52 protein-coding genes, 1 tRNA gene and 1 pseudogene (1 of these 54 only partly in view) are annotated in these 56,301 nt (G+C 72.0%); 27 read left to right on the top strand and 27 right to left on the bottom strand.

Going from position 1 to position 56,301, the window contains the following annotated elements:
• Both ACXVGS_RS06165 and ACXVGS_RS06160 read left to right on the top strand, forming a co-directional pair.
• Positions 1–18, top strand: the 3' portion of a protein-coding gene (locus tag ACXVGS_RS06165; protein ID WP_458536266.1) for a patatin-like phospholipase family protein. 840 nt of this gene lie to the left of the window's left edge; the window shows 18 of its 858 coding nt (coding positions 841–858); its start codon lies off the left edge, out of view; the stop codon is at positions 16–18.
• Positions 19–21: 3 nt separating this feature from the next.
• Positions 22–1,110 carry a 1-acyl-sn-glycerol-3-phosphate acyltransferase gene (locus ACXVGS_RS06160; protein ID WP_458536267.1) on the top strand — a complete coding sequence of 363 codons (1,089 nt, stop codon included), beginning with the start codon at positions 22–24 and terminating at the stop codon, positions 1,108–1,110.
• 12 nt (positions 1,111–1,122) lie between these two features.
• Here the strand turns inward: ACXVGS_RS06160 and ACXVGS_RS06155 are convergent, their stop codons facing one another.
• On the bottom strand, positions 1,123–2,154 hold the full coding sequence (locus ACXVGS_RS06155) for an AraC family transcriptional regulator (protein ID WP_458529438.1): 1,032 nt from the start codon (positions 2,152–2,154) through the stop codon (positions 1,123–1,125).
• A 125-nt stretch (positions 2,155–2,279) separates the two neighbouring features.
• Between ACXVGS_RS06155 and ACXVGS_RS06150 the strand changes: the two genes are divergently transcribed.
• On the top strand, positions 2,280–2,528 hold the full coding sequence (locus ACXVGS_RS06150) for a DUF4242 domain-containing protein (RefSeq protein WP_458529439.1): 249 nt from the start codon (positions 2,280–2,282) through the stop codon (positions 2,526–2,528).
• Between the two features lie 121 nt (positions 2,529–2,649).
• On the opposite strand, the gene ACXVGS_RS06145 is transcribed toward ACXVGS_RS06150, so the two are convergent.
• From ACXVGS_RS06145 to ACXVGS_RS06125, 5 genes are all read right to left on the bottom strand, one after another.
• A complete protein-coding gene (locus tag ACXVGS_RS06145) occupies positions 2,650–4,788 on the bottom strand; it encodes a DEAD/DEAH box helicase (RefSeq protein ID WP_458529440.1) in 2,139 nt (712 codons plus the stop codon).
• Positions 4,789–5,124: 336 nt separating this feature from the next.
• Positions 5,125–6,012 carry a transketolase family protein gene (locus ACXVGS_RS06140; RefSeq protein WP_458529441.1) on the bottom strand — a complete coding sequence of 296 codons (888 nt, stop codon included), beginning with the start codon at positions 6,010–6,012 and terminating at the stop codon, positions 5,125–5,127.
• Complete coding sequence (locus ACXVGS_RS06135) at positions 6,009–6,716, bottom strand: thiamine pyrophosphate-dependent enzyme (RefSeq protein ID WP_458529442.1); 708 nt, start codon at positions 6,714–6,716, stop codon at positions 6,009–6,011. The genes ACXVGS_RS06140 and ACXVGS_RS06135 overlap by 4 nt, the downstream gene beginning before the upstream one ends.
• 188 nt (positions 6,717–6,904) lie before the next feature.
• Complete coding sequence (locus ACXVGS_RS06130) at positions 6,905–7,372, bottom strand: hypothetical protein (RefSeq protein WP_458536744.1); 468 nt, start codon at positions 7,370–7,372, stop codon at positions 6,905–6,907.
• Entirely contained in the window at positions 7,362–7,799 is a 438-nt protein-coding gene (locus ACXVGS_RS06125) for a hypothetical protein (RefSeq protein ID WP_458532048.1), read from the bottom strand. Before ACXVGS_RS06125 ends, ACXVGS_RS06130 begins: the two co-directional genes overlap by 11 nt.
• A 173-nt stretch (positions 7,800–7,972) precedes the next feature.
• Here ACXVGS_RS06125 and ACXVGS_RS06120 point away from each other — a divergent pair, with 173 nt between their 5' ends.
• Together ACXVGS_RS06120 and ACXVGS_RS06115 are read left to right on the top strand one after the other, a co-directional pair.
• Positions 7,973–8,578, top strand: a complete 606-nt coding sequence (locus ACXVGS_RS06120) for a GNAT family N-acetyltransferase (RefSeq protein WP_458529445.1) — start codon at positions 7,973–7,975, stop codon at positions 8,576–8,578.
• Positions 8,579–9,131: 553 nt separating this feature from the next.
• Positions 9,132–9,896, top strand: coding sequence for a DUF998 domain-containing protein (locus tag ACXVGS_RS06115; protein ID WP_458536743.1), 765 nt, complete (start codon positions 9,132–9,134; stop codon positions 9,894–9,896).
• On the opposite strand, the gene ACXVGS_RS06110 is transcribed toward ACXVGS_RS06115, so the two are convergent.
• Positions 9,855–10,487 (bottom strand): histone deacetylase, encoded by a 633-nt coding sequence (locus ACXVGS_RS06110; protein WP_458529447.1) that lies wholly within the window; start codon positions 10,485–10,487, stop codon positions 9,855–9,857. The two genes, ACXVGS_RS06115 and ACXVGS_RS06110, sit on opposite strands and share 42 nt — an antisense overlap.
• Before the next feature lie 273 nt (positions 10,488–10,760).
• Between ACXVGS_RS06110 and ACXVGS_RS06105 the strand changes: the two genes are divergently transcribed.
• From ACXVGS_RS06105 to ACXVGS_RS06090, 4 genes and pseudogenes are all read left to right on the top strand, one after another.
• The gene (locus ACXVGS_RS06105; protein ID WP_458529448.1) at positions 10,761–10,916 is read left to right on the top strand and encodes a hypothetical protein; all 156 of its coding nucleotides are present in this window, start codon (positions 10,761–10,763) and stop codon (positions 10,914–10,916) included.
• Positions 10,917–11,006: 90 nt separating this feature from the next.
• Positions 11,007–11,879: pseudogene (locus ACXVGS_RS06100) on the top strand (DUF2231 domain-containing protein); the annotation flags it as partial.
• A gap of 305 nt (positions 11,880–12,184) precedes the next feature.
• Positions 12,185–13,687 (top strand): CYTH and CHAD domain-containing protein, encoded by a 1,503-nt coding sequence (locus tag ACXVGS_RS06095; protein ID WP_458536742.1) that lies wholly within the window; start codon positions 12,185–12,187, stop codon positions 13,685–13,687.
• A 171-nt stretch (positions 13,688–13,858) separates the two neighbouring features.
• On the top strand, positions 13,859–14,512 hold the full coding sequence (locus tag ACXVGS_RS06090) for a DUF1345 domain-containing protein (protein ID WP_458529451.1): 654 nt from the start codon (positions 13,859–13,861) through the stop codon (positions 14,510–14,512).
• Positions 14,513–14,591: 79 nt separating this feature from the next.
• On the opposite strand, the gene speB is transcribed toward ACXVGS_RS06090, so the two are convergent.
• From speB to ACXVGS_RS06075, 3 genes are read right to left on the bottom strand one after another with little or no spacing between them, the layout of a single operon-like run.
• Complete coding sequence (gene speB / locus ACXVGS_RS06085) at positions 14,592–15,590, bottom strand: agmatinase (RefSeq protein ID WP_458532051.1); 999 nt, start codon at positions 15,588–15,590, stop codon at positions 14,592–14,594.
• A gap of 36 nt (positions 15,591–15,626) precedes the next feature.
• Complete coding sequence (locus ACXVGS_RS06080) at positions 15,627–17,012, bottom strand: amidase (RefSeq protein ID WP_458529453.1); 1,386 nt, start codon at positions 17,010–17,012, stop codon at positions 15,627–15,629.
• Between the two features lie 52 nt (positions 17,013–17,064).
• Positions 17,065–18,558 carry a purine-cytosine permease family protein gene (locus ACXVGS_RS06075; RefSeq protein ID WP_458529454.1) on the bottom strand — a complete coding sequence of 498 codons (1,494 nt, stop codon included), beginning with the start codon at positions 18,556–18,558 and terminating at the stop codon, positions 17,065–17,067.
• A 575-nt stretch (positions 18,559–19,133) separates the two neighbouring features.
• On the opposite strand from ACXVGS_RS06075, the gene ACXVGS_RS06070 reads away from it, so the two are divergent.
• The gene (locus tag ACXVGS_RS06070) at positions 19,134–19,424 is read left to right on the top strand and encodes a DUF4193 domain-containing protein (protein WP_458529455.1); all 291 of its coding nucleotides are present in this window, start codon (positions 19,134–19,136) and stop codon (positions 19,422–19,424) included.
• Positions 19,425–19,558: 134 nt separating this feature from the next.
• Here the strand turns inward: ACXVGS_RS06070 and ACXVGS_RS06065 are convergent, their stop codons facing one another.
• Positions 19,559–20,665: a hypothetical protein gene (locus ACXVGS_RS06065; RefSeq protein ID WP_458529456.1), complete on the bottom strand. Its 1,107-nt coding sequence runs from the start codon at positions 20,663–20,665 to the stop codon at positions 19,559–19,561.
• A gap of 152 nt (positions 20,666–20,817) precedes the next feature.
• Positions 20,818–22,920, bottom strand: a complete 2,103-nt coding sequence (locus ACXVGS_RS06060; protein ID WP_458529457.1) for a LuxR C-terminal-related transcriptional regulator — start codon at positions 22,918–22,920, stop codon at positions 20,818–20,820.
• Positions 22,921–23,401: 481 nt separating this feature from the next.
• Between ACXVGS_RS06060 and dnaK the strand changes: the two genes are divergently transcribed.
• The 8 genes from dnaK to ACXVGS_RS06020 all read left to right on the top strand — a co-directional run bounded on the left by dnaK (position 23,402) and on the right by ACXVGS_RS06020 (position 32,297).
• Positions 23,402–25,303 (top strand): molecular chaperone DnaK, encoded by a 1,902-nt coding sequence (dnaK, locus tag ACXVGS_RS06055; protein WP_458529458.1) that lies wholly within the window; start codon positions 23,402–23,404, stop codon positions 25,301–25,303.
• 6 nt (positions 25,304–25,309) lie between these two features.
• Positions 25,310–25,903, top strand: a complete 594-nt coding sequence (locus ACXVGS_RS06050) for a nucleotide exchange factor GrpE (RefSeq protein WP_458536741.1) — start codon at positions 25,310–25,312, stop codon at positions 25,901–25,903.
• A complete protein-coding gene (locus tag ACXVGS_RS06045) occupies positions 25,891–26,850 on the top strand; it encodes a DnaJ C-terminal domain-containing protein (protein WP_458536740.1) in 960 nt (319 codons plus the stop codon). Before ACXVGS_RS06050 ends, ACXVGS_RS06045 begins: the two co-directional genes overlap by 13 nt.
• Complete coding sequence (locus tag ACXVGS_RS06040) at positions 26,847–27,155, top strand: chaperone modulator CbpM (RefSeq protein ID WP_458529461.1); 309 nt, start codon at positions 26,847–26,849, stop codon at positions 27,153–27,155. The genes ACXVGS_RS06045 and ACXVGS_RS06040 overlap by 4 nt, the downstream gene beginning before the upstream one ends.
• Positions 27,146–29,782, top strand: coding sequence for an ATP-dependent chaperone ClpB (gene clpB / locus ACXVGS_RS06035; RefSeq protein ID WP_458536739.1), 2,637 nt, complete (start codon positions 27,146–27,148; stop codon positions 29,780–29,782). Before ACXVGS_RS06040 ends, clpB begins: the two co-directional genes overlap by 10 nt.
• Positions 29,779–30,249, top strand: coding sequence for a thioredoxin (gene trxA / locus ACXVGS_RS06030; protein ID WP_458529463.1), 471 nt, complete (start codon positions 29,779–29,781; stop codon positions 30,247–30,249). The genes clpB and trxA overlap by 4 nt, the downstream gene beginning before the upstream one ends.
• A 58-nt stretch (positions 30,250–30,307) precedes the next feature.
• The gene (locus ACXVGS_RS06025; protein ID WP_458533361.1) at positions 30,308–30,571 is read left to right on the top strand and encodes a UBP-type zinc finger domain-containing protein; all 264 of its coding nucleotides are present in this window, start codon (positions 30,308–30,310) and stop codon (positions 30,569–30,571) included.
• Between the two features lie 67 nt (positions 30,572–30,638).
• The gene (locus ACXVGS_RS06020; protein ID WP_458536738.1) at positions 30,639–32,297 is read left to right on the top strand and encodes an FAD-dependent oxidoreductase; all 1,659 of its coding nucleotides are present in this window, start codon (positions 30,639–30,641) and stop codon (positions 32,295–32,297) included.
• 228 nt (positions 32,298–32,525) lie between these two features.
• Here the strand turns inward: ACXVGS_RS06020 and ACXVGS_RS06015 are convergent, their stop codons facing one another.
• From ACXVGS_RS06015 to ACXVGS_RS06000, 4 genes are all read right to left on the bottom strand, one after another.
• The gene (locus ACXVGS_RS06015) at positions 32,526–33,638 is read right to left on the bottom strand and encodes a dipeptide epimerase (protein ID WP_458529465.1); all 1,113 of its coding nucleotides are present in this window, start codon (positions 33,636–33,638) and stop codon (positions 32,526–32,528) included.
• Positions 33,639–34,118: 480 nt separating this feature from the next.
• A complete protein-coding gene (locus ACXVGS_RS06010; protein ID WP_458529466.1) occupies positions 34,119–34,871 on the bottom strand; it encodes a mechanosensitive ion channel family protein in 753 nt (250 codons plus the stop codon).
• 897 nt (positions 34,872–35,768) lie between these two features.
• Positions 35,769–35,845 (bottom strand) — tRNA-Met (locus ACXVGS_RS06005).
• Positions 35,846–35,896: 51 nt separating this feature from the next.
• Positions 35,897–38,857: a UPF0182 family membrane protein gene (locus ACXVGS_RS06000; RefSeq protein ID WP_458531378.1), complete on the bottom strand. Its 2,961-nt coding sequence runs from the start codon at positions 38,855–38,857 to the stop codon at positions 35,897–35,899.
• Positions 38,858–39,067: 210 nt separating this feature from the next.
• Here ACXVGS_RS06000 and ACXVGS_RS05995 point away from each other — a divergent pair, with 210 nt between their 5' ends.
• A complete protein-coding gene (locus ACXVGS_RS05995; protein WP_141789213.1) occupies positions 39,068–39,619 on the top strand; it encodes a PPA1309 family protein in 552 nt (183 codons plus the stop codon).
• 26 nt (positions 39,620–39,645) lie between these two features.
• Here the strand turns inward: ACXVGS_RS05995 and ACXVGS_RS05990 are convergent, their stop codons facing one another.
• From ACXVGS_RS05990 to ACXVGS_RS05980, 3 genes are read right to left on the bottom strand one after another with little or no spacing between them, the layout of a single operon-like run.
• Positions 39,646–40,752: a YlbL family protein gene (locus tag ACXVGS_RS05990; protein WP_458531376.1), complete on the bottom strand. Its 1,107-nt coding sequence runs from the start codon at positions 40,750–40,752 to the stop codon at positions 39,646–39,648.
• Complete coding sequence (locus tag ACXVGS_RS05985; protein WP_458528788.1) at positions 40,749–41,201, bottom strand: molybdenum cofactor biosynthesis protein MoaE; 453 nt, start codon at positions 41,199–41,201, stop codon at positions 40,749–40,751. The genes ACXVGS_RS05990 and ACXVGS_RS05985 overlap by 4 nt, the downstream gene beginning before the upstream one ends.
• On the bottom strand, positions 41,198–42,259 hold the full coding sequence (locus ACXVGS_RS05980) for an NAD-dependent epimerase/dehydratase family protein (protein WP_458536737.1): 1,062 nt from the start codon (positions 42,257–42,259) through the stop codon (positions 41,198–41,200). Before ACXVGS_RS05980 ends, ACXVGS_RS05985 begins: the two co-directional genes overlap by 4 nt.
• A 116-nt stretch (positions 42,260–42,375) precedes the next feature.
• On the opposite strand from ACXVGS_RS05980, the gene ACXVGS_RS05975 reads away from it, so the two are divergent.
• Positions 42,376–43,800 (top strand): zinc-dependent metalloprotease, encoded by a 1,425-nt coding sequence (locus ACXVGS_RS05975; protein WP_458531374.1) that lies wholly within the window; start codon positions 42,376–42,378, stop codon positions 43,798–43,800.
• Positions 43,797–44,372 carry an NUDIX hydrolase gene (locus ACXVGS_RS05970; RefSeq protein WP_458528785.1) on the top strand — a complete coding sequence of 192 codons (576 nt, stop codon included), beginning with the start codon at positions 43,797–43,799 and terminating at the stop codon, positions 44,370–44,372. The genes ACXVGS_RS05975 and ACXVGS_RS05970 overlap by 4 nt, the downstream gene beginning before the upstream one ends.
• On the opposite strand, the gene ACXVGS_RS05965 is transcribed toward ACXVGS_RS05970, so the two are convergent.
• Both ACXVGS_RS05965 and ACXVGS_RS05960 read right to left on the bottom strand, forming a co-directional pair.
• Entirely contained in the window at positions 44,365–44,904 is a 540-nt protein-coding gene (locus tag ACXVGS_RS05965) for a M48 metallopeptidase family protein (protein WP_458528784.1), read from the bottom strand. The two genes, ACXVGS_RS05970 and ACXVGS_RS05965, sit on opposite strands and share 8 nt — an antisense overlap.
• Positions 44,905–45,016: 112 nt before the next feature.
• Positions 45,017–45,841, bottom strand: a complete 825-nt coding sequence (locus tag ACXVGS_RS05960; protein WP_458534600.1) for an enoyl-CoA hydratase/isomerase family protein — start codon at positions 45,839–45,841, stop codon at positions 45,017–45,019.
• Positions 45,842–45,977: 136 nt separating this feature from the next.
• Here ACXVGS_RS05960 and ACXVGS_RS05955 point away from each other — a divergent pair, with 136 nt between their 5' ends.
• The 3 genes from ACXVGS_RS05955 to ACXVGS_RS05945 all read left to right on the top strand — a co-directional run bounded on the left by ACXVGS_RS05955 (position 45,978) and on the right by ACXVGS_RS05945 (position 48,743).
• Entirely contained in the window at positions 45,978–46,142 is a 165-nt protein-coding gene (locus tag ACXVGS_RS05955; protein WP_141789218.1) for a DUF5679 domain-containing protein, read from the top strand.
• Positions 46,143–46,339: 197 nt separating this feature from the next.
• Positions 46,340–47,404, top strand: coding sequence for a hypothetical protein (locus tag ACXVGS_RS05950; RefSeq protein ID WP_458536736.1), 1,065 nt, complete (start codon positions 46,340–46,342; stop codon positions 47,402–47,404).
• A 10-nt stretch (positions 47,405–47,414) separates the two neighbouring features.
• The gene (locus ACXVGS_RS05945) at positions 47,415–48,743 is read left to right on the top strand and encodes an ABC1 kinase family protein (protein ID WP_458528781.1); all 1,329 of its coding nucleotides are present in this window, start codon (positions 47,415–47,417) and stop codon (positions 48,741–48,743) included.
• A gap of 70 nt (positions 48,744–48,813) precedes the next feature.
• On the opposite strand, the gene ACXVGS_RS05940 is transcribed toward ACXVGS_RS05945, so the two are convergent.
• Positions 48,814–48,996 (bottom strand): hypothetical protein, encoded by a 183-nt coding sequence (locus tag ACXVGS_RS05940; RefSeq protein WP_458528780.1) that lies wholly within the window; start codon positions 48,994–48,996, stop codon positions 48,814–48,816.
• A gap of 210 nt (positions 48,997–49,206) precedes the next feature.
• Between ACXVGS_RS05940 and ACXVGS_RS05935 the strand changes: the two genes are divergently transcribed.
• From ACXVGS_RS05935 to ACXVGS_RS05925, 3 genes are all read left to right on the top strand, one after another.
• The gene (locus ACXVGS_RS05935; RefSeq protein WP_458534598.1) at positions 49,207–50,931 is read left to right on the top strand and encodes a lamin tail domain-containing protein; all 1,725 of its coding nucleotides are present in this window, start codon (positions 49,207–49,209) and stop codon (positions 50,929–50,931) included.
• Positions 50,932–50,939: 8 nt separating this feature from the next.
• The gene (locus ACXVGS_RS05930) at positions 50,940–51,548 is read left to right on the top strand and encodes a hypothetical protein (protein ID WP_458528778.1); all 609 of its coding nucleotides are present in this window, start codon (positions 50,940–50,942) and stop codon (positions 51,546–51,548) included.
• A 121-nt stretch (positions 51,549–51,669) separates the two neighbouring features.
• On the top strand, positions 51,670–52,245 hold the full coding sequence (locus ACXVGS_RS05925; RefSeq protein ID WP_458528777.1) for a GNAT family N-acetyltransferase: 576 nt from the start codon (positions 51,670–51,672) through the stop codon (positions 52,243–52,245).
• Here ACXVGS_RS05925 and ACXVGS_RS05920 read toward each other — a convergent pair.
• The 5 genes from ACXVGS_RS05920 to ACXVGS_RS05900 form a co-directional block, all read right to left on the bottom strand.
• Positions 52,209–53,750, bottom strand: coding sequence for an alkaline phosphatase family protein (locus ACXVGS_RS05920; protein WP_458528776.1), 1,542 nt, complete (start codon positions 53,748–53,750; stop codon positions 52,209–52,211). The genes ACXVGS_RS05925 and ACXVGS_RS05920 overlap by 37 nt on opposite strands.
• A 136-nt stretch (positions 53,751–53,886) precedes the next feature.
• Positions 53,887–54,138 carry a hypothetical protein gene (locus tag ACXVGS_RS05915; protein WP_141789226.1) on the bottom strand — a complete coding sequence of 84 codons (252 nt, stop codon included), beginning with the start codon at positions 54,136–54,138 and terminating at the stop codon, positions 53,887–53,889.
• Entirely contained in the window at positions 54,138–54,425 is a 288-nt protein-coding gene (locus ACXVGS_RS05910) for a WhiB family transcriptional regulator (RefSeq protein WP_331111158.1), read from the bottom strand. The genes ACXVGS_RS05915 and ACXVGS_RS05910 overlap by 1 nt, the downstream gene beginning before the upstream one ends.
• A gap of 213 nt (positions 54,426–54,638) precedes the next feature.
• The gene (locus tag ACXVGS_RS05905; RefSeq protein ID WP_141789228.1) at positions 54,639–54,899 is read right to left on the bottom strand and encodes a hypothetical protein; all 261 of its coding nucleotides are present in this window, start codon (positions 54,897–54,899) and stop codon (positions 54,639–54,641) included.
• 150 nt (positions 54,900–55,049) lie between these two features.
• Positions 55,050–56,301, bottom strand: a 1,252-nt coding sequence (locus ACXVGS_RS05900; protein WP_458536735.1) for a 3'-5' exonuclease, incomplete at its 5' end; no start/stop codon positions are given.

The following is a 56,301-nucleotide window of genomic DNA, read 5'->3' as shown; positions in this document are numbered from 1 at the left end:
GCGGTCCGGGAGGGCTGACGCATGCCGCCACGCTGGCTCCGCCGGGCGCTGCTGCCGCTGACGACTCTCCTCGTCGTCGCAGTCCTGGCCCTCCTGGTCCTGGTCGCCGGGGTCGCCGCTGCGCTACGGCCACTGACCCCACGCCGCCGGGTGCTGCGAGCGGCCCGGTTCGGCACGGCATACCTCGTGGTCGACCTGCGAATCCTGTTCTCCTGCCTGCGGTTGTGGCTGCGCGCGCCGATCGCGGCGCGACGCGAGCCGACCACCTGGGCGGACGCTCACTGGGCACTGCTCGAGTCGGCGCTGCGGGACGCGCTGTGGGCCGGCGAGCGGCACTTCGGCTTCCGGGTCGTGCTCGACGAGCCCCCGCGGCAGGACGTCGCCGCCGTGCCGGTCGACGAACCCCTGCTGGTGCTGGCGCGGCATGCCGGCCCCGGGGACTCCTTCGCCATCGCGCACCTGCTGATGACGGAGTACCACCGGCGCCCGCGCATCGTGCTGAAGGACAAGCTGCAGCTGGACCCCGCGCTGGACGTGCTGCTCAACCGCCTCTCGTGTTGCTTCATCCCCTCACGCAGCGGCGCCGGGGACGACCTCCCGGCACGTCTGGGCCGACTCGCTGCGGACCTCACCGGACGCGAAGCGCTCCTGATCTTCCCCGAGGGCGGCAACTGGACCCCGCGCCGACGTCGCCGCGCGATCCGACGCCTGCGCCGGCGCGGCCACTTCGCCGAGGCAGCCCGTGCCCGGCGGATGGAGCACGTCATGCCACCCCGCCCGGCAGGGGTGCTGGCCTGCCTCGAGGCCCGCCCGGACCTGGACGTCGTCGTCGCCGCGCACGCGGGCCTGGACCGGCTGGTCAGCCCCTCGCAGGTATGGCGCGCGCTCCCCCTCGTCGTGCCCATGCGGTTGCGGTGGTGGCACGTCCCGACCGCGGACGTCCCGCGGGACGGGGACGCCCGGACCCAGTGGCTCATCGACCAGTGGGCCGAGGTGGACGCCTGGGTCGCGGCGCGACCCGACGGGAGTGTCGCCGACCCCTCCACGGGCACCGGCCTGCCCACGGTCGGGAGCACCGGCCAGGGGGACGTTGCCGGCGAGCTCGTCTGAGGCGCATCCTGCTCAGGGTGGCGCGATCGGGCCGACGGCACGGTCCTGACCCGTGCGCCAGTGCGCCGGCGCGGCCCCGAAGGCGCGTTTGAAGGCCCGGCTGAACGCCTCCTCGGACCGGTAGCCCACCCGACCGGCGACCTCGGCGACCCCCAGCCCTGTCGTGCGGAGCAGGCCCGAGGCCAGGTTCAGCCGCCACTGGGTGAGGTACCTGATCGGCGGGCGGCCCAGCAGCTGCTGGAAGCGGTCGAGCAGGACCGTCCGCGACACCGCCACGGAGCGGGACAGCTCACCCACGGACCAGTCGCGGGCCGGGTCCGTGTGGAGCAGCGACAGCGCCCGGCCCACGACCGGGTCGCGCAGGGCGGCCAGCCAGCCGGTCAGCTCCGCCTGCCGCTGCTCGTGCAGGTACAGCCGCAGCACCTCGGAGAAGAGCAGCTCCGGCAGCCGACGATCCGCGCCGGAGCCGCCCCCCGACGGCTGCGCCGAGGCCAGCGCGAAGTCGATGCTCGCGCGCACCCAGTCCGCGGCCGGTCCCGGCGGGGGGTGGACGACGAAGAGGGACGGGAGGGCGCGTAGCACCGGGTCGAACAGGACGGCGTCCCCGCGCAGGTAGCCGCAGACGACCTGGGTGCGCTCCCCGGTGCCGCCGTGCTCGATCCGGGGGAACTCGGTCCACGGGACAGGCGGCAGCAGCGTGGTGATCGGCACCGGGTCGGCGGCCTCCCGGGAGCCCCAGGCGTTCCTGTCGCCGTAGGGCATCACCACGACGTCCCCGGCCGAGACCTCGCGCGGCGCCCCGTCCCCGACCGAGATCCAGCAGCTGCCCTCGGCGATGACGTGGAACATCACCAGGCTCCCGGGCCCGGGCGGCAGCGCCCCGGTCAGCTCGGCTGCGGGCGGGGAGGTGTAGGCCCACGGAGCCCGGAAGTCGGAGCGGAAGAAGATCGCGCCGTTGAGCCGGACGAGGTCGAGCACCTGACGCACGACGTCGAACGGGTCGACCGCGGCGGCTGCCGGCGACAGATCCGGACTCCCGGTCACGGGCGGCGGCGTCCGGGTCATGGGCCTGGCCATCCCATCTCCCGATAGTAGGAGACAGGCCGCCACCACGGCGGACCGCGGCGGGTCACTCCCCACCGCCGAGCTCCACGAGAAGGAACCACCGCATGGCACTGTTTCTGGACATCCACTCCATCGAGGGCGTCACGGCCGAGGCTGCCGCCCAGGCCCATGCGGCCGACCTGCGCACGCAGGACCGGTACGGCGTGAGCTACCAGCGATACTGGGTCGACGAGGACAAGGGCCAGGTCTTCTGCCTGGTCGAGGCCCCGAGCGCCGACGCCGCCCGCGCCGTGCACCACGAGGCGCACGGCCTGGTCGCCGAGGCGATCCACCCGGTCGTCGAGGGCGCCTGACCCGGTGGTCCCCCACCGGACGGCCGGGCACGGACCGCCTGCCCAGCCTTCGACACGACGACGGCCCGGACCTCATGGTCCGGGCCGTCGCCGTCCGCGGTATGCCGTGTGGCTGCGCGGCCTACTGCCGCGCCGACAGCGCGTCCGTCAGCAGCGTGACGAGCGCCTCGAGCTGCACGTCGGCCGAGGACGAGACCTCCTCGTCCGAGCCGTCGAGCGCCCGGGCGGCGAGGCCGGCCTTGCTGTCGATGAGCTGGGCGATCCGGGGGTCGATGGTCTGCGCGGCGATGATCCGCCAGGCCGTGACCGGGTCGCCCTGCCCGATGCGGTGCACCCGGTCGATCGCCTGCGTCTGCTCCGCCGCGGTCCAGGACAGCTCGGCGAGCACGACGTTGGAGGCCACCTGCAGGTTGAGGCCCACCCCCGCCGCGGTCAGCGAGCAGACCACGACGGCGACGTCCGGGTCCTGCACGAACGCGTCGATGTTGGCCTGCCGCGCCTTGGCGGACTGCTCGCCACGGATCGAGGCGTAGCGCAGACCCCGCTTGGCAAAGGTCTCCTCGGCGGCGTCCATGACGTCGATGTGCTTGGCGAAGAAGACGACCTTGCCGACGCTGCGGGCCAGTTGCGCGGCGTAGTCGGCCGCCAGCCCGGCCTTGGCCTGGCCGATGCGGCGCATGACGCCGAAGACGTTCTCCCCGGTCTTGGCCGAGCCGGACTCCTCGCGCTCCCAGGCCGCGACCCGGCGTACGAGGTCGTGGTCGATGCCCTCGACGACGGCACCGGAGGTGCGGGCGGCGAGGGCGCTGTCGTAGCGCGCCACCAGGCGGCGGGCGAGCTCCTGCTCGGCGGCGCGGATCGAGCGGCCGGCCTCGTCGTCGAGCTCGACCGGCAGGTCGGCGATGCGGCGCGCCGGGATGTCGGCAGCCACGTCGACCTTGCGCCGGCGGACGATGCCGAGGTCGATCACGCTGGCCCGGGCTGCGGGGTAGAACGCGGGGTCGGCCGGCGACCAGCCGTTCTCCTCCAGCGCGGCCATGAGCCGGGGCCGGGGCTTCTTGTCGTCGATCCAGCCGAGGAACTGCCAGATCGCCTTGAAGTCCTCGATGTCGTTGATCAGCGGGGTGCCGGTCAGGGCCATGAGCAGGGGGTTCAGCGCGCGGGCGCGGATGCGCTCGGAGAGCTGGAGCACGTGCTGCGAGCGCTGTGAGGTCTTGTTCTTGATGAAGTGTGCCTCGTCGACCACCATGCCGCGGAAGCCGAGGTCACCCAGCCAGCCGACGTGCCGGTCGAGGACCTCGTAGTTGACCACGACGATGTCGGCAAAGCCGTCGATGGTCTCGCCGTCACCGTGGATCACCGTGGCGGGGTGGCCCGGGGTCCACATCTCGGCCTCGCGGGCCCAGTTGGCCTTGACGACGTTGGGCACGACGACGAGCAGCGGGAAGGCGTCCGCGGCCTGCGCCGCGAGCAGCGCCTGGGCGGTCTTGCCCAGACCGGGCTCGTCGGCCAGCAGGAAGGTCCGGTGGCCCGCCGCGGCGGCCGCGACCAGCTCCGCCTGGTGGTGCATGAGCTCCAGGCCGTGCGGCGCCTTCAGGGAGGTCGGCGCCGGCAGGTCCATGCACGAGGAGTCCCCGCCCTCCTCGAAGGAGCGGAACAGCGGGCCCAGCAGCTCCCAGGTGGAGAGGCGACCGGTCACCCGCTGGTGCTGGACCGCGGCGGCGGAGAAGTCCGGAGCGAGGAAGGGGTTGGCCAGCTGGCGGGAGATGACCGACTGCGGCACCACCTGCCGCTTGGCCGGGGACGCGGCGGTCTCGACCTCGGCGGCCGGGGGCTCCTCGGCGGCCGGCTCGATGCCGGCGTCCAGCAGCATCTCCCGGCGCAGCGACGTGGCCGCGTCGGAGATGACCGCGTCCTCGGCCAGCAGGGACAGCAGCGAGGTGTCCCGCGCGGCGGTCTTGGCCAGGATCGTGGCGATGCCGTCGAGGCGCTTGAGCTGCTCGGTGCGCTGGGACTCGCTGATCGACGCGTCGCCCTTGAGCCGGGCCCGCTCCTCGCGGACGAGCAGCGCGACGACCTGGAACTTCGTCCGGGCCGACGGGCCGACCCGACCGCGCTGGGCCCGGGCCTCGACCTCGCGGACCGCGCGGGCCAGCACCGGGATCAGGCCGGCCTCGCCGAGGTCGCGGGCACGCCGCTGCCGCTGGTTGCGCGGGGCCGTCCGGGTGGCACCGGACTGGTGACGGGCTGGTCGAGCCAAGTAACTGCTCTCCTCTGAGATGGCGACGGCAAGGGCGAGGCGGCGGCGCGGCCACCCCTGGACACGGCAGCTCACCGGCCGGGGACGACGGCCGATCGGGCCGGAGGCCTGAGCGGCCCCGCGACGCGGCTCGGCTCCTGGATCTGCGAGAGATCGACGTGCCCGCCCCAGACGGCCCGCCCACGGTGTGGAACCTCCCACCGGCCAGCGACCGCCAACTGCCGAGCTGTGGTCGTCCAGGAGGTGGTGCGGCACCGAGACCGGTACCGCTCCGATGATAACGCCCGCCACCGGGCCGCCGCGACGGCGGCACTCCGGTGGCGGGCGCGGGGTCCGTCAGGAGAGGAAGCGCTCGAGCGAACGGCGGATCCCTGCCGCGTCCAGCCCGTGGGCGGCCTGGTGCTCGGCCGGCGTCCCGTAGCGGCGCAGCTCGGTGCGCCCGACGCCGAGCGCGAGCACCCGGTGGGGCAGGTCCGTCAGCGCCTCCGACACCACCCGGGTCGACGTGCCGGCGAGGTACGGCTCCACCAGCACGACATCCGGGGTGCCCAGCGAGCGGCGCAGCCCGGCGCGGTCGAACGGACGCACGGTGCTGGCGTACAACACGCACACGTCCAGACCGGCCGTGGCCTCCAGCACGGGGTCGAGCATCGGCCCGACCGCGACGACGGTCGCGCGCGACCCCTGGCGGATCGGGTGGAGCTGCCCGGGGCGCACCGGGTAGGCCCGGGAGTTCTGCGCCGCCGTGACCCGGATGTAGTCGCGCCCCGACCCGGCCACCGCCTGCCGCAGCGCGTCGGCGACCTCGTCGGCGTGCCCGGGCACGTGGATCCTCCAGTCCGGAAGGGTGTCCATCAGGGCGACGTCGCCGGGCGCCTGGTGGGTGCGCCCGCCGGCGGAGTTATCGTAGGAACCGCCCGAGGACACGAGCACCCCGCCGAGGTCCTGGTGGTTGAAGCCCAGCTTGACCTGCTCGAAGGCGCGCTCCACCAGGAACGACGCGAACGTGTGGGCGATCGGGCGCAGGCCCGCGAGCGCCATACCGGCCGCAGCGCTGACGAGGAGCTGCTCGCGGATCCCGACGTTGACGATGCGGTCGGGCAGACGTTGCTCGGCCTCGGCGAAGTACTGCCCGGAGATCTCGGCGTAGAGCAGGGCCGTGTCCGCGCGGGACTCGACCAGCTCCACGGCGGTGCGGGCGAAGGTGACCCGGGTGTCGCTCATGCCCACTTCTCCTCGACCTCGGCGATGACGACGGACGGGCCGCCGGCGCCCCGGGTGAGCAGGGCCTGTTCGATCCGGTCGTGGTCGCGGCCGTCGACCACCGTGGTCTCCCACCCCTCCACGCGGAACCGCCGGGACAGGTGCCCCAGCGCGCGGTACGACGCCGAGGCGTTGTCGACCACGATGAGCGTGAGGTTGGTGAGCCCGCGCGCGACGGCGAGCTCGATCGCCTCCTGGTTGCTGCCCTCGTCGAGCTCGGCGTCGCCGACCAGCACGTAGACGTGGGCGTCGCGGCCCTGCGCCCGCAGGCCGAGGGCGACGCCCACGGCGATCGGCAGGCCGTGCCCCAGCGAGCCGCTGGACAGCTCGACGCCGGGGACGAGGACCCGGTCGGGGTGGTGCCCCAAGGCCGAGTCGAACGTGCCCCAGCCGGGCAGCCAGGACTCGGGGAAGAAGCCCCTGGCCGCCAGCGTGGCGTAGTACGCCATCGGACCGTGCCCCTTGGACAGGAGGAACCGGTCGCGGTCGGGGTCGTCGGGGCGTGCGGGGTCGACGTGCAGGATGCGTTCGTAGAGCACCCAGACGACGTCAAGGGTGGAGGTCGCGGCGTTGCTGTGCTTCTCGTCCCCCGTCATGAGGTGCATGAGCCGGGGGAGGTCGGCATACCCGAGGTCCGGGTCGGTCGCGGTCGTGGTCGTGGTCATGCAGGGAGCATCTGATGTGAAGTTGACTTGACGTCAACGCGCGCCCCTAGGAGGTCGCCGGGGCGCACCGGTCAGCGGCCGAGGAGTCACCCGGGGCAGCGAGGGCCAGCACCGGCGCGATGTCGAACCGGCGGGGGCCTCCCCGGACGCTGGAGTAGGTGATGGAGAGTCCCCCGGCGCACGCGGTGTCAGCCGGCCCGGCGGGCCGGCGCACCTGCACCACCAGCTCGGTGGGGTCGGCGGCACCGCAGCGGGTGGCCACGGCATGCCGGTCCGGGTCCGAATCCGTTGGACCTCAGGCCGCCGGGCCCCGCGCCGAAGAAGGCCGGATGGCTGCGGCTGCGTGTCGCGGTGGCGAAGCCGGTCACCCTGAAGCCGTTGACCGGTCGGATGGGGCGCACCGCGAGGATCCGGATGGGGGCGTCCCCGTCGACGCAGAGGTTGACCCCGCCGAACAGGTAGTCCGTTTCCGCCCTCGTGGCGTCCAGGGCGGCCCCGAAGCTGATGGTGTCGGTCCCCCCGGCACCGAGCAGCGTGGGCCCGTGGGTGGCAGCGCGTATGCCGAGGACCGCGGCCGCGATGCCGACCACGGCAACCCCGACCAGCAGCCCGCGGTGGCGCGGCCCGGCGCCGGGCGGGCTCGGCTCAGGGCCCATGCGGCTCGACCTCCCGCACCTGGCCGACGACGCCGGTCGATCCGGCGAGCAGCAGCGCTGCGGCGGGCATGACATACACGCCCACGAAGATGGTGACGAACTCCGCGCCGGCCAGCAGGAACAGCGTCACGCTCGCGACGACCGCTGCCCCCGCCAGCCTTCGGCTGCGCCGCCGCCGGGCCAGCAGCACCAGCGCGGTCGCCGCCATGGCGAGGACCAGCGCGACCATGAACGCCGCGATCGGCAGGGCCGGCAAGCTGGCGTGGTCGCCCAGCCCGGCCGCGGCGGCCGCGGACAGGGTGATGCGGGGCTGGACCCCGGGGACCCCGGAGTCGAGGGTGTAGAACGGCACGGTCCAGATCGCGGCGACCAGCGCCGCGGCCCAGAGGGTGCCGGCCACGCACATCGCGAGCGGGGTGCGGCTCATCGGCCCACCCCCGCAGCGCGTCCCCCGGGCGCCCCCACACCGGTCATGGACAGGACTGTGCCAGAGGTATGCCGCGTGGCGTCGGACCTTCCGCCCCACTCCCCCACCGCCGTACCGTGAAACCGGCGCACGGCGCGAGGTCGCTGCCCGTGTGAGACGAGAGGGTGCGTGCCGTGGAGGACGGACCGCGGGTCGCGAGCCCGGATGACGCCACCACGGTGACCGGGCTGGTGGTCGGCGCGTTCTTCGACGACCCGACCTGGTCGTGGGCCTTCCCGGACCCGGGCGCCCGCCGGGGGCAGCATCGGGCGTTCTGGGGCCTGTTCGTCGAAGGAGCCCTGCGTCATGACTGGGTGTGGCTCGCCGCGGGCGACGTCGCGACGAGCATCTGGATCCCGCCGGGGCGCAGCGACATGTCCGAGGAGCAGGAGGCGAGGATGGAGGCGCTCCTGCCCGACCTGCTCGGCCCCGGCTCCGCGCGGGTGTCGGAGGCACTCGAGCTGTTCGAGGCTGCGCACCCACGCGACGAGCCGCACTACTACCTCAGCCTGCTCGCGACCGACCCGGCGCAGCGCGGTCACGGCTATGGCCTGGCCCTGCTCGCCGACAACCTCCGTCTCATCGACGCCGAGGGCGCCGGCGCCTACCTCGAGGCGAGCAACCCGGCGAACGTGGCCCTGTACGAGCGGTACGGATTCGCACAGGTGGGCGCGTTCGACCTCCCCGACGGCGGCCCGACCGTCCACACCATGTGGCGTTCACCCCGCAACGCTCGGTGACCCGGCCGCAGTCAGGGCGTCGTTCCGCGCGTCCGGACGAAGCCGGAGGGAGGCGTCCTCGGTATCGGTCGCTGGATCAGGACCACGGCCCGGGTGTCGTTGAGGACAGCCACCCCGAAGTGGTCCCCCGGGTGAGGATCCCCCACCCGGGACGTTCCGGGTGCGCCCGGGTGACGGGCCCTGGGGCGGCTTCTGACCGCCAGTCAGGCTCCGGTCCTGCTCGTGCGTCGCGGCAGCAGGGCCAGCCGGCAGGCGCCCGGCTCGGGGAAGGGGCGCAGCGCTGCGCCCGCGGCGTCGGCGCCGAGCTCCCGGCGGCGCGCCCCTCCCGGCAACCGGCGCGCCGCTGGGTTCCACGCCGATCGGTATGCCGGGCACTCCGGCGAGTGTCCGGCATACCGCGTGGCCACGGACCGGCATGCCGGTCTGCAGGGCGCGGCGGCAGCGGTGCGGACGGGCCAAAGGCCCTTCCAGCCGACCGCGCACGGGCCCAGCCTGAAGACGGTGCGCGAGGCCGTCGGCAGCCAGTCCCGCGCAGAGCCGCACGGGAGTCGCCATGTCTGAGGTGAAGGCCGTTCCAGCGCCCTCGGCACCGCGCGCCGACCGGCTCACCAAGGGCCTCCTGGCCTGCGGTGTGCTGTACGCGGTCACCTACGTCGTGGGGAACGACCTCGTCGCTGCCGCGATGACCCGGGGATACACCCGGATGGACCAGGCTGTGAGCGAGCTCTCCGCCCGGGGGGCGGCCGCGCGGCCCTTCCTCATCGGCATGAACGCGATCTGGATGCCGGCCATGGTCGCGTTCGGTGTCGGGGTCTGGCGCGCCGCCCGCGGCAACCGCTGGCTGCGCGTCACCGGGGCCCTGCTGATGATCTTCGGCGTGACCAGCCTGCTGTGGCTTCCGTTCCCCATGACCGCTCGGCAGGACGTGGTCGTCGGGGCAGCCATGGCGGCCAACGACCTTGGCCACATCGGCATGACAGCCCTGACGGCGGTGTTCGTCCTCGCCGAGATCGCGTTCTCCGCCGCCGGCCTCGGGTGGGGGTTCCGGATCTATTGCGCCGCGACCGTAGCGGTGATCCTCGTGTTCGGTGCGTTGACCGGCGCGCAGGCCCCGCACGTCGCCCAGGGCCTCCCGACACCACTGATGGGCTTCTACGAACGGGGCAACATCGGGGCGTGGCTGCTCTGGATGGCCGTCCTGGCCGTGGTCCTGTGGCGGAGGCTGGATGCCGCAGGCTCTGGCGCCCACGGCCCCCGACCTCACCGGCCGGGTGACTCAGGCAGCGTCAGCAAGGAGCCGGCTGATGGCCGCGTGTGACCAGGACCCACGGGCTCCGCGCAGCTGGCTCAGGTACGAGCTGACCTCTGCGGGTTCCCAGTCATGCGCTTCCTGGAGCCCGTGGGCGAGCAGCTGAAGGTACGGCCCTGCCGGAGCGTTGAGGACCGCGGCGTCCGCCGGCCCGGGCGCGGTGAACGTGAGCAGGGGTATGCCGTCGAGGTCACCGAGGTGAAGGAGCGTCTCGTACCAGCCGGGACCGAGCTGATCGCGGCCGGTGGCCAGGGCCCGGGTCAGGTCCAGGTCGCGGCCCGGGGTCCGTCGCATCTCCTGGGCAGCGATGTCACTGAACTGCCCCAGCGAGACGAGATGCGCGCGCGCCGCGGTCACCCCCGGCGCGTTCGGGTCGAAGAACGCGATGCCCCCACCCCACAGGGACGAGCTGCGCGCGAAGTACACCTCGCCCGGGATGCTGATGCCGTGGGCTGCCCGTGGCCGTCGTGGGTCGCGCGCACCGGGGTGTGGACGGCGTGCGCCGGGTGGGGTGCCTCCGGTCAGGTAGTAGCGCAGGCGCGAGGCGGCCATGTTCGAGCCGTAGCTGGCGTACCAGACGAGCTCTGTGGAGATGGGCATTCGTTCGACCATGCCTCAGTGCGGCTGACGTGGCAACCGCGTGCCCGGCACCGGTCGTCGGCACAGCCGTGGACGACGGGCCCGGGGCATCACCCCAATCCGGTCACGATCAGGAGTAGGCCACCCCGGCCGCGCGATCACCGCGGATGCGCTACCCGCCTCTCCGGGATCCCGGATGCCATCCGCGTTTCGTCCACGGCGCAACGGGGCACGGTCGCAAACAGGCCGCCCGGGACGGGCGTCGCCACCACCGGCTGTGAAGGAAGGCACCCGATGAGCCAGCAACCGACCCCGGTCGACCCCGGTGAGGACCCGGAGCCCGGCCGTGCTCCCAGCGAGCAGCCCGACCACTCGCCGGAGGCCCCGCAGGACCCCGGGCCCGTCGTCGACCCGGACCCGCACGCGCCGGGCGTCCCCGGCCGGGACTGAGCGGCCCGGCCACCCCGGAGGGCTGGCTCACCTCTCCCATGGGGTCCATCCCCGGAGTCCCACTGCCTCGAGAACAAGGACGGATCTGCCGTGAACGCAGCACTCAGTACCGTGGCCGACCGAGTCGCCGGAGCCGTAGAGGAGGCGACCTTCCTGGACCCCGTCGCGGGCGGCCTGGCGCGGCTGCTGTCGCCGCTTCGGCGCAACCAGGCCGCCGCCGGGATCCTCGGCGGTGAGCCGCTCGGCCACCCCGCGCACCCGGCGGTCGTCCTGCTCCCCCTGGGTTCGTGGCTCTCGGCCTCGATCCTGGACGTCCTCGGCGACGAGAGGCACCAGGACGCGGCGCGTACCCTCACCGGGGCCGGGCTCGTCCTGTCCCTGCCGGCGGCGCTGACCGGCGCCAACGACTGGCTTCCCACCCGCGGGCCCCGGCAACGGGTGGGACTGACCCATGCCGCCACCAACGTGGCTGCGCTGGCGTGCTTCACCGCTGGTTGGGTGGCGAGGACACGCGGCAACCACCGCGCGGGGAGGCGGTGGGGCCTTGCCGGCTCCAGCATGGTCGGCCTGTCGGGATGGCTGGGTGGCCACCTCGCCTACAACCAGGGCGTCGGAGTGCGCCGCGCCACGACGCACGAAGGCGAAGCCCCTTCCGCGAACGAAGCCCCTGACCTCATGGACCTCGTCGTGGAGCAGCACCGCGCTCTCAGCACGCTGATGGGCACGGTGGCGGACTCGCGTGGCGCACAGCGGGCGGAGAAGTTCCTCCAGCTGCGGCGGGACCTGGCGGCGCACGAGGCCGCCGAGGCGGCTGTCGTGCACCCGCTGACGCGGCAGGACCTCCCCGGCGGGGAGTCGATCGCCACTGCTCGCGAGGACGAGGAGGCCAAGGCGAGCGCCGCCCTGACCGAGCTCGAGCAGTTCGACCCGGACTCGGACGAGTTCGAGGAGCGCTTCGCCCGGCTGCGCCGCGACGTCGGGGGCCCATGCCGAGCACGAGGAGACCGAGGAGCTCGCGAGGCTTCGCCGGGACCGGGGTCGCGAGAACCTGGTCCCCGTGGGCGAGGTCTTCCGCACCGCACAGGCGGCGGCCCTGCGGCAGCTGGCCGAGGACGAGATCGCCTCCTTCCTCGCCATGGTCGAGGTGGCCCGGGACGCGGTGTGGTCAGCACTCTAGGCACGCCGCACGCTCAGGCGGCAGCCCTTGAGCGTGCCCATGGGCGAGCCTTGGACGTCTGGGCCTACCCCGGAGCGGGTACTGGTCCCCCATGGTGGAGCAGAATCTCGAGGTCGAGCGCAAGTACGCCGTGGACTCTTCCACCGAGCTCCCACCGGCTGAGGTGCTGACGGAGCTCCCTGAGGTGGTCGGCGTCGAGTCCCCGCAGGCGTGGACTCTCCATGCGATCTACTACGACACGGCGAGCCTCGCACTGGCTGGGCAGGGCATCACGCTGCGGCGGCGGACCGGGGGCGAGGACCCGGAGTGGACGCTGAAGCTCCCGTCCGGGGACGGGACCAAGCAGGAGCTCACCGTCCCGCTGGGAGTGGCTGACGAGCCGGTGCCTCCGGAGCTCCTGACTCCCGTGCGCGTCCACACCAGGCGGGAACCGGTCGCCCCGGCGCTGGAAGTCCACACCATCCGGCGGGTCCACCGCCTCATCGGGAAGAACCACGCAGTCCTGGCCGAGGTGTCCGACGACGCCGTCACGACCCGGCCACGCGTCAAGGGCGTTCGGCGCAAACACTGGCGGGAGTGGGAGGTCGAGCTTGGAGACGACGCCGCCCCGCAGCTCCTCGACGCCCTTGAGGAGCGGCTCTGTCAGTGCGGCGCCACACCCGCGGACACTGCCTCCAAGCTCGCCCACGCACTCGGCGACCGCGTGCCGCAGCGGCAGGAGCCGCCGGCGCCCACGCCGTCCGGGCCGGCCGCCGACCTGCTCCTCGCGGTGCTGCGCGAGCAACTGGGCCGCCTCAAGGAAGACGACGGGCGACTGCGGCGCGGTCAGCCCGACTCGGTGCATCAGCTCCGCATCGCGGCTCGCCGGCTTCGTGCTGGCCTGGCCAGTTTCAAGGACCTGGTCGAACCGGCGGCCGGACGGCATGTCCGCGACGAGCTGCGTTGGCTCGGCGGTGAGCTCGCCCTGGCCCGCGACGCCCAGGTGATGCGCGCCCGCCTGGAACGCGACGTCGAGGAGCTGCCGCCGGAGCTCGTGCGCGGCCCGGTCCGGGAGCGGATCCGTGACGAGCTGAACGAGTGGCAAGTCGAAGGCTGCAGCCAGGCGATGCAGACCCTTGAGAGTGGCCGATACTTCCAGCTGCTCGACCTGCTCGACGAGCTGGTCGCCGACCCTCCATGGGCAGAGGCGGCCACCGGTCGCGCCGACACGGCGGTCGAGAAGGCACTGAAACGCGAACGGAAGAGGGTTCGTCGGTCCACCAAGCAGGTCAAGCGTGCCGGCACGGTGGCAGACACCGATGTGGCCCTCCACGAGCTGCGCAAGGCCACCAAGCGACTGCGGTATGCCGCGCAGGCTGCACAGCCCGTGAGCGGCAAGCCGATCCGGCGATACGCCCGGGCCGTCAAGAAGGTGCAGGACAGGCTCGGCGAGCACCACGACGGCGTGGTCGCACGACGGACCGTGATCCGACTCAGTGAGCAGGCGGCCCGCCACGGCGAGGACGGCTTCACGTACGGGGTCCTCCACAGCCACGAGCGAGACCGGGCCACCTCCGCCAGCGTCCTGCGCCGGAAGGCGCGTGGCCTGCTCTGACCGTCACCACCGCCTCCAGCGAAGGCCGACCTCCTCGATCCAGCCCCGGAGGAAGCCTTCCTGGCCTGCGTACCGATTCGAGGCGCGCCGCGGCGCTGTGGAACCGAGCCGCGTCGATTTCACCGGCTGGGCGGCGCGGTGTGGTGCGGCAGCCTCGGCCAGACTGGCACCGTGACAGCAGAGGCGCGGAGCCGCGTGCGTGACCCCTCCGCGCGCGTCCGTGTTCTCGTGGCGACCGCGTTGGGGGCCCTCGGCGGCGCCGGGGTGGCGACAGTCGCTTCCTGGAGGTTCGCGGTCCTCGCGGGGTGGATGTTGGCGGCCGCGGTGTTCGTGGCGTGGATGTGGGCCACGATCTGGCCGATGTCCGCCGCGGACACGCGGCGTCACGCCTGCCGGGAGGACCCGGGCCAGGCAACGTCCGACGCGGTGGTCTTGGTTGCTGCGGTCGCCAGCCTGGGCGCGGTTGCCCTGCTGCTCGGCGGCAGCCAGGCCACCGGGTCCGGCAAGGACCTCGTGGCCGCACTGGGAGTCTCGAGCGTGGCCCTCGCCTGGGCCACCGCTCACACCGTGTTCACCGCGCGGTACGCCCGGCTGTACTACGTCAACTCCTCCGGTGGCGTTGACTTCAATGAGGACTCCGATCCGCGCTACCGCGACTTCGCCTACCTGGCGTTCACGGTGGGGATGACCTTCCAGGTCTCCGACACGGACATCACCCGGCAGCGGGTCCGAGACACGGTGCTGAGGCACATGCTCCTGTCCTACCTGCTCGGGGCCGTTGTCATCGCGACGACCATCAACCTCATCGCGGGACTCGCCAAATAGCCGAGGCTCGGCATGCGGCCGTGTCGCCGCCGCGCCCGCCCCGCGTGCTCCTGCCCCGCGATCGGCCGCGAGGAGCTCCTCAGCCGCCGAGCCCCGTCGTCGACGCGCTCACATGCGGACGCGGGCCCGCCTCCGCAGCGGGCGCCATGGCGCTGATCAGCTCGTATGCCGCGTGGGAGGCCGCAATGCCGGTCACCTCCGCATGGTCGTAGGCGGGCGCCACCTCGACGATATCGGCCCCGACCAGGTTGAGCGTGTTGAACGAGCGCAGGATGTTCAGCAGCTCGCGGCTGGTCAGGCCGCCCGCCTCCGGCGTGCCGGTTCCCGGCGCGAAGGCGGGGTCGAGCACGTCGATGTCGAGGGAGACGTATGTCGGTCGGTCACCGACCCGGGCCCGGATCCGCTCGACCACGCCGCGCCACCCGAGGTCGTCCATGTCGTGGGAGCCGACGACCTGGAAGCCGAGCGCCTGGTCGTCGGCCAGGTCCGAAGGGCCGTAGAGCGGGCCGCGGATGCCGACGTGGATGCTTCCGGTCTGGTCGATCAGCCCTTCCTCACTGGCCCGGCGGAACGGCGTTCCATGCGTGACGGGGGCACCGAAGTAGGTGTCCCAGGTGTCCAGGTGGGCGTCGAAGTGAACCACGGCAACCGGCCCATGGACCTCGCGCATGACCCGCAGCAGGGGCAGCGCGATGGTGTGGTCCCCGCCGATGGTCAACAGGCGCGTGCTGTGCTCCAGCACTGCCCGGGCACCCCGGTCGACCTGCTCGACCGCCTCGTCGATGGAGAACGGGTTGCAGGCGATGTCCCCGGCGTCAGCCACCTGCTGCACGCCGAACGGCTCGACGTCGAGCACGGGGTTGTAGTTGCGCAGCAGCTTGGAGGACGCGCGCACGTGTCCCGGGCCGAACCGGGCACCCGGGCGGTAGCTGACGCCGCTGTCGAAAGGGACGCCGACGACTGCCACGTCGGCGCGGCCCACCTCGTCGAGCCGGGGAAGGCGGGCGAAGGTCGCCGGTCCGCCGAACCGGGGCACCGCAGTGGCGTCCACGGGGCCCCGAGGGGTAGCTGAGTTCATGTCCACCACAGTCTCACTTTCCCGCGGTCGCGACGGTCACGCCGGGTAGGGCCGAGACGCCCCGGTCGCAGGTGGCCACCGGTCGCCCCACGGGGCGATCCGCTCCCAGGCGGCGGCCACCTGCAGCACCCGCGCATCGGCCCAGCGGGGTGCCATCACCTGCATGCCGACCGGCAGCCCGGAGGGGGCCCAGCCCGTGGGGACGGCACACGCCGGGCCACCGGTGAGGTTGGCGGGCAGGGCCAGCGCACACCAGTCGTCGAAGAAGGGGTCGACCGGGACCCCGTCGATGGCCGCAGGCGAGGTCACGTCGGTGCCGAAGGCGGGAAGGGGCATGGACGGTGTCAATAGGACGTCGTAGTCCTCGAAGAAGAGATCCCATCGCTGGCGGTAGGTGCGCCGCCGTTCCAGGGCGTCGAGGTAGTCCCGCGCGCTGGCGGCCCGCCCGGCCTCGATGATCTCGCGGGTGCCGGCGGACAGCAGGTCGCCGGCTTCCTCCAGGAGCGGCCCCTCGGAGGCGAAGCCCTCGGGCAGGGCCAGGTCGTTCCACAGTTGCGTCGGGTACGGGGCATCCGGCTGGGCCTCGGTCACCTGTGCCCCCTCATCCACCAGCCGCCGCACTGCGTCCCGGAAGGCGGCCCGGACCGACTGCTCGACCGGGGCCCACCCCAGGTCCTCCGACACGGCGATCCGCAGCGTCGACCAGTCCACCGGCCGGGTCACGGCACCCAGCAGGTCGCCGACGTCCACCGGCCAGGTCAGGTCGTCCTCCGGCGAGGGTCCGGCCATCACGTGCAGCGCCAGTGCCGCGTCCCGCACCGAACGGGTGATCGGGCCGTCCACCGACAGGCTCGGCCAGCCGCGGAAACCCGGCAGCTTGGGCACGAGGCCGAAGGTGGGCTTGTGCCCGACGACCCCACAGAAGGCAGCGGGGATGCGGATCGACCCGCCGCCGTCGGTGCCGACCGCGATGGGCGTGGCCCCGTACGCCACCGAGGCGCCGGCGCCGCCGCTGGAGCCGCCCGGGGTGTTGGGCGGCGCCCAGGGGTTGCGGGTGAGGCCGAAGAGCTCGTTGTCGGTGAACCCCCGGTAGCAGAACTCCGGGTTGTTGGTCTTGCCCACCACCACCGCGCCGGCGGCCTTGAGGCGGCCGACCGGGACGGCGTCCACGTCAGGGACGAAGTCCCGCAGGGCGGCCGAGCCGTTGGTCGCCGGCGCCCCGGCCAGCCAGACGTGGTCCTTCACCGAGATCGGGACCCCGAGCAGCGGCAGAGCGTCCCCGGCACCGGCGGCGTGGAGGGCGTCGACCTCACGCGCCCGGACGCGGGCCTGGTCCGCCAGGACGACGGTGAAGGCGTTGACCACCCCCTCGAACCGGGCGATGCGCTCCAGCGACCGCTCGACCAGCTCCTGGGAAGTCACCTCGCCGCAGCGGACCGCCTGCGCGGCTGACCACGCGTCCACGGGCCGTTGCTCACCCGGGGTGCGGGCCGTGGCCCGGCTCGGGCCGCATGTGGTGGACCGCCTCGTACTCCAGCTCCTCCCGCTCCTTGGTCGCCACGGCGACCTCGGCCTCGATGTCCAGGTTGCGGCAGAACAGCCAGTACAACAGCGCCGAGACCGGCAGGCCGATGAAGAGCGAGAAGTCCGCCCCCTTGGCGGCCTCGGCGACCGGTCCGGTGTAGAGGCCGGTGCTGAAGAAGGGGATCATGGCGGCGAAGCCGATCAGGTAGGCGGCGATGCCACGCCAGCCCCACCGGCCGTACATCCCGTTGGGGTTGAAGATCTCCTCGATCGCGTAGTGGCCGTGCCGGACGATGAAGTAGTCGACCAGGTTGACCGCGGTCCAGGGGATGAACAGGTAAAGCACCATGAGCAGGAAGTTCTCGAAGTTCGTCTGGAACGACTTCGTGCTGGCCAGCGCACCGACCAGGGAGATGGCCGCGGTCAGGGAGATGGTCACGATCCGGGCGCCCAGCGTGGGCCGGATCCGTTTGAACGAGTCAGAGGCGCTGATGAGGGTGAGCGAGCCGCCATACATGTTCAGGGCCGTGACCGAGATGAGGCCCAGGGCCGAGAAGACCAGGATCACCGCGCCGAAGCCGTCGAACACCTGGTTGCCGGCGGACTCCAGGGAGGGGATGGCGTCGAAGGCCTTGCCCGCCCAGGCCGCCAGGGCGGCGCCCAGGCTCATGATCCAGATCGCGCCGAGGCCCGATCCTCCGTAGGTCCACCAGAAGGTCCTGCTGACGGTGACGTCCGGTGGCAGGTAGCGCGAGTAGTCCGAGACGTAGATCGCCCAGCTGATCTGGTAGCCCGCCACGACGGAGTACTGCAGCAGGAACGGCGCCAGGTCGAAGTGGCCGAGGTCGAATGACCCCGCCGGGAAGCCGAACGTGAAGAAGGCGACGGTGAGGATCCCGAAGAAGACGACGAAGCCATAAGCCAGCCAGCGCTCCATCTTGTGGATGAAGTCGTAGCCCGCGATGGCAGCGACAGCGGCGACGACGGTGGCGACGACGATCCACAACGACGTCCCGCCATGGACCGTAGCGTGCGCCGAATCCGCCGCCAGCAAGGTGTTGAAGACGTTGAACCCGGCGTACTGCAGATAGGCGAAGAGCCAGACCAGGATGGCGCCCACGTAGCCGAACTGGGGGCGGGACTGGATCATCTGCGGCAGCCCCAGCTGGGGCCCTTGGGCCGAGTGGGCCGCCATGAAGAAGGTGCCGGTCAGGACCCCGAGCACGATCGCAATGAGCGACCAGATGAGGTTGCCTCCGGTGGTCACCCCCAGAACGCCGACCGCGAGCGTGGCGATCTGCGCGTTGCTCATGAACCACAGAGGTCCCAGGTGCCACAGCTTGCCGTGGCGCTCGTTCAGCGGGACGTAGTCAATGGAGCGCACCTCGAAGGCGGGCCGACGCTCCGTGGCGGCCGTAGCCCCGCTCGTGCTGCTCTGTGCCATCGGCGGCCTCTTCTCAGCGCACGGTGATGTCCCCTACGGATACCCCTTGCGAGGGACTTTCAATACGGCCGACGGTAGCCCGGTCCCGTGAACGGGCCAACCGAGTCGCAACTGGGTGCCGCGCAGGAGCCGCGACACCTGGACCTGGCTGACGCCGATCTCCTGTCCCTTCGCGGAGGGTTTTGGGGCGGGCAGCCTTGGGAGCCCACAACTATTGACAGACGAGGAACGACAGAGGAACTAGCCCCTGCAGGCACGCTGATGGCCGCAATGCGGGTCCAGGGCCCGGAGCGGAACTCGTGCCTCCGTGGGCGCGTCAGGCGCAAGGGGCACCCGATGCGCCCACGGCGGACGTCAGGTCCGGACCAGACACAGCCCCGACCGTGCAGCAGCACCGGCGACGATGGCGACCAGCACCGGTCTGCTCTCATCCGGCCGGTGACCGGGCTCCTCAGTGCCGCGCAGGGCACTTTCCTCCGTTTTCCGTGTCGGCGCCCGGGGTACGCAGGCATGTGGCCGGCACGCCCCCCTTTCGGGATGCCCCGCCCCCCACCCCGCATGGTCCAAGGAGAGACATGGCGACCGACTACGACGCCCCCAGGCGCACCGCCGAGGACGAGCAGGACCGCAAGGCCGAGGTCCTCGAAGCCGCCCGCCAGACGACGAGCAAGCCCCTCATCGTGGACGACGAGGCCAACCTCGGCGACGACCTCGAACTGCCCGGCGCGGACCTGTCACACGTCGCGCTGGCCGTCACCGTCGTCCCGGAACAGGACGACGAATTCACCTGCGCCCAGTGCTTCCTCGTGAAGCACCAGAGCCAGCGCAACACGCCCGGGACGGACGTCTGCGCCGACTGCGCCTAGGCAGCGGAGGCTGTCTTTGTGCTCCGGCGGTCCCCACCCGTGCCAACTCACGAACAGCACCGGACGCAGCGGCGGGTCGACGCGCTTCGGTGTGTCACGGTGCGCTGCTCCGCGTCGAGGCACTGCCCGCCGCGTCATGTGGACTGGTCGGTACGACGAAGGTGCGCGTAGGCCGCCGCGCGCACGGCCTCGTCGCTCTCGAGTCCGGCGCCCAAGGCCCCGGCGAGCGTCGCCACGGAGCTGACGAGCCACGCCAGCCGCACCTGGTCACCAGGCCCGAGGGCGCGGCCCAGCGCAGAGGCGAAGAGATCGTCGGGTACGAACAGCAGGACGGCGACCAAGGTGAGCGAGAACAGCATGACGTAGAGCGCCATGACGCCAAGCACGACCGTCGCGGTCGTCGCGGCGTTGAGCAGCAGGACCTGCTGGCGAGCGGACCGCCGGGGGTAGCGCTCCCACAGGTGCGCGCCTGCGATGAGCGCGACACACACCGCGGCAATGGATCCGACTGCTGCGATAGCCAGCCTCGGTGCACCCATCGCTTCGGAGAGCCGCCAGATGTCCTGGGTCACAAGCGCTGCCACCGCGGCGGCGAGCGCAGCCGAGAGTGACCGTGCGAGGCGAAGGACCAGTCGCCAGGGTTGGTTGGCCCGGACCATCCCCGCGAGCAGGTGCAGGTTCCCGGTAATCACCTGGGCGGCGAATGTCACGCCTCCCTGCTCGGGAGAGACAGCGGTAGCGAGCTCGTGCATCCGCGTGTCGACGCTGGCCCGGCTGCGGTGCCCGCGCCGGGGTTGATCACGGTCGCTGTCCTCAGGGGCAGCCGCACCAACCAGTACTTGCACCGCTCGCAGCAGACTCCTGCGGGTGCGGGACTTCGGCGCAAGCGCCCCGTGGCCCGGGAGAGAGACCACCGCCACCCCTTGGCTCGGGCTCACGTGGCTCAGCAGCGGCCGGCGTCCAACGTTGAGCGGCAGCTCGGTGACGAGGAGCACCAGGTGGCGGTTCGTGTCAAGCAGGTGCCGCCGGGCGCAGTCCAGCAGGTCGTCCAGGTCAGCCGGAGGCCCGAGGCGGTGTTCGAGCTCCGTGCCGATGTTCCACACCGCGCCCGGCAGGTGCTGCCGGAGATCCCCCACCAGATCCGAGCACAGCCGGCCGAGGGTCTCCTCGGAGATCCCCGCCGTGCCCACCAGGCCGAGCGCGAGCGCGGCCTGATGCGCCTCCTCACTGGCCGGAGCCACTGGAACCACCGGGCGGCTGGAAGGAGTCGGTGGGCCGGCTGCCACCTGACGTCGCCTCCGCCACGCTCGCATGCCCGCCAAGAAGGAGCGGTCGCGCGACCGCCCTTCGTCGCGCGGCTCGGGTCCGTGAGGGGGTGTGGCCTCGTACGCCGTCATGCCGAGGAGCCCGTGGCAGGCGCCGGTTCTCCATGCGTGGCCACCATGAGGGCCAGCTGTGTCCGCGAGTGGATCCCGAGCTTGGAATAGATGTGCTTGAGGTGTGACTCGACGGTGTTCTGGGAGACGAAGAGGCGCCTCGCGACCTCCCGGTTGGTGAGTCCTCGTGACACCTCATCGATGATGCGCTGCTCTGCCGAGGTGAGGCTCTGCCAGTCGGCGCGATGGAGCGCTGCCCCATGAGGTGCGTGAATGACCGGAGCCGCTTGCAGCTGGGCGCCCGCGTGTGCCGCGCAACCGGTTGCGCCAACGCGCTCGTACTCCACACACGCGTGCTCCAGAAGACGTCGACGAGCCGGGTTGGTGAGGACGCCATCCTGACGCGCTGCAGCTTCACAGGCCCACGCCAAGCTGATCGGGCGGCCTGAGGAGCGTAGGAGCGCCACCCCCTCCTGCAGCTGGGCGGCGTCGCCGTGCACCATCCCCCGCGCCAGCGCAGCGGAGGCCTCCATGGTCACCACGCCAGGGTTGAGTGCGGCGAGCCGCTCGGACCCGGTGACCGCCGAGAGCGCCCCTCGTCGGTCATCCACCGTGATTGCCAGCCGAGCCAGACGCGCTCCGCCCAGTGGGTCGGTGAGGAACCCCTGCAGCCGGCGAGGGAGCAGCCCGAGGACAGTCGCCACGTGGGTCCACGCCCGGCGCGGCTCACCACGTTCCTCCTCGACGTGCGCGATCGCCCACATGAGCGCCAGCCCGCCACGGGTGCCTTGGGAGTGGCAGAGCGCGGCCTTGCGGACGAGGTCTTCGGCCCGGTCGAGCTCACCCCTGAGGGTCGACACCTCGACCATCACCGCAGAGAGCTCGGCAGCCGCCCCCCACGTGTGCAGCACCGCGGCACTATCCAGACCTGCCTGCGCCTCGGACCACGCCTGGTCGAGCTGACCGAGCTGAAGCATGAGGCTCGCGCGGCAGGCGTGTCCCAGGGTGACGTTCTTCCCTGAGCCCCTGCGCTCGCCCTCGCGTCGGCCGTCTTCGAACGACACCGACGCTTCGCTCAACCGGTCCAACAGCATCAGGGTCCGGCCGTGTGCCCACTGTGGCTGGATCATCGGAATCTCGGCCCGCGCGGGCACCGCGACGTGCAACGCCTCGTCGGTCCGGCGGAGCGAGCGACCGAGGTGACCGGACATCTGCTCGGCCTCGCTCATGGCAAGCACCGCACGACAGGCGGCCGACCGCTCATCGCGGCGGCGCGCGAGGGCCAATGCGTGCCGCCCGGACACCAGGGACGACGTCGTGTCCCCGAGCCCGCCGTGGGCAGCACACCGGGTCGCCGACGGGGACGCCCGGAGCCGGCCGGGCATCTGGGTCATGCCCAGCGCCGCCGTCGTGTGCTGCAGCGCGTTCTCCACGCGGCCTTCATCCAGGAGACTTCTCGCCAGCTCGAGTTGCCGTTGCGCCTGGAGCTCGGACGGCAGCGCAACCCTGAGTGGCGCAGCCGCCAGCGCCTGAGCCTGAGCTGCGTGACCCGCGCGGGCGAGCCGGTGGACGGTGCTCGGCGTGAGCTCGGGGCGTCGGCGATCTTCCCAGGAGGCCAGAGCCAGCGCGAGCAGTCGAAGCCGCGCCGCCACGCGCGGCGCATCGACCTCCGCGTCATCGGCTGCACGTTCGACTGCCTTGGCCACAGCGTCGGGGCATAGCGACAGCCCGGCGACCGCTGCGGTGCGGCGCTCACCCAAGAGCGCCCCAGCCACCTCGACCTGCAGGGCGTTCCGCACTGCGGAGGGGATGGCCTCGTAGACGGCTCGATGCGTTCGGCCGCATGAGAACGCCAGCGTTCCGCGGTCCACGAGCACCTTGGCGCCCAGGGCCTCGCGCACAGCGGGTGCCAAGGTGGCGACAGGGCACCTGAGCACCCTTGCCACATCGGCGACATCAAAGGTGCGACCAAGCACCGCTGCGACCTCCAGCACCAGCCGGGTCCGCGGCGACACCCGACCGAGCTGGTGCTCGGAGCCGTCGGAGGGCGGCTCGGACAGGCCGGCATACCTCCGCTGCACCGGATCGGCGCTGGACACTCGCCCCTCGACGTCAGCCACTACGCTCACCAGCGCTGCCGCCTCGATTGGAGACGTGGCCTACGAGGAGGGCCACGTCCAGGGCCTGGTCCCGACCCGTCGGCTGGAGCGGTCGGACCACGGCGCGCGACGCGACCGTCAAGGACGCCTGCAGATGTGCGCAGCCGTCGTCGACGTGGCCGTTGCCACCGTTCGACAGCGTGGACGTCATGGAGTTGCCGCCTCTGGGCGCGGGAATATCTCGGTGTTTCGGCGACTCGACGCGGACGGGCCCCGTACTCGGTGGATTCCAGTCAGCCTACGCCCCTGACGCGTATTTCGGGATGGACGTGCCACCGCGGGTTCGGCACGCCCGGCCGAGATCACCAGTTCTGGTCACAGACACGCTCCTCCGCCGGCGGAAAGATCCCATGAAGCGGGCGAAACAGACCTGGAGCTGGCTGACGAGTGACGCCACCGCCCGGCTCACCCACCGTCAGCACCGACACCATGAGGAGGACCGATGGCCAAGGCAGTCGGCATCGACCTGGGCACGACCAACTCCGTTATCGCAGCCATGGAAGGCGGCCAGCCGAGCGTCATCCCCAATGCGGAGGGCTCGCGCACCACCCCGTCCGTGGTCGCCTTCACCGACTCCGGCGAGCGGCTCGTCGGCCAGATGGCGCGGCGGCAGGCAGTGTTGAACGCCAAGGGCACGATCTCCTCGGCCAAACGGTTCATCGGCCGCAAGTTCGACGAGGTCGGTGACGAGATCAAGGCCGTGTCCTATGACGTCGTCCCCGGGCCTGACGGGGCGGTCCGGTTCACGATCCGCAACAAGCTGTACGCCCCGGAGGAGATCTCCGCACTCGTACTGAGGAAGCTCGTCGAGGACGCCGCAAAGTTCCTGGGTGAGAAGGTGACCGAGGCCGTCATCACGGTGCCGGCTCACTTCAACGACGCCCAGCGTCAGGCCACCAAAGACGCAGGGAAGGTAGCCGGCCTCGAGGTGCTGCGGATCATCAACGAGCCGACGGCCGCTGCGCTCGCGTACGGCATGGACCGGCTGGAGAACGAGACCATCCTCGTCTTCGACCTCGGCGGCGGCACCTTCGACGTCAGCGTGCTGAGCATCGGCGAGGGCGTCGTGGAGGTGCGGTCCACCGCCGGCGACACCCACCTCGGCGGTGACGACTTCGACCGCCGGGTCGTGGATCACCTCGCCGACGAGTTCAAGAAGGACAACGGGATCGACCTGCGCCAGGACCCACAGGCCCTGCAACGGCTCTTCGAGGCTGCGGAGAAGGCCAAGATGGAGCTGTCCTCGGTCACCCAGACCAGCGTCAGCCTGCCGTTCGTGACCGCTGATGCCTCCGGCCCGAAGCATCTGAACACCACCCTGATGCGTTCGACGTTCGACCAGCTCACCGCCGACCTCGTCGACCGCTGCCTGGGACCGGTCAAGCAGGCGATGAGTGACGCCAAGCTCACGCCCGACGACATCGACGAGGTCATTCTCGTCGGCGGCTCCACCCGCATACCCGCCGTGCAGAGCCTGATTCGCCGGCTCACCGGCGGCAAGGACCCCAACATGACGGTCAACCCCGACGAGGTCGTCGCCGTCGGTGCCGCGGTGCAGGCCGCGATCATCAAGGGAGAGGTCAAAGACGTCCTGCTGCTGGACGTCACGCCGCTGTCGCTGGGCCTGGAGACCCTGGGCGGGGTGATGACCAAGGTCATCGAGCGCAACACCACGATCCCGGCCCGGCGCACCGAGACGTTCAGCACGGCCGAGGACAACCAGTCAGCCGTGGACGTCGTGGTGCTCCAGGGAGAACGGGAAAATGCCGCCGACAACCGTGTGCTGGCGCGATTCAGGCTGGAGAACATCCGGCCCGCTCCCCGCGGGGTGCCGCAGATCGAGGTGACGTTCGACATCGACGCCAATGGCATCCTGCATGTCTCCGCCAAGGACAAGGACACCGGCGCCGAGCAGAAGGTCACCATCAGCGAGTCCTCGAACCTCGACAAGTCCGAGGTCGAGCGGATGATCGCCGACGCCGACGCGCACCGCAGCGAGGACCAGCGGCTGCGTGAGCTGGTCGACGCACGCAACGAGCTCGACTCGGCCGCCTACCAGGTGGAACGCGCGCTGAGTGAGCTCGGGGACAACGCGGCCGAGCACGAGCGGGCCCGGGCCGAGATGGTGGTCGCCGACGCACGCGAGGCCGTGGCCAAGGAGACCCCGCTCGAGCGGCTCAGGGAGGTGACGAGCGAGCTGCAGCAGCTCGTCCAGAGCCTCACCGCCGCACAGTCAGCCGCCGGCTCACGCTCCGGGCCCGATGCCGGACCGTCACCGTCGGCGCAGGGGCCTTCATCGCCGGACGCGGACGACGTCATCGACGCCGAGTTCACGACGAGCTGAGGTGTCATGACCGACCAGGTCCCTCCTGCGCCCCACGCCCCGCAGGCGCCTGCGCAGGACGGCGTGGCGGCCTCCGCGCACCAGGCGGCGGGGACGAAGAATGGCACTGACCAACCGCGGGTCGACGAGTCGGCCGGGACGACAGCCGAGGACACCGAGCAGGGTCTGCGGGCGCGGGTCGCCGAGCTCGAGGACCGGTGGCGCCGGACCGTCGCCGACCTTGACAACATGCGCAAGCGGTTCGCGCGCGAGCGCGAGCAACTGAGGGACGAGGAACGGGCGCGTGTCGCGGCCGACTGGCTGCCCATCCTGGACAACCTCGAGCTCGCACTGCAGCACGCTGGCGCCGACCCGGTCGCGATCCGCGAGGGAGTGCAGGCGGTTCACGACCAGGCCGTCGACCTGATGGCGCGGCTGGGATTCCCCCAGCGCGACGACACGGGGGCCCCGTTCGACCCACGCCGCCACGAGGCGGTGAGCACCGTCGTCGACGCGTCTGCGAAGCCCGGGACGGTGGTCCATGTCGTCAAGCCGGGTTACGGGGACGCCCCACGACAGCTCCGGCCGGCGTCCGTCATCGTGGCCGCATGGGAGCAGTGATGGCGTCGAGGGACTTCTACGCCGCCCTCGGTGTGCCGCGCACCGCCAGCCAGGAGGAGATTCAGCGGGCCTACCGCTCACTCGCCCGCCAGTACCACCCTGACGTCAACAAGGACCCATCGGCCGAGGAGCGCTTCAAGGAGGTGTCCGAGGCGTACGACGTGTTGTCCGACCCAGACATGCGCCAGCGGTACGACGCCTTCGGACCCGACTTCAGGCAGGTGCCCGAGGGCGCCGGCCCACGCGCCCGGGGCCGCGCGCGAGCGGGTGCGGGCGCCGGCCGCCAAGGGGGTCGGGGCGGCGCGGGACCTGGCCGCCGGCCCGGCGCCGACTTCGGGAGCGGCGTGGATCTCGACGACATTCTCGAAGGCATGTTCGGCGGCCGGGAGCCTCGGGGCTGGGGCCCGATCCCGGGCGCTGACCAGGAGGTCGAGTTGGTCCTCACGGTGGAGGAGGCGTATGCGGGCGGCGTCCGGACTCTGGCCGTGAGCGGCCCGGATGACCAGCGGACGGTGGAGGTCAAGATCCCCGCCGGTGTCATCGACGGCCAGCGCATCCGGCTCGCGGGACAGGGCGGACGTGGCACCGGCGGTTCCCCGGCCGGTGACCTCTACCTCATCATCCGTATCGCCCCGCACCGGCGATACCGCCTGTCTGGCCGTGACGTGTACGTCGACCTGTCGCTCGCGGCCTGGGAAGGGGCGCTGGGCGCCTCGGTCCCCGTGACCACGCCGGGCGGGGAGGCGACCGTCACCGTGCCAGCGGGAACGTCCACGGGCCGCCGACTGCGACTCCGAGGTCGTGGCATGCCCAATCCCCGAGGAAAGCCCGGGGACCTCTACGCCGAGGCGCGCCTGATGGTGCCCAAGTCACCCACGACGGAGGAGGAGCGACTATGGAAGGAGCTGGCCGACACGTCCATCTTCAACCCGAGAAGCGCGCGATGAGCTACGCCCTCGCCCGTCCGCTGGTGTTCGACCTGGAGACCTTCGCGAAGCTCACGGGGCTGCACCCGGAAATGGTCCGCCGGTACGTCGCCCTCGGCCTTCTCAGGGCATCAACCGACGTGCAGGGCCGGCTCTGGCTCCGCCCCGATCAGGTGCAAGCCGTCGCCAGGCTGCAACGACTGCGCGCCGGCTTCGCCCTCAACTACGCGGCACTCGGGCTCGTCGTCGACCTGCTCGACCGCATCGCCGTCCTGGAAGCGACCCGCATCCGCCCGCAACGGACTGGAGCATCGACATGGACATGAACCGCCTGACGCAGAAGTCACAGGAAGCACTCCACGACGCCCAGACCGTGGCGATGCGGTTCGGGCACACCGAGGTCGACGGGGAGCACCTGTTGCTGGCGCAGTTGAGGCAGGCCGATGGCCTCGCCCCGCGGCTGCTCAGCCAGGCCGGCGCCGACTCTGCCGCCCTGGGCGCCGAGCTGGAGAGCCACCTGGAACGTCGACCGCGCGTCACGGGTCCCGGCGCCGAGCCTGGACAGGTGTTCGTCACCCAGCGGCTGTCGCGGCTGCTCGACGCCGCCGACCGGGAGGCGAAGCGCCTCAAGGACGAGTACGTGTCCGTGGAGCACCTGGTCCTTGCCCTGGTCGACGAGGGGCCACAGAGCACGTCGGGACGGTTGCTGCGCGACAGCGGACTGACACGCGACCGGTTCCTGGAGGCGTTGACGGCCGTCCGCGGCAACCAGCGGGTGACGTCGGCGATGCCTGAGGTGGCCTACGAGGCGCTGGAGAAGTACGGCCGCGACCTCGTGGCCGACGCCGCCGCCGGGAAGCTGGACCCGGTCATCGGCCGCGACGCCGAGATCCGCCGGGTCGTGCAGATCCTGTCGCGCAAGACGAAGAACAACCCCGTCCTCATCGGCGAGCCCGGGGTCGGCAAGACCGCTATCGCGGAGGGGCTGGCCCAGCGGATCACCGACGGAGACGTGCCCGAGGGTCTGCGCGACCGGATCGTCTTCGCCCTCGACATGGCCTCGCTGGTGGCGGGCGCCAAGTACAAGGGGGAGTTCGAGGAGCGGTTCAAGGCGGTGCTCAACGAGGTGACCGCATCCGAAGGCCGCATCCTGCTGTTCGTGGACGAGCTGCACAACGTGGTGGGCGCCGGGGGCGGCGAGGGCGCCATGGACGCCGGCAACATGCTCAAGCCGATGCTGGCCCGCGGCGAGCTGCACATGATCGGGGCCACGACCCTGACCGAGTACCGCAAGCACATCGAGAAGGACGCGGCTCTCGAGCGGCGCTTCCAGCCCGTTCTCGTGGAGGAGCCGAGCGTCGAGGATGCCATCTCGATCCTGCGTGGCCTGCGCGAACGGCTCGAGATCTTCCACGGCGTGAAGATCCAGGACAGCGCCCTCGTCGCCTCAGTGGTGCTCAGCCATCGCTACATCTCCGACCGCTTCCTGCCGGACAAGGCCATCGACCTGGTGGACGAGGCGTGCGCCATGCTGCGCACCGAGATCGACTCGATGCCCGCCGAGCTGGACGAGCTGACCCGGCGGGTCACCCGCCTGGAGATCGAGGAAGCAGCGCTGGCCAAGGAGAAGGATGCAGCGAGCACGGCCCGGCTCGAGGAGCTACGACGGGAGCTGGCGGACGTCCGCAGCGAGGCCGACGCGATGCGGGCCCAGTGGGAGTCCGAGCGCCAGGCACTGCGCAAGGTCCAGGCCTTGCGTCAGGAGATCGAGCAGGTCAGGCAGGAGGCCGACCGCGCCGAGCGCAGCTATGACCTGAACCGGGCGGCCGAGCTACGGCACGGGCGGCTGCCGACGCTCGAGCGCCAGCTGCCGGCGGAGGAGGCACACCTGGCCAGCAAGCAGGGCCTGCGCCGGCTGTTGCGCGAGGTGGTCACGGAGGACGAGATCGCCTCCATCGTCTCGCGGTGGACCGGCATCGAGGTCACCCGCCTCCAGGAGGGCGAACGGGAGAAGCTGCTGCGGCTGGACGAGATCCTGCACGAGCGACTCATCGGGCAGGACGAGGCGGTCCGCGTGGTGGCCGACGCCATCATGCGGGCCAGGTCAGGGATCAAGGATCCGCGCAGGCCGGTCGGGTCGTTCCTCTTCCTCGGCCCCACCGGCGTGGGCAAGACCGAGCTGGCCAAGACGCTCGCCGCGGCGCTCTTCGACACCGACGAGAACATGGTCCGCATCGACATGAGCGAGTACCAGGAGCGGCATACCGTCAGCCGGCTCGTCGGCGCCCCTCCCGGCTACGTCGGCTACGAGGAGGGGGGCCAGCTGACCGAGGCGGTGCGGCGCAAGCCCTACTCCGTCGTGCTCTTCGACGAGATCGAGAAGGCGCACCCCGACGTGTTCAACACACTCCTCCAGGTGCTCGACGACGGCCGGCTCACCGACGCACAAGGGCGAACCGTGGACATGCGCAACACCGTGATCATCATGACCTCGAACATCGGGTCGCAGTACCTGCTCGACGGTGTGACGTCCGATGGCGAGCTCAAGCCCGAAGCACGGGACCTGGTGATGGATGAGCTGCGTCATCAGTTCCGCCCCGAGTTCCTGAACCGGGTCGATGACATCGTCCTGTTCAAGCCGCTGACCCCGAGCGAGATCGAACAGATCGTCGATCTGATGTTCAACGACCTGCGGAAGAGGCTGAGCGACCGGCGGATCAGCGTGGACGTCACCCCGGAAGCGGCCAGCTTCATTGCCGCCCAAGGCTTCGACCCTGTCTACGGTGCCCGGCCCCTGCGCCGGTTCATCGCCCGGGAGGTCGAGACACGGATCGGTCGTGCGCTGATCGCCGGGAACATCCAGGACGGCGCGGTCGTCCACGTCATCGTCGCCGATGGCGAGATCGCGGTGCGGGCCGAGCAGCCCGAGGCAGACCTGAAGGCGGCCTCATGAACGCGACCCCACAGCCACGCATCGTCGCCTGCAGCCACTGCGGGCACAAGAACCGCGTGCCAGCCGCAGCCCAGGGCAGCCCACGCTGTGGCCATTGTCACCAGGCGCTGACGTGGGTGGTCGATGCCGACGATGACACGTTCGCCGAGGTGGCGGAGAGGGCCACCGTTCCCGTGCTCGTCGACCTGTGGGCACCGTGGTGCGGACCGTGCCGAATGGTCAGTCCCCAGCTGGAGAAGCTGGCTGCCGAGAGGGCAGGCCGGCTGAAGCTGGTGAAGGTGAACTCGGACGATGCACCGCGGCTGTCCCAGCGTTTCCAGGTCCAGGCGATCCCGACGCTGTTGGTCATGAGGGACGGCAAGGTGCTCGCGACCCAGGTGGGCGCCGCACCTGCCCGGGTGCTGCGCACGTGGCTCGACCAGGCGCTCAGGGACGAACCGGCCGCGGCGCAGCAGGGGCTGACGTGACCCCCGTCCCCACACCCGAGGCACGCCTGACATACACCGCGCGGCACGAGGAGCGCCCATGACGACCTATCTCCCGGACCCTCACTTGGGTATGGTCCGGCCCGTTGCCCCACGCGCCACGGGATGTGAGGAGTGCCTTCGCCTCGGCTCGTTCTGGGTGCACCTGAGGCTGTGTCTCACCTGCGGCCATGTCGGCTGCTGCGACTCCTCACCTTTACGGCACGCAAGAGCCCACGCCGCCTCCGTGAAACACCCCATCGTCCGCTCCATGGAACCGGGCGAGGACTGGCGGTGGTGTTACGTGGACCAGTCGTATGTCTGAGCCGCCTGCCGTGGAGGCTGCGACACCCGACGGAACGGCCCCTGAGTCCGAGCAGGTCACCGAGACGGTGGACCTGTACGGCGCCTACCCGCGGCTGACGGAGGTCCAGATCGCCGAGCTGGAGAGGCGGGGCACACGTCGCCCCGTCCAGACCGGTGAGGTGCTGGTGCGTTCGGGCGACCCCTCCTGCGACTTCATGGTCGTGCTCTCGGGCCACGTCGCCGTCGTGGAGGGTGCCGGCGACACCGGGCGAATCATCGCTGTCCATGGCCCTGGGCGCTTCCTCGGCGAGATCGGCATGCTCACCGGCCAAGCGTTGCTGTTGTCCGAGGTCGTGCGGGAAGCAGGCGAGGTCCTGGACGTGCCGATCGACGCCCTGCGCGACGTCGTCTCCGCCGATCCCACCCTCGGTGACCTGATCCTGCGTGCCTGCCTGATTCGTCGGTCATTGCATCTGATGCTCGGGGCCGGTCTGCGCATCGTGGGCTCTCGCTACTCCCCCGACGCGAGACGGCTGCGCGAGTTCGCCGCACGGAACAGGCTGCCGCACCGCTGGTTGGACCTGGAGGACGACCCCGACGCGGACCGCCTCGTGGAGGAGCTGGGGATCACGCCGGCCGAGCTGCCGGTCGTGATCTGGCGCGGAACGGAGGTTCTGCGCAACCCCAGCAACGAGGACCTGGCGCGTCTGATCGGCCTGCAGCAGCCGAAGCCACGGGGCTCGGTGTGCGACCTGATCGTGGTGGGCGCCGGGCCGGCAGGGCTCGCGGCAGCGGTGTACGGCGCGTCCGAGGGGCTGGCCACGATGGTGCTGGATGCGGTCGCCACGGGTGGACAGGCCGGGACGTCGTCGCGGATCGAGAACTACCTCGGGTTCCCGACCGGCATCTCAGGCGCCGAGCTCGCGGACCGGGCGGTGATCCAGGCCAAGAAGTTCGGGGCGATGGTGACAGTGCCGGCGCGTGCCTCAGCACTGCAACTCGAGAACGGGCACCACCTCCTCAACCTCGACTCAGGAGAGTCGCTTCGGGCTCGAGCCCTGCTCATCGCGACGGGAGCGCAATACCGTCGTCTGGACGTGCCCGGGATGGATCGGCTGGAGTCCACGGCCGTCTACTACGCCGCCACGGAGATTGAGGCGAACCAGTGTCGGCGCGACCCGGTGGTCGTCGTCGGAGGTGGCAACTCCGCCGGCCAGGCCACAGTGTTCCTGTCCCAGTACACCTCCCGCGTCATCCTCGTGGTGCGCAACGAGGATCTTGCGGCTGACATGTCGCGCTACCTCGCCGACCGCATCGTCGGGCTGCCCGGCGTCGAGGTGATGCTGCACAGCGAGGTCGCCGAGCTGATGGGTGACGAACGGCTCGACGCCGTGGCCGTGCAGGACATGCGCTCCGGGGAGCGACGTGAGGTTCCAGCCCGCTCGCTGTTCGTGTTCATCGGCTCGAAGCCGGGAACCCAGTGGTTGCCCGAGGACGTGGCGCGCGACGAGCACGGCTTCGTCCTGACGGGGGCGGCGGCTGAGGCCGCTCATCCGCCGCGCGATGATGACCCGGGGGTCGCCCGACCCGTCCTGCTGCTCGAGACCACCCGTCGCGGAGTCTTCGCCTGCGGCGACGTCCGCAGCGGATCGGTCAAGCGCGTGGCGGCCGCTGTGGGTGACGGCGCACTGTCTGTCCGTCTCATCCACGAGCACCTCGCCGCGATCGGTCGATCGAGCACATAGGCGCTCCGCACCTTCCCGACTCTGGGGTTCTTCGGAGGCGGGTCGCGCAAGGCGGGGCAATCGCAAGGTGACGCAGGTGCCGGTGCCCGGGCTGCTGTCGGTCTCGAGGGTGCCCCGCGACTCCCGGCCCGCGTTCCCCGCCCCAGCGCACTGACCCTCCTGAGCGCCGCGCCGCAGCGCCGCGTCGCGCGCTTGGACCGCGCCACGACGTCAGCGGAAAAGCAGCGGTCAGCCGGCGAGCTCGCTGGCTGGGGTGCCGGAGGCCAGGCCGCGGATGCCCAGGCCCGCTGCGGTCATCGCCTCCAGGACCGGACCCCGGTAGGCCAGGCCGCCGGCAACGGGTGAGGCGGACAGCCACAGCCCCGCGTCGAGGTCCTGCGCCGTCGTGGTGGCTCCCTCGAGCGTCGAGGCCAGAGCCGCCGACGCCCCAACAGCGACGTGGCTCTCCATCATGCAGCCGACGACCACGCCGAGCCCGGCCTCGCGGGCGAGCGCGACCATCGCCAGAGCCTCGGTGAGGCCCCCGGTCTTGGCCAGCTTGAGGTTCACGTCGTCGGCAGCCCGGGCGCGCAGCACCTCCCGCAGGTCGCGGGTGTCCCATACCGACTCGTCGGCAAGGACGCGGGTGTCGACGGCGGCCCGCACCGCGGCCAGGCCCTCGATGTCCCCCGCCGCGACCGGCTGCTCGACCAGCTGAAGCCCCACCCCGGCCCGTTCCCAGCCGCGGATCGTGGCCACGGCCTGCTCGACACCCCACGCCTGGTTGGCGTCGACGCGCAGCACCACGTCGTCGCCGAGCTCGCGCCGCAGCAGCACCAGCGCCCCCGCGTCGGACTCGGCGCCGCTGACCTTGACCTTGATGGTCCTGAACCCCTCGCCGACATGCTCGCGCGCGCGGACCAGCAGCTCCTCCGGCGCTCCGGCCGACAGCGTCATGTCGGTCTCGAGGTCGACGGCCGCTCCACCGAGACGGACCGCGAGCGGTTCCCCTGCCTCCTGCGCGGCGAGGTCCCACAGCGCGCAGTCGACGGCCGAGCGTGCGGCCGCGTTACCCACGACGCTGCCACGCACGGCCAGCCCCCAAACCTGCGGCTCGTCCACCGGCAGGCCGACGACGGCGTCGCGCACGGGTCCGTGCACCGCGGCGGCGACGCCCGCCGGGCTCTCCCCGGTGACCCGCCAGCTGGCGGCGGCCTCGCCCCACCCGCTGCGCCCGTCGGAGTCGACCACCTCCACCAGCACCCCCGGCACGTGGTCGGTGCGCCGCACCGCGGTGACGAACGGACGAAGCAGGGGCACGTCGACGCGGTAGACGCGGATGCGGGCGACCCGGGCGCTCATGGGCACGACCTCGTTCGGCAGGCGGGGCGGAGACGAGGGGATTCTGGCAGGCCGCACCGGGCGGACGGGGAGGGTGTCGGCAGCGCGTGGGTCCGCGGACAAGACCGGTCTTCAGCGACGGGGGTGCCCGGCGCTCCGCAGCAACTGCTCTGGCGATCCGTCCCCGCACCTTGCGACCTCTACCGGTCGGTGCGACCTGCCCGCTGCCCCATTCACGGTCAACGCCCTCACCTGGCGCCACCGCCGCTGCCACGTCCATCTTGACTGGACCATCCGCGTGTGCAAGCCCCGCGTCCCGGTGCAGCGGCTGGTGGGGGGACCAAGCGGCGGTGAGCTGGCATTGGCGGACACGTGGGGAGTCGTGCCACGCACAGCCGATCAACTCACCTGGGCGTGGATCCCAGCCCCCGGTCGTGAGCCTGCCTAAGGCCGCGTGGGACCGTTCCCGGCCCAGGCCGCCTTGTGCTTAGGGCGCCGGTCTCAGGCGCGGAACTTGTCACGTGCGGTGATCAGAGTTCCGCCACCTTGGTCGGCGTTGTTGCTCGACGGCCGCTGGCGCGGCCCGGTCGCGGCTGCGAGCACGCCGCCGTTGGGCAGGGAGAACTTTCCCTCGTCGGTGAGAAGTTCGGTGTACGTCAGGCCAATGCCAATGACCTCGCCGGCGTACTCGCCGCCCAAGGCGCCCGAGCGCAGCACGATCCACTGGCCGACATCGAAGGGCCTGGAGGTCAGCAGGATCAGTCCCGCGAACAGGTTGGCCAGAGCCTGCTGGGCCGCGATACCAATGACCACACCGGTGATCGCTCCGGACAGCAACAGCTTTTGGACCGGCACCTGCAGGAGGCTCAACGTCGCCACGGTGATGACCACGTATCCCGCAACCGTCAGTCCCAGCCTCAGGTTGGACGCGGTTCCGGGAGCCGCTCGCAGGGCGACAACTCGCGCCATCTCGTTCGCCGCGCTGCGGACCGCGACGGCAGCAACGACGGCGAAGACGGCGGCGCCACCGAACGCCAGCAGCTTGGGTCCGACCTTCGGCGAGTGTGGCTGGCTGAACGTGGCCAGGGTCGCGAAGGCGACGATGGCGAGGGTGGCCGCGAACCCGGCGCGACGAAGGTCAGGTCGTGCGGAGACATTCAGGTGTGACGGTAGTTGCACAGAGCGCACCTCCAAGCCTGCGGGGAAGATCCGTTCCCGCGGCGTGGCCTGCGCAAGATCGCGCGGCGGGGCCACGGGCCAAGCGAGAACCGAAGTGCCCACGTTACCCATGTAAGGGGGCGGCGTGTTTGAGGCAAACCTCGCCCACGACCGGAAGAGCTAGCCGGTGACTGCTCCGCACCAGCGAGTCTTCCGCATCCTCTGACGACGGGTCCTTCCTTCGCAGAGCGACGTCCGCTCGGCGGACGTGCCGCGGGCCGGCGCCCGTTGAGCCGTTGAGGTCAGGTCAGCTGGCTCTGCTCTCCTGGGCTGAGACGTTGCGTAGCCATCAGCGACGCCCCATCCGGCGAACACCGGCTGTCAACAGCTCGGACGCCACATAACTTGCCAACGCACCGCTCAGAAGATCGCGCGCGGTGCAACCTCAATGCGCCGAGTCCGCGAGCGCTGACCGGCGGCTGGGCCACCCAGGTGCTACGTGCGCCTCCTCGGCGGCAATGCCGCGACCAAGCCGTCGCCACGTCGTCATCGTGGCCGGTTCGGTCAACCTCATCTCAGGACTGATCCGTTAAGGCCACCCACATCAGTCACCGTAGCGATGTTGTCCCGGTCTAGGGGCTCGGTGGCCAGCCGCCGGATGGTGTCGTCGAAGCCGCGCACGTTGCCCTCTTCACCGCCGGATGGGCGCCGCACCCTGGTGCGGACCCGTCAGGGTGCCCCCTCGCCGTGGCGGCGACAGCGCCGAGCTCCTGACGAGCCGCTCACCGCCCCAGTCACCGTTCAGCCCTCATGCAGTTCGGCGTACCCCAGAACCAGATACGGACGCGCAAAAGTGCCCCGGAGCAGCCGCTCGGGGGCACTGTTGCCTCCCAGAAGGTCGACCTGACCTGGATCACACAGCAACATCCGCCTCGGAACAGCAGAAGGCCCGGTCCACATGTCCTGGACCGGGCCTTCTGTCGCTGACGCGTTTGGTAGCGGGGGCAGGATTTGAACCTGCGACCTCCGGGTTATGAGCCCGGCGAGCTACCGAGCTGCTCCACCCCGCGTCGGTGAACTGAACATTACGCGAGGCGGTGCGGCCGGGGCAAATCGCCTGCTCAGCCGGTGCCCGTGGCCGTCCCGGAGGGCTTGGCCGTGGCTGACGGCGACGGGGACGGGGTCACCGTGATTGACCCGCCCTTGGGCTGGGCGGCGACAGCGCGCGAGATCGCGTCCTGCAGGTCCTTCTGCGCCTGCCCGTATGCCGCGAAGTCGCCCTTCTTGAGCGCGTCCTGGCCCGCGGCATACGCGGTTTGGGCGTCGGCGAGCGCCTTGGCCAGCGCGGTCGAGGACCCGGTGCTGCCCGTCCCGGTGGAACCGGTGCTCGGGGGCGGCGTGGTCCCACCAGACCCGGAGTCGCCGGCCACGGCACCGGCGTTGCCGCCGAAGAGGCCGTCGAGTGCGCCGGTGAGGGTGTCCGACCAGGCCAGCTTGTCCCCGAACGCGACCACGACGACCCGCGACAGTGGGTAGGACGAGCCGGCGGTGCCGCTGACGTAGATCGGCTCGACGTAGAGCAGGCCGCCACCGACGGGCAAGGTCAGAAGGTTGCCCAGGTCGACGTGGGAGCCGCCCTGCCGGTTGAGCGACAGGAACTGCGACAGCGTCTGGGTGAACCGCGGCGAGCCGATGTTGGAGGACTCGATGTCGTTCTGCACCTGCCCCGGTCCGCGCACCGTGGTGTCCCGCGGAAGCTCCAGCAGCCGCATCGCGCCATAGCCGGCGCGCCGCTGGCCCGCGGTGCTCCCGGCGTCGGAGTCGACCGCCATGAACCCGGCGAGGACCTGCCGGTCACCCTGCGGCATGAACGTCGTCGTCAGCGAGAACGCCGGCGAGCTCTGCCCGGGCATCGCCACGCTGAGGTAGTACGGCGGCTGGTCGACGACCTTCTGCTCCTGCGTCGGGTCTGACGGCACCCGCCAGAAGTCCTGGCCACCGTAGAACGAGCCGGCGTCGGTGACGTGGTAGCGGGCGAGCATCAGGCGCTGCACCTTGAACAGGTCCTCGGGGTAGCGCAGGTGCGCCATGAGCGATCCGCTGATGGCGCTCATCGGCTCGATCGTCCCCGGGAAAGCCCTGGACCACGCCTTGAGCAGCGGGTCCTGGTTGTCCCACGCGTAGAGGTGGACCGACCCGTCATACGCGTCGACGGTGGCCTTGACCGAGTTGCGGATGTAGTTGACCTGCCCCTGCTCCAGCGCGGTGACGCTGGTCGAGCGCGAGGTCAGCGAGTCGGAGGTGGCGTTGTCGATGGACTGCAGCCGCGAGTAGGGGTAGTTGCTCGAGGTGGTGTAGCCGTCGACGATCCACTGGATCCGTCCGTCGATGACCGCGGGGTAGGGGTTGCCGTCGAGGGTCAGCCACGGGGCGACCTTCTGCACCCGCTCGCGCGGGGTGCGGTCGTCGAGGATGCGCGACTGGCTGTTGACCGTGTCCGAGAGCATGATCTTCAGCTCGCGGTACTTGATCGCGTAGGCCGCCTGGCGCAGGAACGAGCCGATCGCCACGCCGCCCTTGCCGGAGTAGGTGGTGTTCTGCTGGCCGTTGGCGCTGGAGTCGGGGTAGTCGAGCTCGCGCTTGGGCCCGTTGGCCGGGCCGCCGACGATCGAGTAGTCCGGCGAGGACTCCCCGAAGTAGACCCGGGGTTCGAAGCTGCCCAGCGCCCCGCTCGGCGGGATGTTCTGCTCGAAGAAGACCGGCTGGCCGTCGTCGCCGCGCTTGTTGCCGTAGGCGGCGACCACGCCGAAGCCGTGCGTGTAGACGGTGTGGTCGTTGACCCAGCCGCGCTGGGAGTCCGGCACCCCGGCCAGGTCGAGCTCACGGACCGCGATCACCGTGTCGTTGAGCTTGCCGTTGACGGTGTAGCGGTCGACGTCGAGGGCGTCCGGGAACTGGTAGTAGGACTTGACCGCCTGCAGCTGCTTGAACGTCGGGGACACCATGGCCGGGTCGACCAGGCGGATGCCGGGGATGGTGTCGGCGTCGTTGCGCAGCTGCCCCTGGGAGACCGTCGTCTGCGCCTGGTAGGGCTGCACCTGCGCCGAGGTCAGCCCGAAGGCATCCCGGGTGGCCTTGATGTTGCGCTGGATGTAGGGCGCCTCGAGGGACTTCTGGGACGGGTTGACCTTCAGGCTCTGCACCAGCGCCGGGTAGATGCCGCCGACGACCACGGCGCACACCACGAGCAGCGAGACGCCGACCAGTGGCAGCCGCCACGACTTGGTCCAGATCGTCGCCACGAACAGCGCCGCGCACATCAGGGCCGCCACCGCCAGGATCGCCTTGGTCGGCATGACGGCGTGGGCGTCGGTGTAGGTGATGCCGGTGATCAGCCGGGAGTCCTGGGTGGTCAGCGAGTAGCGGTCCAGCCAGTAGCTCGCGGCGCGCACCAGGACCAGCGCGGCGAGCAGCAGCGACAGGTGGATCCGCGCGGCGGTGGTCGTGCGCTCCCCGCGGCCCTGCAGCCGCAGCCCGCCGTAGACGTAGTGCGTCAGCGCGGCGGCGGCCGTGGCGAGCACGAGCGCCATGGTCAGGAAGCCGATGAGGAAGCGCAGCCACGGCAGGGTGAAGACGAAGAAGCCGATGTCCAGGCCGAACTGGGCGTCCTTCTTGCCGAACGGCACGCGGTTGGCCCACAGCAGCCAGGTCTGCCACATCGACGCGGCCGCGGACCCGGCGAACAGGCCCAGCACCACCGGGATGCCGATCGTGCCCAGCTTGCGCACCGGGTCGAGCATCTCCCGGTAGTGGTCGAGGTTCTGCTGCTCCGGGGAGACCGGGGCGTAGACCGGCCGCTGCCGGTAGGCGATGACCAGGCTGGAGGCGACCAGCCCGGCGGTCACCAGGCCACCCCCGACGAACAGCAGGATCTTGGTGGTCAGCTCGGTGGTGAAGACCCGCTCGAAGCCGATGCTGTCGAACCAGAGCACCTCGGTCCACAGCTGCGAGGCCAGGAGCACGAGCACGACGAGGGCGACGAGGATCGCCAGGGTGGGGCCCAGCGGGCCCGGACGGCGCACCCGGAAAGGCGGCGCCGCCGGACGCCCGGACCCCCCCGAACCACCGTCGTCGCCGCGGTCGAACCATTCTCGATGACTCACCAGCACGCCCATCTCACCCGGGGCCGCGCTCGTGCGCGCGTGCCCGACATGAGTCCAACTTACTCAGGACGCCACCGGTTCCCGGGCCGTTCGCCCCGTGCCACCCCGCGATCCACGTCCCGGCGGCCCATGCGCGACGATGGACGCGTGACCAGTGCCTTCCAACCGGTGTTCAGCCCGCTCGTGACCTCGGCCGTGGAGACGGAGCGCCACGTGGCCTCCGCCGGGTGGGACCAGCCGCCGCGCCTGTTCGCCCTGGTGCGCACCCAGGACCTGCTGGCCCGCGAGCCGCACCTGCGCGGCCAGGTCCCGGAGGGCGACGACCCCGACGGCTACACCGCCATCGAGCAGGAGAACCTGCCCCACACCTCGTCGCTGGAGTCCCTGCTCGGCCGGCTCGCCTGGCCCGAGGAGGTCGACGGCGTGGCCCTGGCCGTGGAGCGGATCGTCGTGCCGCCGGAGGCCGAGCGCGACCTGCCAGACAACCCCGAGCAGGCCACCGAGGCCCTGGCCGCCCACCCCGAGCGCAAGGACGTGCGCCTGCTCGTCGCCGTGCTGCGGGACGGGGAGTCCACCTGCCTGCTGCGCCAGCGCGAGCACGACTCCGACGACAAGGTCGCCATGGGCTCGGACATCGCGCCCGGGCTGGTGCACGCCCTCGCCGCCTCGCTGGAGGACTGACCCGCTCCCCCGGCATGCCGGGTGTCTCAGCGCGCGGCAGCGGTCGCCGTGCAGTGCGGCAGGCTGCCGGTCTGGTGCGCGGCGATCGACTCCACGGCGTCGCGCGCCTGGCCGAACGTCCCGACCCGCACCACCGTGAGCCCGTCGGGGACGTGCCCGACGACCTCGTTGCAGTTGTCGGCCGGGGCGAGGAACCAGCGCGCGCCGTCGCGGCGGGCCCCGACCATCTTCTGGGCGATCCCCCCGATCGGGCCCACCTGGCCGTCGGGGGCCAGGGTGCCGGTGCCGGCGATCTGCTGGCCGCCGGTCAGCGCCCCGGGGCTGAGCTTGTCGTAGACGCCGAGGGAGAACATCAGACCGGCCGACGGCCCGCCCACGTCACCGGCGTCGATGACGACGTTCACCGGCAGGTCGAAGGTCGTCTGCAGGACGATCCCGAGGACGGTGCGACCCCCGGCGGCCTTGGTCGGCACGTCCAGGGTGAGCACCTCGCTGCGGCGCCGCACGGTGAGCCGGACGGACTCACCCGGTTTGTGCTTCTGGATGGCCTCGCGGATGCCGGCGCCGTCGGTGACCTTGACCCCGTCGACGGTGAGCAGCTTGTCGCCGGTGCGCAGCTGCGCGGCCGCCGGGGAGCCGGGCTGGACCTGGGCCACGCCGACCACCTGCGGCACGGTCAGCCCGAGGTTGCGCAGGGCCACCGCCACGGCGACCTGCTGGGAGTCGGTCATGTCGGCCAGGTTCTGCGACTCGATCTGCTTGCTCGTCTGGCCCTTGGGGAAGATCTCCTGCTCGGGCAGGACCGCGCTGGAGCGGTCCAGCCAGCCGATGAGGACGTCCCAGGCGTTGACCGGGTTGCCCGGCCCGCCGTAGACGGACACGGTCGTGAAGTCGAGCGCCCCGCTGGTCGGGAAGGTGCCCCGGTCCTTGACCGAGATCAGGTCCCTGCCGTCGGTGGCCCGGCCCAGGGTGTTGAAGGCCGGCCCGGGCTTGAGGATCGCGTAGGGCAGGTGCACCAGGCTCGCGACGGCGCCGAGCGTGAGGACGAGGAAGGCCGCGACCAGCCAGCCGGCGGTGCGGCGGCTGATCCCGGTGTGGGCGGGGCGGGAGCCGGGCTCGGGAGCGACGCTCACGGCAAGCCCACCCACTCGTCGGCACCATCGGCGAACAGCTGGTGCTTCCAGATCGGGACCGTCTCCTTGAGCGTGTCGATGAGGTCGCGGCAGGCCTCCAGCGCGGCACCACGGTGGGCGGCGCTCACGGCCACCACGACGGCGAGGTCGCCGACCTCGAGGTGACCGATGCGGTGCACCGCGGCCACGCGGACCACGTCGTGGCGCGCGGCCACGTCCTCCGCGACGCCGCGCAGCACCTGGGCAGCCGTGGGGTGGGCGGAGTAGTCGAGCGATGCCACGTCGTGGCCATGGTCGTGGTCACGGACCACCCCGACGAAGGTGGCGACTCCCCCGGCGTGCGGGTGACGCACCGCGGTGAGCGCCTCGTCGACGGACAGCGCCTGCTCGCGCACGTCCGCCAGCGTCACGGCCGCGCCGACCGGCTCACCACTGACGACCCTGCTCACGCTCCACCTCCCTTGCGACGTCGACGCCGCATGATCGCCGCGGTTCCCACCAGGGCCACGGCGGCGCTGGCCGCCCCCAGGGCGGCGTCCTTGCGGTCGATCCGCCGGGCCGCCACCGCATGATGCCCCCTGATGCTGTGCACCAGCTCCGCGAGGCAGGCCGCGTTGTCACGCGTCGGCTCCCACCCCGCAGCGGTCAGGGTCGCCGACGAGACGGCCCAAGGGTAGATGGCGTAGGCCAGGTCGCTCGCGGGAGTGGGCAGGACACCCACCCGGTGCAGCCGCTCGGCTGTGCCGAGGGCGACCGCGTCGCTCAGCTCGACCCGGCGCATCCCGGAGACCTGCTCGACCTCCTCCTGGGTCAGCGTGCCGGCACAGCCGACCGTGACCACGGGGGCGAGGCGCTGCTCGACGACGACGGTGAGTGCGCGGGCCAGGTCCTCGACGTGGCAGAACTGCCACGCCGGCCGGCCGCTCTTGACCGTGAGGAGCCGGGGCGCCTCGAAGTGGCGGGTCAGGACCGTGTCGATGCCGGGGCCGACCAGTGCGGCCGGTCGCACCACGGTCACGGTCAGCCCCGGGTGGACAGTGCGCGCGGTCTCCAGCACGTGCTCGACGGCCAGCAGGTCGCCGACCAGGCCCTCGTCGGGCTGCGCCGACAGCGGGGCGTCCTCCTCCAGCGGGACCGGGTTGGACGGGGAGGCGCCGTAGCTCATCGCGCTGGTGACCACGACCAGGTGGGCGACGCCGGCGGCAGCGGCCGCGGTGACCAGCGTCTGCACCTGGAGCACGGCACGCTCACGCCGGGTCCGCGGCGAGACCGTGAGGTCGGCGGCCAGGTCGGTGCTCGCAGCGACGTGCACGACGGCGTCGACCCCGCGCAGGGCCTTGGCCAGCGCCGGGGAGACCAGGTCGACGAGCCGCCAGTGGGCGTCGGCCGCCCCGCGCTCGGCGTCGAGGGCGACGACCTTGCCGAACGTCGGGGCCTGCCCGTCGGGCGGGGGCGCGGTGAACGCGCGCACCACCTGCTCGCCGACGGGCGAGGCGGCACCGGCCACCGCGACGGTCAATGCCTTGCGCCGAGAGCGAACCCTGCCCCGGGGGGAACTCACTGTGGCCTCCGCATGGTTATCTGAAGGAAGCCACATCCTCTCAGGAGGCCAAGGAGCCCCGCGTGTCCAATCCCCCTGTCCCGTCACACGAGCCCGATCCCGAGGAGCCCCACGGCGAGCCGGACCTGGAGCAGATGCTCCAGTCGTTCCTGTCCAACCCGGACAACCCCCAGCTGCAGCAGGCCTTGTCCGCCATGGGCATCGACAAGCTCGACCCCGCCACGATGGGCATGCTCACCGCTCAGGTGAAGGCCATGTTCTCCGGCGGGAGCTCGGACCCGTTCGACCCGGCGATGGCCACCAACATCGCCCGGCAGACCGTGTCCGCGGCCGGTGACGCCACCGTCGGCGAGGTCGCCCGGCGCCAGGTCGAGGAGGCCACCTCGGTGGCCGAGCTGTGGCTCGACCCGGTGACCGACTTCGCCGCCACCAGCACGGTCGCCCGCGCCTGGAGCCGGGCAGAGTGGGTCGAGCAGACGATGCCGGTGTGGCAGCGCCTGGTCGAGCCGGTCGCCGCCGGCGTCAGCAACGCCATCGTCCAGGCGATGCGCAGCCAGCTCGGCGAGGCCGGCGGGACCGTGCCAGGCCTGCCGCCGGGCATGGACCCCTCCGCGATGCTCGGCCAGATGGAGCCGATGCTCACCCGCATGAGCAGCTCGATGTTCAGCGCCCAGGCGGGGCAGGCGATCGGCGCGCTGGCCGGTGACCTGCTCACCGCCAACGAGGTCGGGCTCCCGCTCGTCCCCGGTCAGGCCATCGCCCTGCTGCCGGCCAACATCGCCGCGTTCGCCGAGGGCCTGGAGGTCGAGGAGTCCGAGGTGCGGATCTACCTCGCCGTGCGCGAGGCCGCCCGCGTGCGCCTGTTCGCCGAGGTGCCGTGGTTGGCCTCCCAGCTGGTGGAGGCCGTGCAGGCCTACGCCCGCGACATCAGCTTCGACATGGCCGGCATCGAAGAGGCCATGCAGCAGATCGACCCCTCCGACCCCGAGGCGATGCAGGAGGCCCTGGGCTCGCGGCTGTTCTCCCCCGAGCCGAGCGCTGCCCAGCAGGCGGCGCTGACCCGCCTTGAGACCTACCTGGCCCTGGTCGAGGGCTGGGTCGACGTGGTCACCGAGCAGGCAACCCGGCCTCACCTGCCCCACGCCGCCGCGCTGGTGGAGTCGGTACGCCGCCGCCGGGCCTCCGGTGGCCCCGCGGAGCGGCTGTTCAGCCAGCTGGTCGGCCTGGAGCTGCGACCCCGCCGGCTGCGCGACGCGGCCAACCTGTGGGCCGCACTGGAGGCCAGCGGGGGTGTCGCCGCCCGCGACGCCGCGTGGGCCCACCCCGACGTGGCGCCGACCGCGGCCGACCTTGACGACCCGCTGGGGTTCGTCGAGCGCTCCCGCTCGCACGGCGAGGGCGACGACATGGACGCCGCGCTCGAGGCAATGCTGCGCGAGGGCGGCACCGGCGGCCCGGCAGCGGGCCCCGCGGGAGAGGACCGGTGAGCGGCGGCCTGGACCCGGCATACCGGCGGCTGCACGCGGACGCGACCTCGCTGCTGGAGGGCTGGACCGCCCCGACCCCGGGGCAGGAAGCGCGGCGCGAGGGCTTCCTCGCGCACCTGCGCGCCCACCCCGACGCCATGGCCAAGCAGGGCCCGCCGGCGCACCTGACGGCCAGCTGCCTCGTGCTCGACCCCGCCGGTGGGCACGTGCTGCTGACGCTGCACAGCAAGGCGCGCCAGTGGTTCCAGTTTGGTGGCCACTACGAGCCCGGCGACGCCTCCGTGCTCGCCGCGGCCACCCGCGAGGCCCGGGAGGAGTCCGGGCTGCCCGGCCTCGAGGTGCACCCCTCGCTGGTGGACCTGGACCGGCACGCCCTGGTCGGCTCGTTCGGCCGCTGCCGGGAGCACCTTGACCTGCGGTTCGCCGCGGTGGCCGAGCGCGACGGCGGCCACGAGGTGAGCGCGGAGTCCCTCGACGTGCGCTGGTGGCCGGTCGACGCGCTGCCCGCGGACGCCGGGGCGGAGCTGCCCCGGCTCATCGCGGCGGCGCGGGCCGCCCTGCCGGTCAGCTGACGTCGGTCTCGACGTCGTCCTCGGCGTCGAGCGCCAGCCCGGCCGCGGCCGCGACGCCCTCGAGGTAGCCGCGGGCGCGGTCGGTGCGCGGGTAGGCCTTGAGCATCGACCAGAACTCCCGCCCGTGCCCGGGCTGCAGCAGGTGCGCCAGCTCGTGCAGGATCACGTAGTCCAGCACCCACGAGGGCATGCCCTTGAGCCGGCTGGAGATGCGGATCGAGCCGTCGGCCGGCGTGCACGACCCCCAGCGGCTGTTCTGGTTGCCCACCCAAGTGATGCTCGTGGGCTTGGCCAGGCCACCCAGGTAGCGCTGGGCGAGCTCGGCCGCGCGCCGCGTCAGTTGCTCGTCGCTGGGGCTGCGCCGGCGGTCGCCGGCCTCGAGACGGCCGACCATGGTGGCCACCCACTGTCGTTCCTCGGCGGCGCTGAAGCGTGCGGGGATGAGCACGACCGTGCGGCCGTCCTCGCGGTAGGCGCTGACGGTGCGGCGCCGTCGACGACTGCGCCGGACCTCCACCTCGTCCATCCCCATGAGGTGAACATAAGTCACACGAGCACGAAAACCCGAGCACTCGGGGGTTTCCTCCCGAGATGTCCAGCCGACTGCCGTCCGCAGCGGGGTCCGGCGACGGCTCAGCGACGGCTCAGCGACCGTGGAAGGTCGGCGCCCGCTTGGCGGCGGCCGCCGCGATCCCCTCGTGCAGGTCCTCGGTGGCGAGGGTGACCGCCTGCGCCAGGCCCTCCCACTGCAGCGCGTCCTCATAGCTCGCGTGCCCGCCGTCGCGCAGGGCCGTCACGGTCAGCCGCGTCGCGATGGGCGCCGCCGCGGCCACGCGCTCGGCCGCCTCCACCGCCCGGTCCAGGACCTCGTCCGCGGGGACGGCCAGGGAGGCCAGGCCCAGGCCGACCGCCTCGGCGCCGGTGACGATCCGTCCGGTCAGGAGCAGGTCGCGCGCGACCGCCGCACCGGCCACGTTCGGCAGCGACCAGGTGGTCGCCATGCCGGGGTGCAGGCCCAGGCTGGTGAACGGCACCCCCAGGCGCGCCGTCTCGGCGACGTAGCGGATGTCGCAGGCGAGCGCGAGCGCGAACCCGGCCCCGATCGCGTGGCCGTTGACCGCGGCGATCACCGGCACCTCGAGCGTCTTGATGGACAGCCAGGAACGGTAGAAGGCCAGCATGCGCCGGCGCAGGTCGGCCACCTGGGCGTCGGGCTCGGAGACGATCCAGGACAGGTCGCCGCCGGCGTTGAAGGCGCTGCCCTCCCCCGTGACCACGACGGCGGCGAGGTCGGGGGCCTCGCGCAGGGCAGCCACGAGGCGCACCCACGAGGCGGTCATCGCCTCGCTCATGGAGTTGCGCCGCTGGGGCAGGTCGAAGGTGACGACGGCGACGTGCCGCCCCGAGGCTTCACGGCACTCGACCCGCAGGTCCTCGTAGGGGCGCTCCCACCAGCTCTGCTCGCTCATGCGCCGAGGGTAGTGAGGCGGCGGTTCGTGCGTGGAAACACCCCTCAATGCCGGACTCCGTGCTCAGGCTGGTCTAGGGTGGCCGCAGTCCGGCGCCGTACAGAGCGGCCAGGAACTTACAAGGAGACATTCAGTCATGGCTGAGACCGGCGAGACCTACAAGGGCGAGTTCTACTGCGTCAAGTGCAAGGAGAAGCGGGAGGCGGAGGGCAACGTCGTCGAGACGAACGGCCGCCGCATGGCCAAGGGCAAGTGCCCCGTGTGTGGCACCAACCTCAACCGCATCCTCGGCAAGGCCTGAGCGCCCCCCAGGTAGCTTCGCCCGCGGGCGGGACCACGAGCATCGGCTCGGTCCCGCCCGCCGGCATGTCCGGGGCCGGCGGCCCCACCCGTGCGGATACTCATTTCAGTCGTTTGGCTGTGGAAACCTCCGTTTGCCACCACTGAAGGTTGGCATCGTCGGGAACCGTCCGACGCCGTCCCGCCCGTGGAGGTCCGATGAGCCGCCCCCGCCTGAAGTCCCACGCCCGCCCGCTGCTGCGGGCCCCCGGCACCGTCCAGCTCGGCCTGGCCCCACCCGCCGGCGCCGTCCTCGAGGGCCTGACCGAGGCCGAGGTGCGGTGGCTGGAGCGGCTCGACGGCACCACCGGGCACGCCCTGCTGTATGCCGAGGCCTCCGCCGCGGGCATCCCGCCGCAGCGGGTGGAGGCGTTGCTGGACACCCTGCGCGACCTCGACCTCCTCGTCGAGCAACCTACCGACCGCGCCTGCCTCAGCACGCTCGGCGCGGCGCGGTGGGCCGCCCTCGGCCCCGACGCCGACACGCTGGCCGCCGTCCACCCCGGCGTCGGTGACGGGTGGGGCGCCCTCGCGGACCGGCGGGGCCAGCACGTCCTGGTCGGCGGCGACGGCACCCTGGCCCGGTCCCTGGCGCTCCTGCTGCGCCGGGCCGGGATCGGCCGGGTGGAGACGGGTGCGGCCGCCCTGGACGCCCTCGAGCTGGGCCTGCGGGCCGCGGGACGGCCCGTCACCGAGGGACGGTCCTGCGCCACCGGCCGGTCCGGCGCCGTGGTCAGCGGCTCGGACCGGCCAGACCTCGTCGTGCTGCTCGGTTCCGGCGCACTGGACCCCGGGGCCGGCGCGCCATGGCTGCGGCACGGCATACCGCACCTCCCCGTGGTCGCCCAGGGCCACCGCGTGCTGGTCGGCCCCCTCGTGGCCGGCCCGGGCGGCCCCTGCCTGCAGTGCTGCGACCTGGACCGCAGCGACCGAGACCCGCAGTGGCCGCGGCTGCTGGCCCAGCTCACCCCGCCGCAGCCGGTGGGCCGACCCCGGCCGGTCGAGGCGGCCACCGGCGTCACCGCCACCGCCGCCGGGCTGGCAGCCCTCGTCGTGCACAGCCACCTCGACGCGGGGGCCGTGCCGCGCGGCGTCTCCCTCGAGCTGAGCCTGCCCTGGCCCACCGTCGTGCACCGCCGCTGGAGCGCCCACCCACGGTGCGGGTGCGGGGCCGTGCAGGCGCATCGGGATGGGGTGGAGGCGAGCACTCCGGGCGCCGGGTGACAATGGCAGGGTGAGCGATCTCCCCCGCAAGGCCGTGACCCGGACAGCGAAGCTCGCCACGCTGCCGCTGGGATTCGCAGGGCGCACCGCGATCGGCTTCGGCAAGCGGGTCGGTGGCCGACCCGCCGAGCTGGTGACCGCCGAGGTGCAGGCCCGCACCGCGGAGCAGCTGTTCAAGGTGCTCGGCGAGCTCAAGGGCGGGGCGATGAAGTTCGGGCAGGCGCTGTCGATCTTCGAGGCGGCGATGCCCGAGGACATGGCCGGCCCCTACCGCGCGACCCTGACCAGGCTGCAGGACGCCGCCCCGCCGATGCCGGCCTCGGTGGTGCACGGCGTGCTGGCCAAGGAGATGGGGCCGCGCTGGCGCAGCCGGTTCGAGTCCTTCGACGACACCCCTGCCGCGGCCGCCTCGATCGGTCAGGTGCACCGGGCGGTGTGGAAGGACGGGCGCGACGTCGCCGTCAAGGTGCAGTACCCCGGCGCCGGCCCGGCGCTCATCAGCGACCTCAACCAGGTGTCCCGGGTCGCGCGCGTGGCCGGCAGCTGGATCCCCGGCCTGGACATCAAGCCGATCATGGACGAGCTCAAGCAGCGCGTCTCCGAGGAGCTCGACTACAGCCTCGAGGCGGCATCGCAGGCGCAGTTCGCCAAGGCCTTCCGGGACGACGCGGAGTACGCGATCCCCGACGTGGTGTTCCACTCCGAGCACGTCATCGTCAGCGAGTGGATCGAGGGCGTGCCGCTGTCCCGGATCATCAGCGAGGGCACGCCGGAGCAGCGCGACGCCGCCGCCCAGCTCTACCTGGAGTTCCTGCTCGCCGGGCCGCAGCGCGCGGGGCTGCTGCACGCCGACCCGCACCCGGGCAACTTCCGCCTGCTGCCGGACGGCCGGCTCGGCATCATCGACTTCGGCGCGGTCAACCACCTGCCCGACGGGCTGCCCCCGGAGATGGGCGAGCTGCTCTGCGACGCGCTCGACGGCGACGCCGAGGCGGTGCTGCGCGGGCTGCGCGAGACCGGGTTCGTCAAGTCGACCATCGAGATCGACGCCGAGGCCCTGCTGGAGTACCTCGAGCCGTTCATCGCCCCGCTGCGCACCGACACCTTCACCTTCAGCCGGCCCTGGCTGCGCGGGCTCTTCCAGTACATCAACGACCCGCGCCGGCCCCAGTTCACCGTCGGCATGAAGCTCAACCTGCCGCCGGCCTACCTGCTCATCCACCGCGTCTGGATGGGCGGGATCGGCGTGCTGTGCCAGATCAACGGCGAGGTCGCCGGTCGGGCCACGCTGGACCACTGGCTGCCCGAGGCGCACCTGCCGCCCCTCGGCGACGACTGACGCACCTCACCACGTGCCGCGGCGGCGCCCGGGGGGGCTCACCAGCTGTCGAGGCTTCTCCCTCGGTGGCTCACCACCAAGCGGAGTCGAGCTTGCCCTCGATGCTGCGCAGGTGCCGACGGCTGCACTCCGCGCAGGTCCACACCACCCGGTCGCCCTCCCGGCCGCGTGCCCAGGTGAGCCGCGCCGCGGACTCCTCCTCCGGCATACGGCCGCAGGTGGCGCACACCATCGGCTCGGCGTCCTCGCTCATGGCTCCAGTGTCACCCCGGCGCACCCCGGGTGAGCGGCGCCACCCCGCGCCGGTGAACACCCGGCGGCGGCCGGGGGCCCGCCGGTGAGCGTTGCGCGAAGAACCGGAAATTGACCCGCAGCGGGGACCCGGCTTACCGAACTTTCGACCACGATGCGTGCGGCCCACCGGCCACCCCCACCCCTCCTTCCCCCCGGGAGCCGCACGACCATGAGTCGTCTCCGCATGGGCCTGTCGCTGCTCGCGGCCGCCCTCATCAGCACCACCGGCGCCGCGCTCGCACCCAGCGCCGAGGCCGCCGCCCCGTCCTGCTCCACATCCGGGACCTGGCGCCAGGGCGAGCTCAACGTCTACTGGTTCGACGTCGAGCAGGGCGACTCCCAGCTCATCGTCGGGCCGACCGGCAAGACCATGCTCATCGACCTCGGCGAGACGGCCTGGAACTCCACCGGCACCAGCACCAACGCAACCAGGGTGGCCGCGCAGATCCGCAGCATCTGCGGGATCGCCTCCGGCCCGGTGCACCTGGACTACGTGATGGCCTCGCATCAGCACCTTGACCACATCGGCTACTCGGGCAACCCCAACGACACCCAGTCCTACGGCAACGGGATCTGGCAGCTGCTGGCGCCGACCGGCAGCGGCGGCCTGGGCTTCGAGGTCGGCGAGCTCATCGACCACGACGGCGGGGTCTGGAACGACGCCAACGGTGACGGGTCCTGCGAGGTGGGCACCTCGACCGCCCCGGCGAACGAGACCGCGTGGCACAACGCCGGCACCACGTCAACCACCGCGACCCGGTGGATCTGCTGGCTGTACGGGCCGGCCGGGCAGGCGGACCGGGCCAACATCAACGGCAAGGTGCTGCGGCTGACCAACCCCGGCCCGTGGCCGACGATCGACATGGGTGGTGGCGCCACGGCCTCGATCCTCAACGCCAACGCCTACGGCACCAAGCAGGCCGACGGTGTCACCCCGGTCAGCGGCGACCACACCGCCGACGCCACGCCGCCCAGCGAGAACGACTACTCGATCGCGGTGCGGTTCGCCTACGGGCCGTACAAGTACGCCACCGCCGGCGACAGCGACGGTGAGTACTCCACCAGCGCGAACGGCTACACCTACAACGACATCGAGGCCGGCCTCGCGCCCAAGATCGGCGACGTCGACACGGTGCGAGCCAACCACCACGGCTCGGCGCACTCCTCGTCGCTGAAGTACCTGCAGGCGCTCACCCCGCGGACGACGTTCATCTCCTGCGGTGCGAACTCCTACGGCCACCCCGGCAACGCGACGCTGAACAACTACCGCTCCATCGGCGCCGACATCTTCCTGGCCAACGACCCGTGCGACACCACGGACACCACCGGCGCGGCGATCGACTACAGCGGCACGTTCAACCACAACGGCACCGTGCACCTGGCCACGAGCAACGCCGGCGCGGGCTACACCGTGGACTACGACGGCGGCACGAAGACCTACGTCACCGGCGACTCCGGCAGTGGCGGCACGACCGGCGACCCGACCAAGGTCAAGGTCAACGAGGTCCTCATGGCGCCTTCGGGCACCGGCACCGAGTGGATCGAGCTCTACAACCCGACCACCAGCAGCGTGGACGTCAGCGGCTACTTCGTCGACGACGTCGCCGGCGGTGGCGGCTCGCCCAAGGCCATCCCGGCCGGCACGGTGATCCCGGCCGGCGGCCGCTACGTCATGGACGTGGGCACGAGCTACCTCAACAACACCGGCGCCGAGTCGGCCCGCTTCCTGTCGGTCTCGGGCGGCACGGAGACCGTCTACGACACCTACTCGTGGACCCTTTCCTCGACGCAGTACGACAAGGTGTTCCACCGCAGCGGCGACGGCGGCGCCTGGTGCAACACCATCTCCGCCAACGTCACCAAGGGCGCCGCCAACCCCGCGACGTGCCCGTGAGGTATGCCGTGCCCCGCACCGTCCGCCTCCCCCTCCGCGCGCTCGTCGCGGCGGGGGTCGCGGCAGCGGCCCTGTCCCTCACCGGGTGCGGCGCGGCCGCGCCGCACAGCCCCGGCCGCGCCGCGGACCGGGTTGCTCCCCCGGCCGGGGACGGGCGCCTGGTGCTGGTGAGCGGGCGGGACGACCACGGCGAGGTCGCCGAGCCGGCCGTCGCGCTGAGCGCCACGGTGCAGGGCACCCGCACCGTCGCCTCCGTGCCCGACGGGACGCTGGCACGGGTGGTCGCCTCCGACGGGCAGTGGCAGGAGGTGCAGTCCCTCGACGGCATCCCGGCCCGCGGCTGGGTGGACGACTTCCACCTGCGCGGTGTCGTGCACCTGGTCGGGCCGGCGCCGACGTGTGCCCCACGCTTCGGCGCGGGCCACCTGGCACCGGGCACGCAGGCCGTCGTGCTCGGGGTCGGCTCCGGTGGCGCCCTGCGGGTCCGCACCCTGGGGACCCGGCCGCTCACCGGGCTCGTGCCCCGGGCGGACGTGCGCGAGCTCCCACCGGCCGGGCCCGACTGCGGGGACGGCACCGACCCGCGGACCGACCACCACGGCAGCCACCACCACTGACGCGTCCCTTCCCTGTTCCACCGAGAGGTTCGACCGAGAGGGACGTTCCTCGGGGTGTGCCGTCCGCGCAGACCCGAGGAGCGTCCCTCTCGGCGCAGGACGGGCCGGGTACGGTGCCGGGATGACCTCGGTGACCACGGTCCGGACCCCACGGCTGCTGCTGCGCGGCTGGCAGGAGGCCGACCTCGAGCCGTTCGCCGCGCTCAACGCCGACCCCGAGGTGATGGAGTACTTCCCCGCCACGCTGACACGGGAGGAGTCGGACGCCTTCGCGGACCGGATCGCCGCCCGGCTGGAGGAGCAGGACCACGGCCTGTGGGCGCTGGAGGTCAAGGCCACCGGCGAGTTCATCGGGTACGCCGGCCTGGCCAACCCCTCGTTCCGGGCCGCCTTCACGCCCTGCACCGAGGTGGGCTGGCGCCTGGCCCGGGACGCCTGGGGCCACGGCTACGCCACCGAGGCCGCGCGGGCGGCGCTGCGGGTGGGGTTCGGCACGCTCGGGCTGGCCGAGGTCGTCTCGTTCACTGCGGTCGGCAACGCGCGCTCCCGGGCCGTGATGGCCAGGTTGGGGATGAGCCACGACCCGGCCGAGGATTTCGACCACCCGTCGCTGCCGACCGGGCACCCGCTGCGCCGGCACGTGCTCTACCGGCTGACCCGTCAGGAGTGGTCGGGGCCCTCCTCGGCCATCAGGTAGACGAAGCCGGGGCCTTCGTCGCGGTAGGGAAAGCCGAGGTCGTCCAGGGCCTGGCGCCACGACCCGGTCACCGCCTCGTCGGCGGCCTCGAACCCGTGGTCGGCGGTCAGCACGAACGTCACGTCGTCGGTCATACCCAGCGCGTCGAGGTGGGCCAGGAACGCCCGCAGCCGGGCGTCGGCGTCGCGCAGCGAGGCGCGGGCGATCTCCGAGCGCGGGCCGCCGGCGTGGTGCCCGGCATCGGTGACCACGTTGGACCACCAGGTGAACCGCGGTGCCGCCGCGCGGTCGGCGAACAGCTGAGTCATCTGCTGCAGGCCCACGTCGTCGACCTGGGTGGCCCAGGAGTAGTAGCCGTCGTCGAGGTGCGCCCGGTCGTGCACGTGTCCGGACCCGTGGGGGTCGGGCAGCAGCTCGCCCAGCCCGGCGGCGCCGTTGCCGCTGCCGCTGGCCCGGATCACCGCCATGGTCGAGTAGTCGGCACCGCGTTCGATCGGCTCGTCGACGCAGGCCGTGCGCGGGGTGTCCCGCGGCGGCACGACCTCCGAGACCATCTCGAAGACGGTCCGCACCGCCGGGCGCAGCCACTCGCCGCTGCGGTGCCAGGTCGAGGCGTCGTTGGGCACGACCCGCTCGCCGGTCTCCCGGTCGTAGAAGACGTTGCCCAGGACGCCGTGCCGCCCCGGGCCGAGGCCGGTGAGGATGGAGGTGTGGTTGGTGAGGGTGATGCTGGGGAACTGCGCCACCGCCCCGCCGCGCAGCGCCAGGCCGGCGTCGATGAGCCGGGCGACGCCGGGCAGCTCCCCCGCCTCGGCCATGGCGAGCAGCTCACCGCAGTGCCCGCCGTCCCAGAGCATGCCCACGACGACCGGCTCGCGGGGCTGCTCACCCTCCAGGTATGCCGTGAGCACGCCGCCATCGAGCGGCTCGCCGTGCGCGTCGTGCAGCTGGTCCTGCGGCACCCCGGCGAGCGCCGCCAGGGTAGGCCCGACGTCGACGAGCCGCGCATGGTCGTCGACGAAGCCCAGCCGCCGGACGCCGGCGCCGGACATCACCAACGGCGCCCGGGACTGGATCACGTCCAGGGAGCCGTGCTCGCCGTGGTGCCCGCCCTCGTCGGGGAACCAGTGCCGGGGCGTGTGGACGATGGCCAGGTCGGGGCTGCGCGTGGGGTCGGCGAACAGCGACAGGATGCGCGCGGCCGCGTAGGGGTAGGCGTTGTCGACCGAGCGCGCCGGCCCGGGGTTGGCGCACTCCAGCTGGTAGGGCAGGAACGCCATCGGGTCCTCGCTGGGCACCGGGTCCTGGCCCTCGAGGACCTCGTGCCGCCCGTCGGCGTGCAGCCGGACCCTGCCGAGGTGGTTGGCCGCGAGCGCCACCGGTCCGTCGGTCCCCTGCTCGACCCACACGACCAGGTCGACGGCGGCGGCGAGGTCGTGCTGGGTCAGGGCCTTGACGGCGTCCTCGCGGCGGGTGGTCAGCTCAGCGGGGTGGAGTCGGCTCACAGTCCCCGACTCTAGGCGCCGGCGGGCGGCCGCACCCCCGGGACACCACGAAGGCGGGGACCCCGGCCCTGATGGGCCTGGTGGTCCCCGCCTCCGGGTCGAGCCGGCTCCGGAGTGCGGTCACGAGGACCGCGACTCAGCGGGACTGGCTCTGGTGGCGCGAAGCGCGTGCCTGCTGGGCGATCCGGAGGGCACCCCTCCGGACACCGCGGCTGCGCTCCGCGTGCAGGCGCTGCTCCATATGAGCTCGCGCGAGGTCTTCCTGCATGACCTGGAACATGGTGAATCTCCTTGCGAACAAAAGCATTTCAGGACTGTTGATCCAGCCGGACGGTTCGGTGACGGACCGGACCTCGGCGGACGACGGCGACCAGGTGACGTAGGACATCAGGCCGCAACCGGGTGCTTGCGAGGACGACCCCGCGGGCGCTTGCGGGCCACGACAACTCCCTGGACGAAGAGCTCGCCACCCCAGACACCCCAGGGCTCCTGCCGCTCGAGCGCACCCGCAAGGCACTGGGCCCTGGCCGGGCACGTCCCGCACAGGGACTTCGCGAACTCGACATCCGCAGGGCTCTCGGCGAACCAGAGCTCGGCGTCGTTCTCCCGACACGGGATCGCGTTGCCGGAGTCGTTGGCCTGCTCGTGCATGTCGATCAGCGCTGTGAGCTGCATCGGGGGGTCACCTCCTTCGTCTCCACCGGTCAGGTGGCGTGTTCTCGTGTGTGTCATCTCGTGATCCGTGACCTGCCTGGTGGGCGGGTCCTGGATCGCTGTTCTCTTGTTCACTGCTGGCGGTCTTCCTGCTGGTGGCGGCCGCCGGATAACACAAAGGCCGCGGATCCCGGTTGTCGGGTTCCGCGGCCTGGAGGTGACCTGGTCTAGAAGCTAGACCGGTGGTCTCCCGGTGCGGAAGTGAGCGACATCCTTGGAAACGAGCTTGTGCATCGGCGCGTAGAAAGCCGGACGGGCCTGCGGGGCGGTGGCGACGACGCCGGTGACGCCCGTGCCGAAGCCGAACGCGGACACAGCGGTCCCGTGACGCAGAGCCGCGGCATCCGCGGTGGTGATGAGGGTGCGGGCAACCTGCGGGCATGCGACGCGGACGCGGTGAATGCGCGTCGCGTTCGTCATCGTGGTGATCTCCATCAGGCCAACCCTCCTCATCTGTTGCTCGTCGACCCCAGCCGGAAGCCTGTTCCGCTGGGCTGGATGTAGTGATCAGGCTAGGGCAGCCTTCTCAAACCCTGCAATCGAATTAACGGAAATCTTTGACCGAATTTCGACAAGACCCGTGAATCATGCTGAGTCGCTTGTGGCCGAAAGGTTTTCGGCCGTCTCCTGAGGGTCGGCACCACCCAGGATGGCCAGCACCGACGGCCCGTAGCGCTCCAGCTTGCGCGCCCCGACCCCGCCGATGGTGGCCAGCTCGGCCGGTGAGGACGGGTTGCGCTCGGCGATGGCGGTCAGGGTGGCGTCGGTGAAGACGACGTAGGCCGGCACCTTGGCGGCCCCGGCCACCGCAAGGCGCCAGGCGCGCAGCGCCTCGAAGGTCGCCTCGTCGTAGGTGGGCGGGCAGTCGGCGCAGCGCCCGACCTTGCGCTCGGCGGCACTGGTCAGGTCGGTGCCACAGCCGCGGCACTTCGCCGGGACGGCCATGCTCATCTGCTTGCCGCGCCCGGCGCGGGACTGGGCCTTCGGCGCGGACCTCGCACCCTCCCCGAGCACGCTCGCCGCCCCATCCAGGAACCGCGACGGGCGGCGGGTGGCCCGGCCGCCGGCGTTGCGGGCCCCGGCCCACGACAGCCGCAGCTCACGGCGGGCCCGCGTCAGACCGACATACAGCAGGCGACGCTCTTCCTCGACCGCCTCGGGTCCCTCGGCCATCGAGATGGGGATGAAGCCGTCGCTGCACCCGGCGAGGAACACGACGTCCCACTCCAGGCCCTTGGCCGCGTGCAGGGAAGCCAGGGTGACGCCCTGCACCGTGGGGGCGTGCTGGGCCGCGGAGCGCTCCTCCAGCTCGCGCACCAGCTCGGGCAGCCGGGCCTCGGGCGAGGCCGCGGCGAGGTCGTCGGCCAGGGCGGCGAGCGCCTGCAGCGACTCCCACCGCTCGCGGGTCGCCCCGCCGTTGCTCGGCGGCCGCTCGCTCCAGCCGGCGCCGGTGAGCACGTCGCGTGCGACAGCGGGCATCGGCTTGCTGCCGTCGTCCGAGCGGGCCGCACCGCGCAGCAGCAGCACCGCGTCTCGCACCTCGCGCCGGGAGAAGAACCGGTCGCCACCCCGGACCAGGTAGGGCACGTCGGCGTCGGCCAGCGCCGCCTCGAACGCCTCGGACTGGGCGTTGGTGCGGAACAGCACCGCGATCTGGCTCGGCGGCACCCCCTGGCCGATGCGCGCCTTGACCGCCGCGGCGACCCCGGCCGCCTCGGCCGGCTCGTCGGGGTATGCCGTGAGCACCGGCGCCGGTCCCGGCTCACCCTGGGCCTGCAGCTGCACCAGCTCGGCTCCCCCACGGGTCCCGGCGCTGCCGCCGCGCACCACGAGGTTG

The organism is Oryzihumus sp. (assembly GCF_054325275.1).
Note: the sequence above shows the minus strand (reverse complement) of the source record. Positions and strands in the feature narration are given on the sequence as shown.

Coding starts and splice junctions, on each gene's coding strand:
- ACXVGS_RS06050 (WP_458536741.1), top strand. CDS start 25,310: ATGACCGACCAGGTCCCTCCTGCGCCCCACGCCCCGCAGGCGCCTGCG.
- ACXVGS_RS06135 (WP_458529442.1), bottom strand. CDS start 6,716: ATGACCACGACCACGACCGCGACCGACCCGGACCTCGGGTATGCCGAC.
- ACXVGS_RS06115 (WP_458536743.1), top strand. CDS start 9,132: ATGTCTGAGGTGAAGGCCGTTCCAGCGCCCTCGGCACCGCGCGCCGAC.
- ACXVGS_RS06140 (WP_458529441.1), bottom strand. CDS start 6,012: ATGAGCGACACCCGGGTCACCTTCGCCCGCACCGCCGTGGAGCTGGTC.
- ACXVGS_RS05910 (WP_331111158.1), bottom strand. CDS start 54,425: ATGCAGCTCACAGCGCTGATCGACATGCACGAGCAGGCCAACGACTCC.
- ACXVGS_RS05995 (WP_141789213.1), top strand. CDS start 39,068: ATGCGCGACGATGGACGCGTGACCAGTGCCTTCCAACCGGTGTTCAGC.
- speB (WP_458532051.1), bottom strand. CDS start 15,590: ATGAACTCAGCTACCCCTCGGGGCCCCGTGGACGCCACTGCGGTGCCC.
- ACXVGS_RS05925 (WP_458528777.1), top strand. CDS start 51,670: ATGACCTCGGTGACCACGGTCCGGACCCCACGGCTGCTGCTGCGCGGC.
- ACXVGS_RS05950 (WP_458536736.1), top strand. CDS start 46,340: ATGAGCCGCCCCCGCCTGAAGTCCCACGCCCGCCCGCTGCTGCGGGCC.
- ACXVGS_RS05960 (WP_458534600.1), bottom strand. CDS start 45,841: ATGAGCGAGCAGAGCTGGTGGGAGCGCCCCTACGAGGACCTGCGGGTC.
- ACXVGS_RS06075 (WP_458529454.1), bottom strand. CDS start 18,558: ATGGCACAGAGCAGCACGAGCGGGGCTACGGCCGCCACGGAGCGTCGG.
- ACXVGS_RS06160 (WP_458536267.1), top strand. CDS start 22: ATGCCGCCACGCTGGCTCCGCCGGGCGCTGCTGCCGCTGACGACTCTC.
- ACXVGS_RS05915 (WP_141789226.1), bottom strand. CDS start 54,138: ATGTCCTACGTCACCTGGTCGCCGTCGTCCGCCGAGGTCCGGTCCGTC.
- ACXVGS_RS06105 (WP_458529448.1), top strand. CDS start 10,761: ATGAGCCAGCAACCGACCCCGGTCGACCCCGGTGAGGACCCGGAGCCC.
- ACXVGS_RS05940 (WP_458528780.1), bottom strand. CDS start 48,996: ATGAGCGAGGACGCCGAGCCGATGGTGTGCGCCACCTGCGGCCGTATG.
- ACXVGS_RS06125 (WP_458532048.1), bottom strand. CDS start 7,799: ATGAGCCGCACCCCGCTCGCGATGTGCGTGGCCGGCACCCTCTGGGCC.
- ACXVGS_RS06150 (WP_458529439.1), top strand. CDS start 2,280: ATGGCACTGTTTCTGGACATCCACTCCATCGAGGGCGTCACGGCCGAG.
- ACXVGS_RS06045 (WP_458536740.1), top strand. CDS start 25,891: ATGGGAGCAGTGATGGCGTCGAGGGACTTCTACGCCGCCCTCGGTGTG.
- clpB (WP_458536739.1), top strand. CDS start 27,146: ATGGACATGAACCGCCTGACGCAGAAGTCACAGGAAGCACTCCACGAC.
- ACXVGS_RS06025 (WP_458533361.1), top strand. CDS start 30,308: ATGACGACCTATCTCCCGGACCCTCACTTGGGTATGGTCCGGCCCGTT.
- ACXVGS_RS06130 (WP_458536744.1), bottom strand. CDS start 7,372: ATGGGCCCTGAGCCGAGCCCGCCCGGCGCCGGGCCGCGCCACCGCGGG.
- trxA (WP_458529463.1), top strand. CDS start 29,779: ATGAACGCGACCCCACAGCCACGCATCGTCGCCTGCAGCCACTGCGGG.
- ACXVGS_RS06070 (WP_458529455.1), top strand. CDS start 19,134: ATGGCGACCGACTACGACGCCCCCAGGCGCACCGCCGAGGACGAGCAG.
- ACXVGS_RS05905 (WP_141789228.1), bottom strand. CDS start 54,899: ATGGAGATCACCACGATGACGAACGCGACGCGCATTCACCGCGTCCGC.
- ACXVGS_RS06040 (WP_458529461.1), top strand. CDS start 26,847: ATGAGCTACGCCCTCGCCCGTCCGCTGGTGTTCGACCTGGAGACCTTC.
- dnaK (WP_458529458.1), top strand. CDS start 23,402: ATGGCCAAGGCAGTCGGCATCGACCTGGGCACGACCAACTCCGTTATC.
- ACXVGS_RS05935 (WP_458534598.1), top strand. CDS start 49,207: ATGAGTCGTCTCCGCATGGGCCTGTCGCTGCTCGCGGCCGCCCTCATC.
- ACXVGS_RS06110 (WP_458529447.1), bottom strand. CDS start 10,487: ATGCCCATCTCCACAGAGCTCGTCTGGTACGCCAGCTACGGCTCGAAC.
- ACXVGS_RS06015 (WP_458529465.1), bottom strand. CDS start 33,638: ATGAGCGCCCGGGTCGCCCGCATCCGCGTCTACCGCGTCGACGTGCCC.
- ACXVGS_RS05965 (WP_458528784.1), bottom strand. CDS start 44,904: ATGGGGATGGACGAGGTGGAGGTCCGGCGCAGTCGTCGACGGCGCCGC.
- ACXVGS_RS05955 (WP_141789218.1), top strand. CDS start 45,978: ATGGCTGAGACCGGCGAGACCTACAAGGGCGAGTTCTACTGCGTCAAG.
- ACXVGS_RS06095 (WP_458536742.1), top strand. CDS start 12,185: ATGGTGGAGCAGAATCTCGAGGTCGAGCGCAAGTACGCCGTGGACTCT.